General features: G+C 43.3%; 59 protein-coding genes and 7 tRNA genes (2 of these 66 running past the window's edge). 54 read left to right on the top strand and 12 right to left on the bottom strand.

The genetic code is table 11. The features are described 5' to 3' along the window. Together T487_RS0106610 and T487_RS0106605 are read left to right on the top strand one after the other, a co-directional pair. Positions 1-38 carry the 3' portion of a ParB/RepB/Spo0J family partition protein gene (locus T487_RS0106610; RefSeq protein ID WP_031575565.1) on the top strand. It extends 799 nt beyond the left edge of the window, so 38 of the gene's 837 nt are visible here — the last part of the coding sequence; the start codon falls outside the window, past its left edge; its stop codon occupies positions 36-38. A gap of 8 nt (positions 39-46) precedes the next feature. Beyond that, positions 47-559 carry a DUF4446 family protein gene (locus T487_RS0106605; protein WP_031575561.1) on the top strand — a complete coding sequence of 171 codons (513 nt, stop codon included), beginning with the start codon at positions 47-49 and terminating at the stop codon, positions 557-559. A gap of 36 nt (positions 560-595) precedes the next feature. On the opposite strand, the gene ytvI is transcribed toward T487_RS0106605, so the two are convergent. Further along, positions 596-1,744, bottom strand: a complete 1,149-nt coding sequence (gene ytvI, locus T487_RS0106600) for a sporulation integral membrane protein YtvI (RefSeq protein WP_031575558.1) — start codon at positions 1,742-1,744, stop codon at positions 596-598. Then, complete coding sequence (locus T487_RS0106595) at positions 1,734-2,894, bottom strand: aminotransferase class V-fold PLP-dependent enzyme (protein WP_031575556.1); 1,161 nt, start codon at positions 2,892-2,894, stop codon at positions 1,734-1,736. Before T487_RS0106595 ends, ytvI begins: the two co-directional genes overlap by 11 nt. 172 nt (positions 2,895-3,066) lie before the next feature. On the opposite strand from T487_RS0106595, the gene T487_RS0106590 reads away from it, so the two are divergent. From T487_RS0106590 to T487_RS0106540, 11 genes are all read left to right on the top strand, one after another. Then, the gene (locus T487_RS0106590) at positions 3,067-3,318 is read left to right on the top strand and encodes a putative Se/S carrier protein (protein WP_031575553.1); all 252 of its coding nucleotides are present in this window, start codon (positions 3,067-3,069) and stop codon (positions 3,316-3,318) included. A gap of 1 nt (position 3,319) precedes the next feature. Next, a complete protein-coding gene (locus T487_RS0106585; protein ID WP_031575550.1) occupies positions 3,320-3,508 on the top strand; it encodes a DUF951 domain-containing protein in 189 nt (62 codons plus the stop codon). A gap of 90 nt (positions 3,509-3,598) precedes the next feature. Further along, positions 3,599-3,889 (top strand): 30S ribosomal protein S6, encoded by a 291-nt coding sequence (gene rpsF, locus T487_RS0106580; RefSeq protein WP_242848026.1) that lies wholly within the window; start codon positions 3,599-3,601, stop codon positions 3,887-3,889. A gap of 13 nt (positions 3,890-3,902) precedes the next feature. Beyond that, positions 3,903-4,325: a single-stranded DNA-binding protein gene (locus T487_RS0106575; RefSeq protein WP_031575546.1), complete on the top strand. Its 423-nt coding sequence runs from the start codon at positions 3,903-3,905 to the stop codon at positions 4,323-4,325. Between the two features lie 23 nt (positions 4,326-4,348). Then, positions 4,349-4,612 carry a 30S ribosomal protein S18 gene (rpsR, locus tag T487_RS0106570; protein WP_031575545.1) on the top strand — a complete coding sequence of 88 codons (264 nt, stop codon included), beginning with the start codon at positions 4,349-4,351 and terminating at the stop codon, positions 4,610-4,612. 149 nt (positions 4,613-4,761) lie between these two features. Then, the gene (locus T487_RS0106565; RefSeq protein WP_031575543.1) at positions 4,762-5,760 is read left to right on the top strand and encodes a DUF2232 domain-containing protein; all 999 of its coding nucleotides are present in this window, start codon (positions 4,762-4,764) and stop codon (positions 5,758-5,760) included. A 26-nt stretch (positions 5,761-5,786) separates the two neighbouring features. Further along, the gene (locus T487_RS0106560) at positions 5,787-7,754 is read left to right on the top strand and encodes a DHH family phosphoesterase (RefSeq protein ID WP_031575541.1); all 1,968 of its coding nucleotides are present in this window, start codon (positions 5,787-5,789) and stop codon (positions 7,752-7,754) included. Continuing rightward, positions 7,751-8,194 carry a 50S ribosomal protein L9 gene (rplI, locus tag T487_RS0106555; protein WP_031575540.1) on the top strand — a complete coding sequence of 148 codons (444 nt, stop codon included), beginning with the start codon at positions 7,751-7,753 and terminating at the stop codon, positions 8,192-8,194. The genes T487_RS0106560 and rplI overlap by 4 nt, the downstream gene beginning before the upstream one ends. 12 nt (positions 8,195-8,206) lie before the next feature. After that, positions 8,207-10,087 (top strand): Lon family ATP-dependent protease, encoded by a 1,881-nt coding sequence (lonC, locus tag T487_RS0106550; RefSeq protein ID WP_036909249.1) that lies wholly within the window; start codon positions 8,207-8,209, stop codon positions 10,085-10,087. Between the two features lie 13 nt (positions 10,088-10,100). Further along, positions 10,101-11,432, top strand: coding sequence for a replicative DNA helicase (locus T487_RS0106545; protein ID WP_031575536.1), 1,332 nt, complete (start codon positions 10,101-10,103; stop codon positions 11,430-11,432). 127 nt (positions 11,433-11,559) lie between these two features. Continuing rightward, entirely contained in the window at positions 11,560-11,994 is a 435-nt protein-coding gene (locus T487_RS0106540) for a bis(5'-nucleosyl)-tetraphosphatase (RefSeq protein WP_242848025.1), read from the top strand. 52 nt (positions 11,995-12,046) lie between these two features. Here the strand turns inward: T487_RS0106540 and pgsA are convergent, their stop codons facing one another. Beyond that, positions 12,047-12,601 carry a CDP-diacylglycerol--glycerol-3-phosphate 3-phosphatidyltransferase gene (gene pgsA / locus T487_RS0106535; RefSeq protein WP_031575532.1) on the bottom strand — a complete coding sequence of 185 codons (555 nt, stop codon included), beginning with the start codon at positions 12,599-12,601 and terminating at the stop codon, positions 12,047-12,049. A gap of 2 nt (positions 12,602-12,603) precedes the next feature. On the opposite strand from pgsA, the gene T487_RS16550 reads away from it, so the two are divergent. The 3 genes from T487_RS16550 (at position 12,604) to T487_RS0106520 (ending at position 15,057) form a co-directional block, all read left to right on the top strand. Continuing rightward, entirely contained in the window at positions 12,604-12,765 is a 162-nt protein-coding gene (locus tag T487_RS16550; protein ID WP_162178228.1) for a hypothetical protein, read from the top strand. 124 nt (positions 12,766-12,889) lie between these two features. Next, positions 12,890-14,176 (top strand): adenylosuccinate synthase, encoded by a 1,287-nt coding sequence (locus T487_RS0106525; protein ID WP_031575530.1) that lies wholly within the window; start codon positions 12,890-12,892, stop codon positions 14,174-14,176. A gap of 74 nt (positions 14,177-14,250) precedes the next feature. Next, positions 14,251-15,057, top strand: coding sequence for an alpha/beta hydrolase (locus T487_RS0106520; RefSeq protein WP_051651561.1), 807 nt, complete (start codon positions 14,251-14,253; stop codon positions 15,055-15,057). Positions 15,058-15,112: 55 nt separating this feature from the next. On the opposite strand, the gene T487_RS0106515 is transcribed toward T487_RS0106520, so the two are convergent. Further along, entirely contained in the window at positions 15,113-16,354 is a 1,242-nt protein-coding gene (locus T487_RS0106515) for a BaiN/RdsA family NAD(P)/FAD-dependent oxidoreductase (RefSeq protein ID WP_031575524.1), read from the bottom strand. Between the two features lie 182 nt (positions 16,355-16,536). Between T487_RS0106515 and T487_RS0106510 the strand changes: the two genes are divergently transcribed. The 8 genes from T487_RS0106510 (at position 16,537) to T487_RS0106475 (ending at position 17,634) form a co-directional block, all read left to right on the top strand. After that, positions 16,537-16,914: a CoA-binding protein gene (locus tag T487_RS0106510; RefSeq protein ID WP_031575523.1), complete on the top strand. Its 378-nt coding sequence runs from the start codon at positions 16,537-16,539 to the stop codon at positions 16,912-16,914. Between the two features lie 122 nt (positions 16,915-17,036). Continuing rightward, positions 17,037-17,111, top strand: a tRNA-Glu gene (locus T487_RS0106505). Between the two features lie 15 nt (positions 17,112-17,126). Then, a tRNA-Val gene (locus T487_RS0106500) sits at positions 17,127-17,202 on the top strand. Between the two features lie 10 nt (positions 17,203-17,212). Continuing rightward, positions 17,213-17,289, top strand: a tRNA-Asp gene (locus T487_RS0106495). A gap of 17 nt (positions 17,290-17,306) precedes the next feature. Next, a tRNA-Glu gene (locus T487_RS0106490) sits at positions 17,307-17,381 on the top strand. Between the two features lie 15 nt (positions 17,382-17,396). Beyond that, positions 17,397-17,472: transfer RNA gene (locus T487_RS0106485), tRNA-Val, on the top strand. A 7-nt stretch (positions 17,473-17,479) separates the two neighbouring features. Further along, a tRNA-Asp gene (locus T487_RS0106480) sits at positions 17,480-17,556 on the top strand. A gap of 3 nt (positions 17,557-17,559) precedes the next feature. Further along, a tRNA-Thr gene (locus tag T487_RS0106475) sits at positions 17,560-17,634 on the top strand. Between the two features lie 254 nt (positions 17,635-17,888). Here the strand turns inward: T487_RS0106475 and T487_RS0106470 are convergent. The 3 genes from T487_RS0106470 to T487_RS15850 form a co-directional block, all read right to left on the bottom strand. Continuing rightward, positions 17,889-18,872 carry an ATP-binding protein gene (locus T487_RS0106470; protein WP_031575520.1) on the bottom strand — a complete coding sequence of 328 codons (984 nt, stop codon included), beginning with the start codon at positions 18,870-18,872 and terminating at the stop codon, positions 17,889-17,891. After that, positions 18,869-19,864 carry a DnaD domain protein gene (locus T487_RS0106465; protein ID WP_031575517.1) on the bottom strand — a complete coding sequence of 332 codons (996 nt, stop codon included), beginning with the start codon at positions 19,862-19,864 and terminating at the stop codon, positions 18,869-18,871. Before T487_RS0106465 ends, T487_RS0106470 begins: the two co-directional genes overlap by 4 nt. A gap of 111 nt (positions 19,865-19,975) precedes the next feature. Next, positions 19,976-20,527 carry a hypothetical protein gene (locus T487_RS15850; RefSeq protein ID WP_031575515.1) on the bottom strand — a complete coding sequence of 184 codons (552 nt, stop codon included), beginning with the start codon at positions 20,525-20,527 and terminating at the stop codon, positions 19,976-19,978. Positions 20,528-20,886: 359 nt separating this feature from the next. Between T487_RS15850 and T487_RS0106455 the strand changes: the two genes are divergently transcribed. The 18 genes from T487_RS0106455 (at position 20,887) to T487_RS0106370 (ending at position 38,309) form a co-directional block, all read left to right on the top strand. After that, positions 20,887-22,146 (top strand): UDP-N-acetylglucosamine 1-carboxyvinyltransferase, encoded by a 1,260-nt coding sequence (locus T487_RS0106455; protein ID WP_031575513.1) that lies wholly within the window; start codon positions 20,887-20,889, stop codon positions 22,144-22,146. Between the two features lie 11 nt (positions 22,147-22,157). Next, positions 22,158-22,946, top strand: a complete 789-nt coding sequence (locus tag T487_RS0106450) for an MBL fold metallo-hydrolase (protein WP_031575510.1) — start codon at positions 22,158-22,160, stop codon at positions 22,944-22,946. Positions 22,947-22,948: 2 nt separating this feature from the next. Then, positions 22,949-23,122: a CxxH/CxxC protein gene (locus T487_RS16405; RefSeq protein ID WP_143004606.1), complete on the top strand. Its 174-nt coding sequence runs from the start codon at positions 22,949-22,951 to the stop codon at positions 23,120-23,122. Between the two features lie 50 nt (positions 23,123-23,172). Continuing rightward, entirely contained in the window at positions 23,173-23,670 is a 498-nt protein-coding gene (locus T487_RS0106440; protein WP_031575508.1) for an SEC-C metal-binding domain-containing protein, read from the top strand. A 155-nt stretch (positions 23,671-23,825) separates the two neighbouring features. Continuing rightward, positions 23,826-24,443, top strand: coding sequence for a hypothetical protein (locus tag T487_RS0106435; protein WP_031575504.1), 618 nt, complete (start codon positions 23,826-23,828; stop codon positions 24,441-24,443). Continuing rightward, positions 24,427-24,894 (top strand): 23S rRNA (pseudouridine(1915)-N(3))-methyltransferase RlmH, encoded by a 468-nt coding sequence (locus tag T487_RS0106430; protein WP_031575502.1) that lies wholly within the window; start codon positions 24,427-24,429, stop codon positions 24,892-24,894. The genes T487_RS0106435 and T487_RS0106430 overlap by 17 nt, the downstream gene beginning before the upstream one ends. A gap of 101 nt (positions 24,895-24,995) precedes the next feature. Continuing rightward, positions 24,996-26,942 (top strand): LTA synthase family protein, encoded by a 1,947-nt coding sequence (locus tag T487_RS15390; protein ID WP_162178227.1) that lies wholly within the window; start codon positions 24,996-24,998, stop codon positions 26,940-26,942. 169 nt (positions 26,943-27,111) lie between these two features. Next, positions 27,112-28,068 carry an NAD(P)H-dependent glycerol-3-phosphate dehydrogenase gene (locus T487_RS0106420; protein ID WP_031575497.1) on the top strand — a complete coding sequence of 319 codons (957 nt, stop codon included), beginning with the start codon at positions 27,112-27,114 and terminating at the stop codon, positions 28,066-28,068. Between the two features lie 20 nt (positions 28,069-28,088). After that, complete coding sequence (locus tag T487_RS0106415) at positions 28,089-29,132, top strand: ATP-binding cassette domain-containing protein (RefSeq protein WP_242848024.1); 1,044 nt, start codon at positions 28,089-28,091, stop codon at positions 29,130-29,132. Then, entirely contained in the window at positions 29,125-30,219 is a 1,095-nt protein-coding gene (locus T487_RS0106410) for an ABC transporter permease subunit (RefSeq protein ID WP_031575492.1), read from the top strand. The genes T487_RS0106415 and T487_RS0106410 overlap by 8 nt, the downstream gene beginning before the upstream one ends. Further along, positions 30,219-31,694 carry an ABC transporter permease subunit gene (locus tag T487_RS15845; RefSeq protein ID WP_051651559.1) on the top strand — a complete coding sequence of 492 codons (1,476 nt, stop codon included), beginning with the start codon at positions 30,219-30,221 and terminating at the stop codon, positions 31,692-31,694. Before T487_RS0106410 ends, T487_RS15845 begins: the two co-directional genes overlap by 1 nt. Positions 31,695-31,854: 160 nt before the next feature. Continuing rightward, positions 31,855-32,604 (top strand): hypothetical protein, encoded by a 750-nt coding sequence (locus T487_RS0106400; protein WP_031575487.1) that lies wholly within the window; start codon positions 31,855-31,857, stop codon positions 32,602-32,604. Positions 32,605-32,658: 54 nt separating this feature from the next. After that, positions 32,659-33,342, top strand: a complete 684-nt coding sequence (gene yjjG, locus T487_RS0106395) for a pyrimidine 5'-nucleotidase (RefSeq protein WP_031575485.1) — start codon at positions 32,659-32,661, stop codon at positions 33,340-33,342. 162 nt (positions 33,343-33,504) lie between these two features. Beyond that, positions 33,505-34,341, top strand: a complete 837-nt coding sequence (locus tag T487_RS0106390) for an alpha/beta fold hydrolase (RefSeq protein WP_162178226.1) — start codon at positions 33,505-33,507, stop codon at positions 34,339-34,341. Between the two features lie 82 nt (positions 34,342-34,423). Next, positions 34,424-35,074, top strand: coding sequence for an adenylate kinase (locus T487_RS0106385; RefSeq protein WP_031575479.1), 651 nt, complete (start codon positions 34,424-34,426; stop codon positions 35,072-35,074). Between the two features lie 157 nt (positions 35,075-35,231). After that, positions 35,232-35,447, top strand: a complete 216-nt coding sequence (locus T487_RS0106380) for a CsbD family protein (protein WP_207638298.1) — start codon at positions 35,232-35,234, stop codon at positions 35,445-35,447. A gap of 133 nt (positions 35,448-35,580) precedes the next feature. After that, entirely contained in the window at positions 35,581-36,957 is a 1,377-nt protein-coding gene (locus T487_RS0106375; RefSeq protein ID WP_031575472.1) for an aminopeptidase, read from the top strand. A 119-nt stretch (positions 36,958-37,076) separates the two neighbouring features. Next, the gene (locus T487_RS0106370; RefSeq protein ID WP_031575471.1) at positions 37,077-38,309 is read left to right on the top strand and encodes a DUF4317 domain-containing protein; all 1,233 of its coding nucleotides are present in this window, start codon (positions 37,077-37,079) and stop codon (positions 38,307-38,309) included. A gap of 313 nt (positions 38,310-38,622) precedes the next feature. Here T487_RS0106370 and T487_RS0106360 read toward each other — a convergent pair whose 3' ends face one another. After that, a complete protein-coding gene (locus T487_RS0106360) occupies positions 38,623-39,942 on the bottom strand; it encodes a radical SAM/SPASM domain-containing protein (RefSeq protein WP_031575469.1) in 1,320 nt (439 codons plus the stop codon). Between the two features lie 298 nt (positions 39,943-40,240). On the opposite strand from T487_RS0106360, the gene T487_RS0106355 reads away from it, so the two are divergent. The 3 genes from T487_RS0106355 (at position 40,241) to ccsB (ending at position 43,589) form a co-directional block, all read left to right on the top strand. Beyond that, positions 40,241-41,422, top strand: a complete 1,182-nt coding sequence (locus T487_RS0106355) for an ammonia-forming cytochrome c nitrite reductase subunit c552 (protein WP_031575466.1) — start codon at positions 40,241-40,243, stop codon at positions 41,420-41,422. A gap of 66 nt (positions 41,423-41,488) precedes the next feature. Then, positions 41,489-42,787 carry a cytochrome c biogenesis ResB family protein gene (locus T487_RS0106350; RefSeq protein WP_162178225.1) on the top strand — a complete coding sequence of 433 codons (1,299 nt, stop codon included), beginning with the start codon at positions 41,489-41,491 and terminating at the stop codon, positions 42,785-42,787. Then, a complete protein-coding gene (gene ccsB, locus T487_RS0106345) occupies positions 42,774-43,589 on the top strand; it encodes a c-type cytochrome biogenesis protein CcsB (RefSeq protein WP_031575460.1) in 816 nt (271 codons plus the stop codon). Before T487_RS0106350 ends, ccsB begins: the two co-directional genes overlap by 14 nt. Before the next feature lie 67 nt (positions 43,590-43,656). On the opposite strand, the gene T487_RS15840 is transcribed toward ccsB, so the two are convergent. Together T487_RS15840 and T487_RS15835 are read right to left on the bottom strand one after the other, a co-directional pair. Beyond that, on the bottom strand, positions 43,657-44,676 hold the full coding sequence (locus T487_RS15840) for a hypothetical protein (RefSeq protein ID WP_031575457.1): 1,020 nt from the start codon (positions 44,674-44,676) through the stop codon (positions 43,657-43,659). A 10-nt stretch (positions 44,677-44,686) separates the two neighbouring features. Further along, positions 44,687-45,514: a GNAT family N-acetyltransferase gene (locus tag T487_RS15835; protein WP_162178224.1), complete on the bottom strand. Its 828-nt coding sequence runs from the start codon at positions 45,512-45,514 to the stop codon at positions 44,687-44,689. A 305-nt stretch (positions 45,515-45,819) separates the two neighbouring features. Between T487_RS15835 and T487_RS0106330 the strand changes: the two genes are divergently transcribed. The 3 genes from T487_RS0106330 (at position 45,820) to T487_RS0106320 (ending at position 49,060) form a co-directional block, all read left to right on the top strand. Then, on the top strand, positions 45,820-46,404 hold the full coding sequence (locus T487_RS0106330; RefSeq protein WP_031575452.1) for an RNA polymerase sigma factor: 585 nt from the start codon (positions 45,820-45,822) through the stop codon (positions 46,402-46,404). After that, positions 46,401-47,522: a PepSY domain-containing protein gene (locus T487_RS0106325; RefSeq protein ID WP_031575450.1), complete on the top strand. Its 1,122-nt coding sequence runs from the start codon at positions 46,401-46,403 to the stop codon at positions 47,520-47,522. Before T487_RS0106330 ends, T487_RS0106325 begins: the two co-directional genes overlap by 4 nt. Before the next feature lie 74 nt (positions 47,523-47,596). After that, a complete protein-coding gene (locus T487_RS0106320; RefSeq protein ID WP_031575447.1) occupies positions 47,597-49,060 on the top strand; it encodes a PepSY domain-containing protein in 1,464 nt (487 codons plus the stop codon). A gap of 64 nt (positions 49,061-49,124) precedes the next feature. Here T487_RS0106320 and T487_RS16205 read toward each other — a convergent pair whose 3' ends face one another. Beyond that, positions 49,125-50,306, bottom strand: coding sequence for a GNAT family N-acetyltransferase (locus T487_RS16205; RefSeq protein WP_081827566.1), 1,182 nt, complete (start codon positions 50,304-50,306; stop codon positions 49,125-49,127). Between the two features lie 94 nt (positions 50,307-50,400). Next, positions 50,401-51,408 carry a carboxylate--amine ligase gene (locus tag T487_RS0106305; RefSeq protein ID WP_155953250.1) on the bottom strand — a complete coding sequence of 336 codons (1,008 nt, stop codon included), beginning with the start codon at positions 51,406-51,408 and terminating at the stop codon, positions 50,401-50,403. Positions 51,409-51,862: 454 nt separating this feature from the next. On the opposite strand from T487_RS0106305, the gene T487_RS15830 reads away from it, so the two are divergent. The 6 genes from T487_RS15830 to T487_RS0106275 form a co-directional block, all read left to right on the top strand. After that, positions 51,863-53,314, top strand: coding sequence for a MerR family transcriptional regulator (locus T487_RS15830; RefSeq protein ID WP_051651557.1), 1,452 nt, complete (start codon positions 51,863-51,865; stop codon positions 53,312-53,314). A 54-nt stretch (positions 53,315-53,368) separates the two neighbouring features. Continuing rightward, a complete protein-coding gene (locus T487_RS15825) occupies positions 53,369-54,811 on the top strand; it encodes a MerR family transcriptional regulator (protein WP_051651556.1) in 1,443 nt (480 codons plus the stop codon). 78 nt (positions 54,812-54,889) lie between these two features. Beyond that, complete coding sequence (locus tag T487_RS0106290) at positions 54,890-55,375, top strand: cupin domain-containing protein (protein ID WP_031575435.1); 486 nt, start codon at positions 54,890-54,892, stop codon at positions 55,373-55,375. A gap of 22 nt (positions 55,376-55,397) precedes the next feature. Continuing rightward, complete coding sequence (locus T487_RS0106285; RefSeq protein WP_031575433.1) at positions 55,398-55,766, top strand: iron chaperone; 369 nt, start codon at positions 55,398-55,400, stop codon at positions 55,764-55,766. Between the two features lie 136 nt (positions 55,767-55,902). Beyond that, positions 55,903-56,208 (top strand): PadR family transcriptional regulator, encoded by a 306-nt coding sequence (locus T487_RS0106280; protein WP_031575429.1) that lies wholly within the window; start codon positions 55,903-55,905, stop codon positions 56,206-56,208. Next, positions 56,205-57,091 carry the 5' portion of a DUF2812 domain-containing protein gene (locus tag T487_RS0106275; RefSeq protein WP_031575426.1) on the top strand. The gene runs 304 nt beyond the window's last position, so only the first 887 of its 1,191 coding nucleotides appear in the window; its start codon is at positions 56,205-56,207; its stop codon lies beyond the right edge, outside the window. The genes T487_RS0106280 and T487_RS0106275 overlap by 4 nt, the downstream gene beginning before the upstream one ends.

Here is a 57,091-nt window from a genome sequence, read left to right as displayed (position 1 = left end):
TCAATCGGTTGCTTGAGTATCTGAAGCTGGAAGAGTAGGAGTTAGCATGGATTTTACGATCATTAGTACATTTATCAACAGTAATTTGGAAATAGTATTGTTGGCTATAGCAGCATCTATTATTATCATGGTTGTGCTTTTTATCCTCATGTTTGTATCAAACAGGAAACTGAAGAAGAGATACAATCTTCTGATGAAGGATGCCGACAAAGGTAGTCTTGAGGATATGATAAAGGGATATCAGAGAAAAATTGACGAAACCTATGTGGATGCGAAAGTAGCATTGGAAGATTTAAAACTCCTGAGCAATCAGGTTAATCATTGCATTCAGAAGGTTGGAGTTGTAAGATTCAAGGCTTTTGAGGATATTGGGAGTGATCTCAGCTATAGTGTCGCACTTTTAGACAATAAAAATGATGGGGTTGTTATTACAAGCATTTTTGGAAGAAATATCAGCACATCATATGCAAAGCCCATTTCTAAGGGTACATCAAAATATGCATTGTCTGATGAAGAAATTTACGCGATGAATAAGGCTCTAGGGTTAGAGAAGAAATAATAAGAGTGCAGCAAAAGCTGCACTCTTATTTTCTTCTTATTTCTTTGCTTTTCTGTCAGGGACCTTCTTTTTCTTTACTTCACTTGGTTGGAATGTATCAAGCACACCAACAGTTTGGAGCACTTTAAAGCCCACAGCCATAAAGATCAGGAAAAACATTCCTAAGACTCCAGCCATTTTAAGTCCGATGAAGATGGCACCAATGGTGATCACAGGATTTATGTCCAGGCTGCTGGATAGTATTTTAGGTTCCCAAATATTTCTGCCAACAGCAACAATGATCCAAAGAATACCTAGTCCTATAGGCACGGTATAATTACCTTGGAAGAAGTAATAAATCGCAAGAGGAACATATGCCGCAGAAACACCCAGGACAGGCAGTAGATCAAGAAATGCTGTAATAAGTCCTAAGACCAGCGGATAAGGAACTCCAAGAATGAGGTAACCTACTACAGAAATGACACCCGTTATTAGGATAATCAACATATAGGAGACACCATACCGGACAACCATATTTTTTCCTTGGGTAATGATATTTTTTACTTTGTTCTCCTCACGATCGGATGTGGGGAGATAAGCATAAATAAATTCTGGATTATTCAGCAGCTTCTTTGTGAAGAAGAAGGAGCAGACGATGGTAAAGATGATAATCAGCATCAGATTTGGAAGGCCTGCCACAATATTCAATGCAAAACCACCAATCGCTTTACCCAAAGTGATTACAATTTCCTGCAAAGAAGCCAATGCACTGGTAAGCATCTCGCTGCCTGTTTCAATAATGCTAGGATCCAGTTCCTGGATATTTGATGCGATCCACTCATATTGAGCCTGAATCCATGATGCGATACTGTCATAATTATCATTGAGATAGGTAATGGAGTTCGTGACAAGCAAAATACTCTGATTTACAAGACGAATGATCAGGGAAACAATCAGAGTGCCAAGAAGACCATAAAAACTGAGCAAAGTGAACAGTATTAGAAGATTCTCGTTGACTTTCTCACGAGTCCAAAGGATAAGCTTTTTTACGATTGGGCTGACAATGGCGGCTATAGCGAAGGCAAGTACAAAGGGTATGGTATAGGGAAGTGTCTTTACAAAAAGAAAAAACACTATGGTGTATATAGTAATGTAAATTAGGATTTTGTCATATTTCTTAATGTATGAAGTTCTGTTAGTCTCCATTTTTCACCTCATCTAAATATTTCAGTGCCACAATAAGCTCCTCTACTTCATCCATTGTAGTGAAATGACCAAAACTGATTCGAAGAGCGCCTGTTTTCTCTGTTCCCAATGCTTTATGAGCTAATGGTGCGCAGTGGTAACCTGTTCTTGTAATAACGCTAAATTGGTTTTCCAAAACAAAACCTGCTTCAGAGGGAGTGTAATAATCAAACGAAAGACAAAAATTAGGTAATCTGTTCTGTGTACCAGGTAAACCAATCAGATGAATTGATGTCATGTCAGATAGTGCTGACAGTAGTAATTCTGATATGTTTATAATATATTTTGATATCATATCAGGTTGTCTTTCCAGGATAAAACGGACACCTGCTCCTAACCCTGCGATTCCTGGCAAATTGTGAGTACCTGCTTCAAACTTATCAGGAAGATACAGAGGCTGTACTAAGCTAAGAGAGTCGGACCCAGTACCCCCTGTGAAAATTGGATTTAACACCTCATTAATCCGATCGTTTAGCACAAAGCCACCGGTTCCCTGAGGCCCAAGAAGACCTTTATGTCCAGTGAAGGCAATGACGTCAACATCCATCTCATATAGCCTGACGGGTATATACCCAGCTGACTGCGCAGCGTCAAGGATGATAAAAATACCTTTGTTCCTCAGCTTGGAACGGACTTCTCCAATAGGCTGTATAGTGCCTGTAAGGTTGGATGCATGAGACAGAATAACGGCTTTGGTATTCTCCTTTTCTAAATCTCTGATTCTGCTTATATCGATAGAGCCATCGTGACTGCATGGAAGAAGGTCATAAGTGATCACTCCATCTAATCGAAGCTTCTCTAGAGGTCTTAGAACAGAGTTGTGCTCCATCACCGAAGAAATCACATGATCCCCTGGTTTCAGCAGACTGAGGAGTACTGTGTTTATAGATTCAGTCACAGAGGATTTCAGGATCACATGTTCAGGCTGGTTTACACCAAATAAATCAGCCAGTGATTTCCGAGTAGAGTATATTATTTTGGCGGCTTCCATGGAAACCCGATTGGCTCCTCTTCCAGGATTTCCCGCTCCACCGCGGAGCGTTCTATCAACTGCTTCATAAACCCCTTGAGGCTTAAGGAAAGACGTGGATGCATTATCTAAATAAATCATATTCTTATCTCCCAATTCTTCTTATCAATAATTATAGAACATTAACGAATAATTGGTATGAAAAAGAGAAAAATTTACATCAAATTCAGATAAATATGTATTGATGAAATGAGGTAAAAATAAGAGATTCGTGTATAATAATCTAAAAGAAAGTGTGTACTGGAGGATTTTCATGGATTTTTACTTATTGGTTTTTAAAAATACAACAGATGCGTTAGTGGGAGAAGAAGATCTCAAGAAACATGAGATTCCTCATACAGTATATCCCCCCCCGCCACAGATCATCGGAAGCTGCGGAATCAGCATGCGGTTTACAGAACAGGAGCTTCCAAATGTGGAAGCGCGCCTTGAAGAGGGTCTGATGTATAAAGCGCTCTATAAACTCTCAAAAATCAGCATCATGAAGATTAAGGAGAAGGAGTAAGTTGATTAAAGAATATGAGCTTGGGACCATTGTTCAGATGAAAAAGCAGCATCCATGTGGCAGCTACTTATGGGAAGTGACCCGCTTAGGTGCTGACATCAAAATCAAATGCAAAGGATGCGACAGAATTGTCATGCTTCCACGAAATAAATTTGAAAAAGATGCAAAAAAAGTGATTACCGAAAAATAATATTTGCATAATAACGTCATAAGTGCTAAAATTTAATGATGTAATCCCCGCCGCGAAAATCGTGGCCTTAGTCCGGGGGGAGGAGGTGACATGATGAGAAACTATGAAACTATTTTCATACTACATCCATCATTTGACGAGGAGGCAGTAACTGCTGCTGTTGAGAAGTTTAAGGGTGTAATTGAAACAGAAGGTGGTATCATTGATAACGTTGATCTATGGGGTAAGAGAAGACTTGCTTACGAAATAGACAAAGTTAACGAAGGTGTTTATGTTCTGGTGAATTTCCAGGCAGAAGCTGAATTACCTAAAGAGTTAGACAGAATATTCAGAATTACTGATGGCATACTGAGACATATTATTGTTAAATTAGACAAGTAAGGATGGTGCAGCAATGAATAAAGTGGTTTTAATTGGTAGACTAACAAAAGATCCCGAGCTAAAGTACACGCCAGGATCCGGAACTGCGGTTACTACGATCACATTAGCTGTTGACAGACGTTTTTCCAAGGACAACCAAAGGGAAGCTGATTTTATTCCAGTAGTAATCTGGGGAAAGTCTGCTGAATCCACTGCTCAGTACATGGGCAAAGGAAAACTTATGGGTGTTTCCGGAAGAATTCAGACCAGATCTTATGAGGCTAAAGATGGCGGAAGAAGATATGTCACTGAGGTAGTTGCTGAGGAGATCAAATTCCTGGAGTGGGGCAATAAGAACCAATCCGGAGAAGGTGGATACTCAGACAACTCAAGCCAGGAGTATGGATCATCCTATGAGGATATGACCCCCATAGATGATGGAGATATTCCATTCTAAACGATAGGTAAGGAGGAAAAAAAATGAGCAGAGAAAACTCATCCAGGGATTTCAAGAGAAATAACCCTAGAGGAAGAAGAGCGAAGAGAAAAGTTTGTTCTTTCTGTGTTGATAAGGTTGATCATATAGATTATAAAGATGTTTCCAAGCTTAGAAAGTACATTACTGAAAGAGGAAAGATTCTTCCAAGAAGAATTTCCGGAACATGTGCTAAGCATCAGAGAACATTGACCGATGCAATCAAGAGATCCAGAAATATCGCATTACTTCCATTCACACAAGATTAATTGATAAAACCGTGATCCCTTGGGTCACGGTTTTTTGCTATCCAAGTATCGGTATGTGCGTAGAACAATGAATATTAAGTGAAAAGCACATTCATTCTTCTGGGCATATATGCTAAAATTCAAGATAATAAAGTAAAATGGAGCTAAATATGAATACAATGATGAAAACAAATAAACTCGTTACAACGTCTATGCTGGTAGCGCTTCTCACCGTGTTCTCGCTGCTGGGGACTTTGCCGTTTTTCAATACAATTTCATTGGTGATTGCGCCGATCATCGTTGCGTTGATCTACCATAGGGGTGGAAGAAATAATACCATCTTATCCTTTGTGGCCACAATGATACTGGTGACCATCCTTATGGATCCGATTTATGGAATCACTATGACCATCCTGAACTACAGCATGGGCCTCGGTCTGGTATATATGATTTCGAAGAAAAAAGGACCATTGGCTAATTTTGTGGTTCTAGCTCTCGCCATTGCAGTCGGAATCACAGCAATGTTCCTCATAGAAATCAGATTCCTTACAGATTATACTCTGATGGAATATATTGAAGTTTTTGTGATGGATATCAAAAATGCCTTACCCTCTATACTGGAACAGGTGGAGAGCCTGGGTGGGAATGTGGAGGATAATGCAGCACTGATCTTTTTCAACAATCTTACCGTAAAAGGCCTTATAATGCTTCTACCCAGCGTGCTTCTTATGTACGCTATGATTTCTGCAGCCTTTGTTTACAAAGTTTCTCAAGTGGTCTTCAAAAGACTGGGAATTTATGTGACACCACTGCCAAGGCTCAGTGAGATCAAATCCAATATGTATCTGATCATGGGCAGTCTATTTTTATCCATGATAGGTATCTTACTGGTTTATACAGGATTTGACTACGGCGAAGCCCTGATGTCCTTGGGCAACAATATATTCAGTATCACAGGAATTATAGGAGGGATGTCTTTACTTAGTTATCTGATGGAAGTAAAGTTAAAGTATCCCACAGTCTTTAGAATCGTCATTCTATTCTTTATTTTCGGGTCAAGTCTTGTGAGTATCATAGCCATTGCAGGCATCATCGACAGTGCCTTCGATTTTAGAAAACTGACGGACCATGGTCTGTACTCATTACTGAAAAGCAGGCAGCAGCAGTAACCTTAAAGGATGAACAAGGAGATCGTATGAAAAAATACTACGAGTATCGAAAAAGTGACTATATCTACAACCTGCTGATTATCCTTTCCATTGTTCTTCTGTATTTTGCAGGACAGTGGCTCTTTGCCACGGGATTGCTTCTTGCATTTGCCATCGCTCTCTTTTATTTTAACAGCTTATACACTTATAAGAAAAAGCGGTGGGAGAGATTTGTCGTAAATATTCTTACGAAAATGTCCAATACCGTAACAGCGGCTCTGGAAAAGAGCAGCATTCCCATAGTGCTCGTCAGGGAGAGTGGGGAAATCATCTGGTATAACAAAGAGACACTGGAGCTTTTTAAAGAAAAACACCATAATTTTCGTCTCGAAGAGATCACTCCTGACTATAAAAGCGCAATATTAGGCGTTTCAGAAAGCAATGAGCTGGAAATCAAAGTCCATGAGAAAGATTATCAGGTGCTTGTGATTCCTGTAAAACATCAGGAGAGTGAATTTGAAGAGAACCTAAGAATTGTGGTGTTCCATGATATTTCCATGGTGAAAGAGGCAGAAGCGAAAATCACATCTGTATTGTCTATTGAAGTGGATAATTACAGCGATCTCTTAAATAGCGTGGACTCGGAAAAGAAGCCTTTTCTTCTGGCAGAAATTGAGAATTATATATACTCCTATGGCCATGAGCTGAAAGCCATGGTTCGGAAATATGAAAGCAATAAATTTATGATGGTAGTGCCAGAGTATTACATTCATGAACAGATCCGAAAGAAATTCCCGGTGCTGGATCATATCAAGAGCATTCATCAGGGAAACTCCATTGAACCTACCCTAAGCATAGGCATTGGAAAAGGTGGCAGAAATCCGGAAGAAAATCAGAGTCTTTCCAAAGCGGCGAAAGAACTTGCCCTTGGTAGAGGTGGAGATCAGGTGGTCATTAAGACCCCAACCAATCTGTCGTTCTACGGGGGATCCTCCAAGGAAATCGAGAAAAAGTCCAGAGTCAGATCGAGAGTGGTGGCCCATGCTCTGGAGGAAATAATAAAGGACAGCCATCGGGTGTACATCATGGGACATAGAAACCCAGATATGGACTGTTTCGGTTCTGCAGTGGGGATTAAAGTCATTGCCCGAGGACTAGGGAAAAAAGCTGTCATCATCAATGAAGAACCTTATCTCAATATCCGTCCGATTTATGACAAATTCATTGAACTCAGTGAGTATAAAGAAGATATCATTTCTCTGGAAAGAGCAAAAGCTAAGGTGAAGAGAGAGGATACGCTGATCATCGTGGATGTTCATGCGAGAAATCATGTACTCTCCAATGATATTATCAGTATGTTTGATAAAGTGGTCATCATTGACCATCATAGGCGAACACCGGACCAGATTACTGGGGCAGTTCTGTCATTTATTGAGACCTATGCGTCTTCTACTTCAGAACTTGTGACAGAGCTCATCCAATATATCTTCGATAAACCGGAAATGTCAGTGCTGGAAGCGGAAGCTTTATTTGCGGGCATTCGCGTGGATACCAAGAGCTTTAATTTCAAGACAGGTGTGCGGACATTTGAAGCAGCATCCTTCCTGAAAAGACAAGGAGCCAGAACACAAGAGGTGCGTGAGATGTTTGCCCAGGATCTTGAAAGCTATAATAAAAGAGCAGAGATTATCAGGAATGCGGTGATTATTGACAAGATGGCCATAGCCACCGTGGACGACTCTGAGGATCCTGTGCTTTCAGCACAGGCAGCAGATGAACTGGCTAATTTTAAGGACATTCATGCAGCATTTGTTTTAACTCGTCAGGATAATGATATAATAATCAATGGAAGGTCTCTCAAAGAGCTGAATGTCCAGCTGATCCTTGAAGAACTTGGTGGAGGTGGTCATATGACCATGGCGGGAGCCAAAATCAAGGACAGCACATTGGAAGAGGCATTTGAGATGCTCATGGAGGCCATCACAAAACATAGAAAAGAGGAGAGTAACATATGAAAATTATACTGTTGAAAGATGTTAAAAACATGGGAAAAAAGGGCGATGTTCTTGAGGCATCCGATGGATATGCAAGAAACTACCTGTTCCCAAGAAAGCTTGCTCAGGAAGCGACTCAAGAAAATCTTCATATCGTCAATCTGAAGAAAGAAAATGAGCGGAGAATCAAGCTGGAAGAAACAGAAGCAGCACAAAAGCTTGCAGATCTTCTCAGAAATAAAGACCTCATCATCAAGACCAAAGTCGGAGAAAACGGCAGACTTTTTGGTGCAATTACAAATAAGGATGTTGCCGAACTGATCAATAAAACCTTCAATACTGATTTTGACAAGAAAAAAGTACTGGTGGGCACCATCAAGCTCGTAGGAAGCTACGACGTGGAAGTGAAAATCTATCCTGAGATCAGTACGAAGCTGAAGGTTACTGTGCAAGAAGGCTAAAGGAGCAAAAATTTGAGTAAATCAATCAATAGATCTTTTTACGAGGACAGCGATATTCAAGCAGAAATCAATGTTCAGCTGGATATACTGGAGAATGTTCTCGATAAGGGAGCCATTAAAACTAGAATCAATAAATTCAGACTGAAGAAGCACATGGAAGGAGATACCCTTCAAAAGGCCTATGCGGTCAATATGATTGCATCCGACGGTATGTCCAAGCTTGTGATGCCTGATGAGAACAACCTGACAGACATGGTGGATGACACCAATAAATGGATATCTGAAATCATTGCAAGAAATTACATTCAGAGAAAAGTGGAAGAAGAAGTAGAAAAAGAGCTCATGGACAAACAGGATAAATACATTGATGAAATGAGACTCCATGTGCTTCGAAAGAAAAAAGGTCCAGAGAATGCCAAGACCACAAAGAAGTATGAGGATCTGGTGGCTCTTGATGAGAAGCATCTGGCAAAAAATCTTCAATCCCTTTTAAGACCAGAATCATTTGAGGAGATCGTAGGACAGGAGAGAGCCATTAAGTCTCTTCTTTCGAAAATCTCATCTCCATATCCGCAGCATATCATCCTGTATGGACCTCCTGGGGTAGGAAAGACCACAGCAGCCAGAATTGCCCTCAATGAGGCCAAGAAGCTCAGTTTCACACCTTATGAGGCAGATGCGAAGTTCGTGGAAGTGGATGGCACAACACTGCGCTGGGATCCCCGCGAAATCACAAATCCACTTTTAGGATCCGTTCATGACCCTATATATCAGGGAAGCAAAAGAGATCTGGCAGAAGGTGGCATACCGGAGCCAAAGCTGGGGCTGGTAACAGAAGCCCACGGCGGCGTGCTTTTTATTGATGAAATTGGTGAGCTGGATGAGATTCTTCAGAATAAGCTGTTAAAAGTCCTTGAAGACAAGCGAGTTGAATTCTCCTCCGCGTATTATGACCCGGATGATGAAGGGACTCCACAATATGTCAAATACCTCTTTGACAATGGAGCACCAGCGGATTTTGTACTCATTGGCGCAACCACCAGAGAGCCCCAGGAAATCAATCCTGCACTCAGATCCCGCTGTACCGAAGTCTTTTTTGAGCCGTTGACGTCAAAGAATATCCAGAAAATTGTTCAGGATGCTGCAAATAAACTGCAGATTGATGTTGAAGAGGGTGTTGCGGAGATGATCTCCAACTACACCATCGAGGGCAGAAAGGCGATTAATCTCCTGGCAGACGCCTATGGTGCCATTCTTTATGAGGGAAGAATCGAAGATGGAAAAAGGATTCTTGTCACAGTGAAAGATATTGAAGAAGTGATTCAGATATCTAGAATCACTCCTTATGAAGTGCATAATCTGGAACAGGAAACAGAAGTAGGCCATATTTATGGTCTTGCCGTATCCGGATTTATAGGCTCTACTTTAGAAATTGAAACCATGGTCTATCCAGCGAAAGAAAGAGGCAAGGGCATCGTCAGATTCAATGATACGGCAGGCAGTATGGCAAAAGATTCCGTCTTCAATGCAGCCTCTGTTATCCGAAAAATCACGGGGCTTGATATGAGCGACTATGACATTCATGTCAATGTCATCGGAGGAGCCAAGATTGATGGTCCATCTGCCGGTGCGGCCATCACTGTGTGTATCATTTCTGCCCTTCAGAATAAGCCTGTAAGGCAAGATATGGCAGTTACTGGGGAAATATCCATCCGAGGCAAAATAAAGCCTGTGGGCGGCATATTTGAGAAAGTATATGGAGCAAGAAGAAAAGGAATCAAACATGTGGTGGTGCCTTATGACAACCGTCAGGATATTTCCAGCGCCATGGAAGATATCGTAGTCACACCAGTAAAAGATATTGAAGAACTTCTGAAGTTAATTTTAGTGTAAGGAGAAGATGAGTATGGAAAATAGACCGCTGAGAATCATGCCGAACAACCAGGAAGCAGAACAGTCTGTCATCGGCTCTATGATTCTTGACAAAAATGCCATAGCCACGGTTTTAGAAAAGCTTCAGGCTGATGATTTCCACCGTGACGGGCATAAGATTATTTTTCAAGCCATCTTGGATTTGTTCACCAAGGATACGCCCATTGATTTAGTTACCCTGGCGGATCATCTGAAATCCATAGACAAGCTGGAGTATGTGGGAGGTATTTCCTATCTGACGGAGATTGCCTCTTCCGTTCCCACCACCTTGAATCTGGTGTCTTATATCAATATTGTGTCCGATAAATCTATGCTGAGAAAACTGATCCGTGCTTCCACAGAGATCATGGACGACAGTTACACCAAACAGGATGAAGTGAATGTAGTGGTGGAGGAAGCTGAGAAAAGGATTTTCAATATCGCAGAAAAGAGAAATTCTGGTGGATTTGAAGCCATTAGTACCATACTTGAACGCGGATTTGTGGAAATTGAGAGAGTTTACAACAATAAAGGAACCACCACTGGTGTTTCCACTCCCTTTCCGGAGCTGGACAGAATGACATCAGGTTTCCAAAAAGGAGACATGGTGCTGATTGCTGCAAGACCTTCCATGGGAAAGACCACCTTCGCCTTGAACCTGGCGGAGCATGCCGCTTTAAGGGAAGGAAAGTCCATTGCGATTTTTTCATTGGAAATGGGTATGGACCAGCTGGCGTATAAGTTTCTCTGTTCAGAGGCTAATGTGGAGCTGACAAAGCTCCGTAATGGAGATTTGGATGACAGAGACTGGGAGAACATTGCAAGAGCCTCCGGACCGCTCTCACAGGCTAAAATCTATATTGATGATACAGCAGGTATTTCTGTGACAGAAATGCGTTCTAAGTGCAGAAGGCTGAAACTGGAACATGGCATAGATCTGATTCTCATTGACTACTTGCAGCTGATGAGTGGTAAAGGGGAAAGCAGACAGCAGGAAGTATCAGAAATTTCCCGATCCATCAAAGCGCTGGCAAAGGAAATGCAGTGTCCTGTGATTGCTCTTTCTCAGCTTTCCAGAGCTCCAGAACAAAGAGCGGATCATAGACCCATGCTTTCTGACCTTAGAGAGTCCGGTTCCATCGAGCAGGATGCTGACCTTGTGATGTTTCTATACCGTGATGAGTACTATAACCAGGATACGGAAGATAAGAACATTGCAGAATGTATTATTGCAAAGCAGAGAAACGGCCCTGTAGGAACGGTCAAAATGGCGTGGCTTGGCCAATTCTCCAAGTTCGCACGACTGGATATGGTCCATCAGAATTAATTAGGAAAGAAAGTAAGCAAGGCTTGATGATATCAGGCCTTTTTCTTTTTCTATATTGTATGTATAATGAAAGTAGAGGATGGTGCAGACGTGATGCACCTAAATGAGAATCCAGTGGAGGTTTATTTTGGGCATTCAATTCGGTCAGGAAAGAGAAAAATCCTATGGAGCTGTGATTATTAACGAAAAGAAGGAATTTCTTCTAATCAGACATAAGAACGGTGGTCATTGGGATTTTCCAAAAGGGCACAAAGAAGCGGGAGAATCCAGCAAGGAGACCGCGCTAAGAGAAGTTTTAGAGGAGACAGGCCTTACGGTCCGTCTCATTGAGGGATTCAAGGAGAAGTCCAGGTATTCTCCAAAGCCTGGGGTGGAAAAAACTGTGACATTCTATTTGGGATTTTCCATGGGTGAAGTTCAGATCCAAGAAGAAGAGATTCTGGACTTTGAGTATCTTACTTATGATGAGGCAAAAGCCAGAATTACGTTTAAGGAAAGTAAAAGTATCATTGCATCTGCCAAGCAGTTCATCGATACCTACCTTCAGTCCAATGAGGACTGAGTCTTTTTGAACCCCAAGACAAACGAAAAAGAGCTGCAGTACTGCGGCTCTTTTATAATGCATTATTTTTCTGTTTTTTCTTTTCTAAAGTGGTTCTGATATAGCTGAATCCTGCGATAAATCCAAGTATCGCAGAGATAAAGAGAAAAGCGATTCCGAGGGTTTTCTGGAACAGCAGGGTCAGAATTCCGATATAGAAAGAAAAAGTAACAAATTTACCAAGTTTGTTGGCTGGATTGATGATACCCATCTTATACACAACAATACCTCCAAGAATCATCAGCGTCTCTCGAACACCTACGAGGATCAGTATGGCATAGGGAATCACATCGGTGATGGTATAAGAGACAATCGCTGTCAGAAGCATCAGCTTATCAGCCAATGGGTCCATGACAGTGCCAAAAGGAGTCACCAGGTTGTTCTTTCTTGCCAGATATCCATCCAGGAAATCTGAGATACCTGCCACGAAGAAGATCACAACAGAATAGAGAAGATTTTCTTCTGGGTTTTTGAAATATACATAGATAAATATAGGAATCAACAAAACTCTAAAAGACGTGATGAGATTCGGCAGGTTAAAATTCGATGCAGTCTTTTCTTTTTTCATGAATGATCACACCTTTTCTTTCGCACTATGTCAGAAACATTGCTGGTCTTTGTACTTCCATTATACCGAATCTCAGGGTTTTTGTCCTGATTCTCAAGGAAAAAGTGAAGGTAAGGCGTGGACGGGACAGTTCCTGGCTGGTTCAGCTGTACATTCTCCATTAAAGCGGATGATATTGTTCGTGTCTAAATTATCGTTCCGATATAATCATATGATAAATAAAAAATTGATGTGATTGTCCGTTTCTGTTAAGATAATACTGGCAATTTGATTTGGAGGGAAAAAATCATGTCTACAGTAGTAATCGTTGGTGCTCAATGGGGTGACGAAGGAAAGGGAAAAATCACAGATTATCTGGCAGAAAGTGCAGAGATTGTGGTTCGCTTTCAAGGAGGAAACAATGCTGGACATACAGTGGAAGTTGGGGAAAAGCAGTATAAGCTTCATCTCATTCCTTCCGGTATCATCCACGGAACGAAGAAGAACATCATAGGCAATGGCGTTGCCTTTGATCCTGTGGCATTTTTCAGAGAAGTGGAGTATCTGGAAGGCCTTGGTGTTGAAATCTCACCTGAGACTCTTCAGGTGAGCGACAGAGCCACTGTGATCATGCCATATCACCAGGTATTGGATCAGCTGAAGGAAAAGGCTCGTGGCAAGAACGACATTGGAACCACAGGAAAAGGAATAGGACCAGCCTATACAGACAAGGTGGAGAGATCCGGTATCCGTGTATGCGATTTGCTTCATGAAGATGTGCTCCGGGAAAAGATTCATCTGAATCTTCTTGAGAAAAATCGTTATATTATGGAGATTCTTGGAGGAGAAGGTCTTGATGAGGAGACTGTTTTCCTGCAGTACTTAACTCTGGGAAACAGGCTGCGACCTTTTGTGCGGGACACTTCAGTTGTCCTTTATGACGACATCAGAAAAGGCAGAAAAGTCCTTTTTGAAGGTGCACAGGGTATGCTTCTGGACATTGATTATGGAACTTACCCCTATGTGACATCATCCAATACCACAGCAGGTGGCGTGGCTTCCGGAACAGGCATCGGCCCAAGGTTCATCGAGCGCGCTGTAGGTGTCACCAAGGCTTATACCACGAGGGTAGGAAAGGGTCCATTTCCAACGGAGCTGGAAAATGAGGTTGGAGAATGGATTCGTGAAAAAGGTCATGAATATGGCACCACCACCGGCAGAAGCAGAAGGTGCGGCTGGCTGGATCTTGTCATTGTGAAGACTTCCATCCGTGTCTCTGGACTGACCTCTCTTGTGCTGACGAAGATTGATACTTTGGCAGGCCTTGAGAAGGTGAAGATTTGTGTAGGATATAAGCTGAAAGATCAGGTGATTGATTATTTCCCCGCAAGTCTAAAGGATCTGGCGGAATGCGAGCCAGTATATGAAGAGTTTGATGGATGGGATGACAGCGTGGCAGAGGCGAAAACCTATGAAGAGCTGCCGCTGAATGCAAAGAAATACATTGACAGAATCGAGGAGCTTCTTGAGATTAAGTGCTCTATCATTTCTGTGGGTCCAAGAAGAGATCAGACCTTCCAGAAAGACTCTCTATAGAAATCAGCCTGTGGTGAATGAATTCCACAGGCTTTCCTGTTATGATGGTTAAAAAGAAGTTGAGGTGGATATGGATGAAACGTGAAAATATCTTTGTTGAACTGGTCTCAGGCGAAAAAAGAAGAATACGGCTGCTGCTTCCAGAACATATTAAAGCTGGAGAAAAACTGCCAGTACTATATATGTTTGATGGACAAAATCTTTTTGAAAAGGAAGAATCCTATGGCGGTGTAACCTGGGGTGTCCAGGAAGCTTTGGAGGCTCTTCTGGAGAGAAAGAACGCTGTTCCCATGGCTGTAGTAGGCATTGACAATGCTAAAGGTCAGCGCCTGGATGAATACGGTCCATGGCCTTTCACTGTCGAGAATCATTCATCGGCGGGGGAAGGGGATAGATTTGCGAAGCACTTCATAGAAAAAATCCTTCCGTTTCTGGAAAAAGAATATCCGCTGAAAACAGAACGAGAATACCGTGCATTGGCGGGAAGTTCCATGGGCGGACTGATGACTGCTTATATGGGCGCTAAATATCCTGAAATCTTTGGAACACTTGGAATATTTTCCCTGGCGTCCTGGGTTTCAGAAGAGCCTTTTCTAGAGATGCTGGAGAGAGAGGGAGAGTTTAGGAATGCCCGTATTTTCCTTCAGGTAGGAACGGAAGAGGAAAGAGAAGCTGAAGGAAAAGTGGAGTATGAGCATTCGCAAACTTACATAGACAACAGTATGCGTTTTCTGAAGAAAGCTCTGAAGAAAGGAGCATCTTTGGAGGAGCTGACGATTAAAATCGGAGCTGGAAAAACCCATAATGAAGGAGCTTGGGCCAGTTATATGGAAGAATTCATCCAGTATGTCCAGAAACCTTATCTTCAGAAAGACCGATAGAATGATAGTGAAAATGAAAGAGCAGGAAATCTGATGTGTAGATTTCCTGCTCTTTCTATAGCTGATGGGTCAGTGCTTTCATAACGGTTCCTGCTGTAGACCAGGCCCATTGAAGATTGTATCCTCCGCAGGCGCCAAGAACATCCAGAACCTCACCGGTGAAGTACAGTCCGGGAACGATGGTAGACTCCAGAGTTTCTTTTACCTCTCTGGTATCTACACCTCCATAGGTGCCCTGCGCACTATTGAAGCTCTGGGTGCCCATGATCTGGAATTCCCAGTTCTGCAGGAGCTTGGTAAGGGTCAGGAAGTGCTTTGGATCCACATCTGAGACGAGAGTGGAAGGCCTCTGAATCCCTGACTCTTTAAGGAGTACTGGAATCAGTTTTCCTGGGAGCAGACTTCTTAGTGCATCCTGGCAGGTTCTATGGGAAAGCAGGGCCATCTGGTTGAGGACAAGATCTTTCAGCTCATCTTCTGTCATCTCCGGGAAGAAATTCAGTCGCAGATAAAGGGGTTTTCCCCCAAAGAGATTCGGATGGACAAAACGGGACACCTGGAGAATGGGGGGGCCGGATATGCCATAATCTGTGAAGAGGAGTTCACCCTCTTCCACCCTCAGAATCTCCTGGCCTGTATAGAGTGTCGCTTTACCATCCATCTTTACTCCGCTTAAAGCCCGAAGATAGGGTGCATCCAGGTTAAGTTGAACCAGCGCTGGCATAGGCGTAATAATCGTATGCTTGAATGCTTTCAGAAGTTTAAAAATGGATCCGTCTGAACCTGTGTTAGGCGCAGACATTCCACCGGTGCTGATGACAAGTGTCTTGCACTGATACTCCCTCTCATCGGTCGTCAGGGTGAATATACCGGGATCTTTTCTGATGTTTTTCACCTTCGACTGCAGATGAACAGGAACGCCTTTTTCTTCTAGTGAAAGCCTCAGTGTATCCACTACAGAGGAAGCTTGAAGTGATAGTGGATACATTTTATGATCATCGAGGGTTTTCAGATGAAGTCCCAGACTGCTGAAATAGCCCAAAGTCTCCTCTAGAGGATAGGTATACAGAGGGGAGAAGGTATACCTTTTATTTGAGCATGTATAGCGGTCTTCAATCTCATTCATCACATTCTCATTGGTGATGTTGCATCTTCCATTGCCTGTGGTGAGAAGCTTTTTGAGGATGCGGTCTTTCGCCTCCAGAAGCAAGACGTCTTTGCCGTAGTCCTTTAAAAGCAAGGAGAGATAAACACCTGAAGCTCCTCCGCCTACAATGATAATGTCATGTTTTTCCATAATAATTCCTCTTCTTTCATGTGCTTCATAATCCGTAATCTTATCTTCATTATAAGGGATGTGGTTCCCCTTGTCTTTATGTGAAGTCTGGTCTAAGTTTGCTGAGCTATGGAATTCTAAGAAAACTATGAGTATAATAGGGATATAGAATCAGCTCAATATTCTGAAACAGGAGGGATTTTATGGAAGCAAAAGATTTTTTGAAGTATAAAAACTGGGTAGTTGCCGGGGATGTTCTCAATGAAATGAAATATGCCGGCAGAATCTATCAGAAACTGAACCGGAGAGGATACCATGTTGCAGGACTTCACCCCAAAGAAGAGAATCCATCCGTCTTTAAATCATTCCAGGAGATGGAAGGGGAAGATGAGAAGTATGAAGTGCTGAATCTGGTCATCAATCCGACCAGAGGACTGGAAATTGTCAAGGAAGCGGAAGCCTATGGAATCAAAATGGTTCTTGCCCAGCCTGGAGCAAGAAGCTATGAGATTCAGGACTTTTGTGTGAAGCATGGCATGGAATATGTGGAAGGTTGCACCTTAGTGGAGCTCAGCTACTAACAAATTAGAATTTTTTTTCATAAAAAATGTTGACAGTCTGTTAAATGTTAGGTATTATAGTCTTTGTCAGGTTAACGCCTAGGTTAATTCTGATGGAAATAAATACTCATTAATGGCGATATGGCCCCTTGGTCAAGCGGTTAAGACACCACCCTTTCACGGTGGTATCAGGGGTTCGAGTCCCCTAGGGGTCACCATTTTTTATGATGCATGGGAGCATAGCTCAGCTGGGAGAGCATCTGCCTTACAAGCAGAGGGTCACAGGTTCGATCCCTGTTGTTCCCACCATTTTTTTTGTGGCCCAGTGGCTCAGTTGGTTAGAGTGCCGGCCTGTCACGCCGGAGGTCGAGGGTTCGAGTCCCTTCTGGGTCGCCAATTAAATATTTAACTATGGCCCCTTGGTCAAGCGGTTAAGACACCACCCTTTCACGGTGGTATCAGGGGTTCGAGTCCCCTAGGGGTCACCATTTTTTATTGTGTATGGGAGCATAGCTCAGCTGGGAGAGCATCTGCCTTACAAGCAGAGGGTCACAGGTTCGATCCCTGTTGTTCCCACCATATATATGGCCCAGTGGCTCAGTTGGTTAGAGTGCCGGCCTGTCACGCCGGAGGTCGAGGGTTCGAGTCCCTTCTGGGTCGCCACATGCTGGTGTGGCTCAATGGTAGAGCAGCTGATTTGTAATCAGCAGGTTGATGGTTCGATTCCGTTCACCAGCTCCATAAAACTCACTATGTAGATAGTGAGTTTTTTATTTTGCCAAAATATATCATGGTCTAGATTTGTTTATGAAATGTGAGCAATCTGTGGAAAAGTAGGGAGTTATACCTAAGTTATCCACATTCTCTGCGGTTTCAAAGTGTGTTTTTCTATTAAGTTGTGGATAACTTTTAATTTTCAGGAAAAGATTTAGACCAGAAAAAGAGCAGTTCTGATGATCATAAGAAATAAATCGCAATAAAAAAGCTTAGGCATCCTAAGCTTTTTTATTGCGTTCATGACTCTTTTTGATCCGAAGATCATCACCGAGGAATTTGAACAGATTGAAGTCTCCGACGAGTCTGGAGTAGATTCTTTCATCATACTTATCCTTCAGATTTTCAATGGTAAGGTTTGTTGAAATCAGCATTTTTTTCTTTCTGAGGAGCTTGGAGTTTAAAAAGTTGAAGAGCTCCACCTTACTGAATTCTGTTGTCAGCTCTGTACCCAGATCGTCAATGATGAGCAGGTCACAGCCCAGAAGCAGTTCTAGGAGTTCCTCGTTTTCATTGAATTTCACGTCCTTGAGATTCTGTATGAGACCGTCCGCAGTGCGGTAGACCACAAGATATCCAGCAGTAAGAAGTTCTTTCGCGATGCAGCTGGAGAGGAAGGTTTTACCTGTTCCTGGGCTGCCATAAAAGAGAAGATTCACTGAGGAGTCTTTGAAGTTCCTGATATAATCCATGGAAGCTTCCAGAATATTTGCCATGTTCTCTTTTGGAGACAGAGGATAGGGACCTTCTTCGTCATCATAGAGGTCAAGCCTGAATTTATCAAAGGTGAACTCCTTGATGAGGGCATTGAAATCTGAGGTTCTGTGATAGGCTTCAATGAGATGCTTTTTGTAGCAGGTGCATTTTTCCTGCCTGATGTAGCCTGTGTCCTGACATTTGCTGCATGCATACTGATGGTCCAGATAGTTTAAGGGATATCCAAGACTTGTGAGAATCTCCAGCCTCTTTCCTCTAAGATCCAAAATTTCATTTTTCAGTTTGGAAAACTCTTCCTGATGGTTTACGTTCTTTTTGAAGTTCAGGACCGCAAGGGTCATACTGAGTTTCGCGATTTTTTTCTCTATATCCATGAGCTCAGGAGCCTTGGCTTCTACTTCCATCTTTCTTTTTAACAGGGAGGAGCGTTCTTCCTCCCGCAGCTCTTCGTATCGTTTCATGATGATTCCATGGTATCCCTTGATCATTTATCCCACCCCAATAGTTTTCGTTCTAGCTCGTCATAGTCATATTCCCGTTCGGTGAAATCTTTTTTTACAGTTTTCTTCTGTGCAGTTTTTCTAGGTTTCCGCTCATTTTTCTCAAGATCTTCCAATGTCTTGATCTCATCTTTCAGCCACGCTCTAAGAATACCGTTGATATAGCCCATTTCCACTTTACCAAGGGTATTGAAACTGATGTCGCAGGCCTTCAGAATCATTTCAGTAGTGAAGCCATAGGTATAGAACCACTTCTCCAGAAGATCCTCCTGAGGCTTTGGAATGTCTTTTTCGCTGATACCCAGATAAGTGAGCACCTTCCGGTAGTTTGTCCACTTGTCTTCATGTTTTCTGATGTTCTGCTGGGCGAGCTCCTGGGTTTTGATTCCTTGGCTGTCCCAGCTGATGGCCACTGTTTCAATATAGCGCATACTGGTTTTACCTTTGGAGACGCAGTGCTGTACGAGAAGGATAATCACTTCTTCTGGGAAATGATACTTCTCCTTGAAATAGAGAAATTTCTCCGCATCAGAGGAAGAGAGCGGTCTGCCCATGAGCATGGATATTTCATGCAGCAGCGGACTTCTGTCTTCAACAGGACTGGATGCAGGTTTAGGCTCTGAGGAGGCCTCACTGGCAGAAACCATCTCTGTTTTCTTCTTTGGGAGCTCAGGACTCACCAGGGCTTGGCACTCTTTGATCTCAATGGATACATTTCCATAAGCATCGATGGTCTTCATGGAAAGAAGTCCCACCTCATCCCAATAAGCTAGGGCCTTCAATACATCTGTCTCCAGAAGCCCTAGAATTTCAGCAAGAAATGCTGTTGTTACACCGTCTTCTCCCATTTGCGTATAACGCAGAAGCGTGATGTACACTTTCACATACTCACCTCGGGCTTTAGGCAGATAGTAGTCCACAAAGCTTGCGGAAAGGGTTACTGTATTTGTTTTATAGGGACGTAGCATAATTGTGCTCATTGTTATCTCTCCATTTGATTACTAAGAAAATTATAGCAGAAACAGGGAATCTTATTCAGCAGCCTATTTCTGCATTATTTGCAAAAGAAGGGACCTTAAGAAGGTCCCGTGCTATAAAGAAATGATATTGGGATCCTTTAGTGGGATGGTAGCCACCACAGAATCTTTCTTGAAATTGAAGTTTTTCCATAATTCAAACCGGTCCACCCGATATCGGATACCGGCATTCTTTCGTAGTACATTCTGGTGCTGGTTGAGATCCTTTGTGATGCCTCCGTTGTACAGTACAAGCTGAACGGACTCTTTTTCTTCCACTTCACTTTCTTCCCGGACTTTAAAACCGTGAAGAGACAGCATAGTATTGAAATTTCTGGAGAGGCTTTTCACATATCCGAAGTTCATGACCTCAAGACCGATGGTCTTCAGTTTCTCATCATAGCTGAGCTGGCCCTGAACATCAATCTTGAACAGACGGATGGGTTTGGCCATATCTTTGATGATTTCTTCCAGCTTGAAAAGATCCGGATCTTCTATGGTCTCAAGAACGATGCCATAAAAAGCAGTTTTCTTTTTAGGTTTTATTTTCTTAATGAGATGTCTTGTGGAATTTTCTATGGCTTTTCCAGATTCTTTGTCTAGAAGTGCTACAAGATAGTATTTCATCAGCTGCTGCCTCCGCGAATGTTTTATTCTATTATACCATATATGCAGGTTCTCATAGGGACTACCTGTCTACGTTTCGATGTGCCTCTCTGGTCTATTTTTCAAAGGGCTGGTGTCCTTGGAACCTAATGTTCATGAAGAACCTTGATACATCTAGATTATAGCGATTTATTCATTTCCCGTAAAGTTCATAATTAGTAAAGATAAAGGGTGCAGATTTGTGATATAATGTATTGTGTTATTTTATCATGGGATGATTGTAATGTGGCTTGAATGCCATTTGATTTGAGATGCGACAAAAGAGAGTGCCCATGCTCTGAAGTGTTCAAAATAAGTGATGAATATTAAAGGTGGACTATATGGAAAAATTAATTATCAATGGTGGAGCAAAGCTTCATGGCGAAGTGGAAATCAGTGGAGCGAAAAATGCTGCAGTCGCCATCCTTCCCGCTGCAATTATGGTGGGAGAAGGAACCAGTATCATAGAGAATATTCCTGATATTGACGATGTGCATTGTTTAGAGAGAATTATTGAAGCCATCGGTGGAAAGATCGAGAAGAATGGAACTACCTATTCTGTGGACTGTACCGCTGAGCTCAAAGTCATTGCAGATACAGAGGATGTCAGAAAAATGAGAGCGTCCTATTATTTGGTAGGCGCTTTATTAGGCAGATACAAGAGTGCCAAGGTGGAGCTTCCTGGAGGCTGCGCCATCGGTGTCCGTCCAATGGACCAGCACATCAAAGGATTTGAAGCTTTGGGTGCCAAGGTCACCATGGACCATGGGTCCATTTCGGTAAAAGCAGAGAAACTCATTGGTGCGAATATATTTTTTGACGTGGTATCTGTTGGTGCCACCATCAATGTGATGCTGGCAGCCACTCTTGCAGAAGGTCAGACTGTACTTGAAAATGTAGCCAGGGAACCTCATGTGGTGGATGTGGCGAACTTCTTGAACACCATGGGTGCGGACATCAAGGGAGCTGGTACGGATGTCATCAGAATCAATGGTGTGGAGAAGCTTCATGGATGCACCTACAGCGTGATTCCTGACCAGATTGAAGCAGGAACCTATATGATTGCCACCGCAGCCTGCGGAGGCCGTGTGACCATAAAGAACATCATTCCGAAGCATATGGAATCCATTTCTGCAAAGCTTGAAGAGATGGGGGTTCTTGTGGAAGAGCTTGATGACAGCCTGATCATCACATCAGATCCAGAAAAGCTCATTGCATGCAACATCAAGACTTCTCCATATCCAGGATTTCCCACAGATGTGCAGCAGCCCATGAGTGTTCTGATGAGCATAGCAAAGGGAAGAAGCATCATCAATGAAAGTATCTGGGAATCCAGATTCAAGCATATGGATGAGCTGAAGAAAATGGGAGCCAGTGTCCTTGTGGAAGGCAGAACTGCCATTATAGAAGGCGTATCAAAGCTTTCAGGCGCCAATGTCCGTGCAACGGATCTTCGTGCTGGAGCAGCTATGGTCATTGCAGGACTCATTGCAGACGGCAAGACTGAGATCAGTGATATCGAGCATATTTATAGAGGCTATCCTGATATTGAAAAGAAATTTAAGGCTCTTGGAGCAGACATTCACGTGGAAAACAACTAGGAAGTGGAAAAATGATTTTTTGTTCATTGTACAGCGGCTCCAGCGGCAACAGCATATTTGTCGCTTCTGAGAAAACAAGGCTGCTGGTGGATGCTGGTCTCACTGGAAAAAGCATCATCAGCGCTTTGGAGAACATTGGAGAAGAGCCAGGAGAACTGGATGGAATCCTTGTGACCCACGAACACATTGACCATGTGAAGGGGGTTGGCATTTTATCCAGAAAATTTGACATCCCCGTGTATGCGGACGAAAAAACCTGGGTCGCCATGGAGCGCTGCCTGGGAAAAATCAAAGAGCACAACATCAAGGTCATTGATGGAGATTTTGAAATCAAGGACCTGGATATCTCCAGTTTCCGTGTGCCCCATGATGCGGTCTCTTGCCATGGATACACCATAGCTCATGGAGAAAAGCGGGTCAGTGTGGCTACAGATATTGGCGTTTTTACCGAGGAAATCCGCAGAGCGATTCTTCATTCCGATCTGGTTCTTCTGGAAAGCAACCATGATGTGGAGATGGTGAAATTCGGTCCCTATCCATACGAACTGAAACGCCGCGTACTCAGTGAGCTGGGGCATCTTTCCAATATGGATGCAGGGCATGCAGCTTTGGAAATTCTGAAGGAAGGTCCGAAGAAGATTGTACTAGGCCATCTATCAGGCACAAACAACATTCCGGAACTTGCCTACAAAACAGTAGAAAACATACTGCTGGAAGAAAAACTGCGCATGGGTCCAGGTATGGATGTTGAACTGTCTCTTGCGAGCAGAATCCGTCCTTCCAGTTATACGGAGGTATAAGAATGGAATACACATACAGCTGTCTTGAAGACTATGATATGGCCATAGATGATTTTATTTTAGAACACGAAACATTCCCCATCATAGAAAAGGATGAGGAGCATCTTTGCGCCTACTGTTCTTCTACATCAGCTTACAGGCTGAGTTTAGTGAAACCGGTGGAAAAAGATCAGTAAGGCATGATATAATGACGAAGCATATTTTATAGAGTAGAGGAGATTTATCAATGAATTTATACAAGCGTTGGAACGATATGGTAGTGGATTATGTGAAGACCAAGGGTGAAAAAGCATTCTGGGATGAGTATTCACAAGTGGAAGGCACCATCTATGCAAGAATTCTTGAAAAGCATGAAGAGAAGTTCACCTATAAAATCGGAGAACTGGCGAAGGAAATCGGCACAACTCCTGAGTTTGTCATGGGGTTCACAGATGGAATCAATGATTCACTGAATACTACCCTGGACCTGGAGACCATCGGGGAAGAAGATGAGATCACCCTGGATATTGATATTGAAAAACTTTATTACAATATGCTGGATGCGAAAGCAGAGTATCTATACAACATTCCAGCTTGGGATCATATTCTCACAGAAGAAAAACGGGAAGAGCTTGCAAAACAGCTGAAGGATTCCAGAACAGTCCGTAATGAGAACAAGGTTGGCAGAAATGATCCATGTCCTTGTGGAAGCGGAAAGAAATACAAAAAGTGCCATGGAAAATAATCAGAAGGCATAGAGACACATACTGCAGATCCATGACAAACAGTCAGGGTCTGCTTTTTATTTTACGAGCACTTCTTCTTTTTTTTGAAACCCTTTTGTTTGTAGGACAAGGTACCATAGAGGAAAACAAATAACAGGAAGAAAATGGTGAGTATATGAAAAAGAAAGTAAGCATAGGTATGTGTTTGGTTCTATCCCTAGGTTTAATCTATGGATGCTCCAGTCTGGATCAGATAAAAGAAGGGATGAGCCCTGGCACCTCAGTGTCTATGGAAGAACCGGAAAAGTTTCAGGTGTATCCGCTGGGAAATGGGATGCACAGAATCCTTATTACAAACCGTTTTGAAGAAAAGAACATAGAATCCCCGGATGCGCTTTATTTTTATAATGAGCAGTATGAAAGTCATTTTCTCATCAAAGAGGAGAAAAAGTCTGAAGCATGGGGCAGCCTTTCATTGGAAGAGTATCTGAGTCTTTCAAAAGAGAGCGTATCTTCCAGATTGGAACAGGTGGAAGAATCCTGGGAAGAGGCTTTATCTTCAAAGCCCAATCAGAAAGAATACTATATCAGAGGATCTCTGGAAGGCAAATCTATTACCTATGCAGTGGAAGTGATTGAAACAGAGGAAGAATACGTGGAAATGATCCTCTGGAGCTTCACTGAAAATATAGAAGAGAACAAGGAATATTATGAGGATCTTTTGAGGTCTTTCGAGAAAGTGAATGTGGCTTCAGAGAATTCAAAAGGAGAAATGGATGAACCAGAACTTTGAAGTGCGTCTCATCGCCGTAGGCAAGCTGAAGGAAAGTTATTTGCGGGAAGCAGAGGATAAACTCAGCACAGTCTTAAGAAAGAAAGTGAGACTGACCCTTTGGGAAGTTCCGGATGAAAAAACAAAAGAAGGCGCCAGTGAGAAGGAAATCGAAAAGGTAAAAACACTAGAAGGTAAAAAAATGTTAAAACATTTTCTGCCTTCAGGGAAGATTGTTGCTATGGATTTAAGAGGAAAAAAGCTGAAGTCTGGGGAGTTTCAACGGATGATACAAAAGTTTTCAGAAGAGGAAACTGCGGTGCAGTTTGTCATTGGTGGAAGCCTTGGCATATCCGAAGAAATTCTTTCCATGGCACACCAGAAAATTTCATTTGGAGAGATGACCTATCCTCATCAGCTGTTCCGAATCATGCTGCTGGAAGAACTTGGTAAAATAGAAGACAGAGTTTAAAGGAGAAAGCGATGCAAGAAAGGCAAATAAACAGAAGGACATCTAGAAGGAAGACACACCACTTTGAAGGAATCCAGGTTCTAATCTATTTATGGGTCTCGGTGATTATTTTTGAACTGTTCTTAAGAACCCAGACAGAATCCGGGTTTTTTAATGAAGGTATTTTTTATTCGCTTCTTTTATCCAGTGCACTGGTGTTTCTTTTTTATCTTCTCAGCACATTTCTGCCGAAGAAAGCAAAGAAAGTGTTCTTAGGGTTTTTCCTGGGATTCATGACACTGCTTTTTGCTTCTCAGCTTATTTACTATAAGATTTTCAAGACATTCTATACGGTTTTTTCCGCGAAGAACGGAGGACAGGTGCTGGAATTCATCAATGACATTCTTTTTGCCATGGGTAAAAATGCATTGGGCTTACTGCTTCTTTTTGTTCCGCTCCTCGGGTATATTCTTCTCAGTGTAAAAGGCAAGAATCTAAAAACAAGATATCAGCATACCTGGTTCGAAAGAGGGTTCATAGGCGTTCTGATGATTCTCTTTTTCGGTTCTGCCCTCCTTGGCATCAATTTAGGAAATCAGGATGTGAACTCTGCCTATGACCTTTATTATAGAAACAATTATCCTGTAGCCAGTGTCAATAAGCTGGGACTTCTGACCAGCATGAGACTGGATCTTCAAAGAACTATTTTTGGATTTGAGCAGGTGCTGGCACCACCGCCACCAAAAGTGGAGATTCCGGATGTGGCGGAAGAGCCTGAGAGTCCTGTTCAGGAAGGCACGGAGGAAGAGCCTGCTCCAGTGTATGAAGAACAAGTGGCAGATATTGATTTTGAAAAGCTCATCGTAGAAGAAGCCAATGAGAATCTCAAGAATATGCATATATACTTCAGTGAGAGAACTCCGACGAAAGAAAATGAGTATACCGGTATGTTTGAAGGGTACAATCTCATTCTGATTACGGCAGAAGCCTATTCTCATTATTCTATAGACAAAGAACTGACCCCTACACTGTATAAGCTTGCCAATGAAGGATTCCGGTTCACGAACTTCTATAATCCCATTTGGGGCGTCAGTACCTCGGATGGCGAGTATGTGGCCACCACAGGGCTGATTCCAAAATCCGGTGTGTGGAGCATGTTTAAGTCTGGGTCCATTTCCATGCCATATGCCATGGGAAATCAGCTGAAACCCTTGGGTTATAAAACCATGGCCTACCACAACCATACCTTCGACTATTATGAAAGAGACATCTCCCATCCAAACCTGGGATATGAGTATAAGGGCCTGGGCAATGGCCTTAATGTGAGAAAGACATGGCCGGAGTCAGATCTTGAGATGATGGAGCTGACCACGGATGAGTATATGAAGGATGAGCCGTTCCATGCGTACTACATGACTGTCTCCGGACATATGCGCTATGATTTCAATGGAAACTACATTGCGTTCAAAAATAGAGACCTGGTATCCCAACTTCCTTATGGGGTAGGGGGAAAGGCCTATATGGCTACACAGATAGAGCTGGATAAAGCTCTGGAACATCTTCTTGCGAAACTGGAAGAGTATGGGGTGGCAGATAAGACTCTTATCGCCATGAGCGCAGACCATTATCCTTATGGTCTTGAGAAAGCGGATATCGATGAACTGGCAGGTCATACGGTAGAAGAGAACTTTGAGCTTTATAAATCGAGCTTTATTCTGTATGCAAAGGGAATGGAGCCTGTGACCATTGATAGACCAGTTTCCAGTCTTGATATCATTCCGACCATTTCCAATCTTATGAACACAGATTTTGACTCAAGGCTTCTTATGGGGGTGGATATGCTTTCGGATGCCCCTCCAAAGGTCATCTTCAACGACAGAAGCTTTATCACAGATGTGGGCAGATACAATGCAACCAAAGGTGTGTTCACTGTGAATCCAGGGGTCACCATGACGGAGGATGAAAAAGAAACATATAGGAAAGCGGTTTCTTCTGAGATTGAAAGACAGTTTTACTACTCAGCTATGATCCTCGATACGGATTATTATGGAAAAGTTTTAGGCAAATAGAAGATAGAATACCTGTAGCATCTGAAGGCGCTGCAGGTATTTTTGTCTTAAGAATCCTTGAAGAATTTCAATTTTCTTTGTAGATTCAGGAGAGCCTTTCTATAATATAGGAGATGGACAACTGTTTGTTCACCTAAAATAGATTCATTGAAGAGATTGGAGAGAAACGATGAAGATAACAGTTTTAGGGTGTGGCAGATGGGGTTCTTTTATTGCGTGGTATTTGGACCGTAAAGGGCATGAAGTGTCCCTTTATGGAAGAGAGAGCTCCAGAAATATGGCTAGATTTCTGGAAACCCGTGAGAATGGACTTCTGACGCTGCCCGAATCAATGACACTGACAACAGATTTAAGTAAAACAAGAGAAGCGGAGGTCGTGATCATTTCTGTGAATGCCCAGGGACTGAGGAACCTTATGGAAGAGCTTTCAGCCTATGAGCTGAAGAATAAGACCTATGTGCTGTGTATGAAGGGGATGGAAATTTCCACCGGAAAAAGACTGACAGAAGTGATGGAAGAGTTTACGGATGACGGATCCCGGACGGCGGTATGGCTGGGGCCAGGTCATGTACAGGAGTTTTATCGAGGAATTCCAAACTGCATGGTCATTGACGCCAAGGAAGAAGAGACAAAAGATCTGCTGATCCAAGCCTTCTCCTCAGACCTGATCCGGTTCTACTACGGAAATGATCTCATCGGCAATGAGATCGGAGGCGCAACGAAGAATATCATTGGTATTGCAGCTGGCATGCTGGACGGACTTGGATTGTCCTCGTTAAAAGGGGCACTGATGTCCAGAGGAACCAGAGAAATTTCAAGACTCATGGAAGCCATGGGCGGAAATGCCATCTCTGCTTATGGACTCTGTCATCTTGGAGATTATGAGGCTACAGTGTTTTCGAAATACAGCCATAATAGAATGTTCGGTGAGCTCTTTGTAAAGAAAGAGAACTATGAATCTCTTGCAGAAGGATACTACACGGTGAAGGCTATTATGAAGCTTTCAAAGACATACCATGTGGATCTGCCCATCTGCAGTGCGGTTTATGATGTTCTCTTTGAAGGAAAAGATCCGAAAAAAAGTCTCAACAGATTGTTTGTGAGAAGCCTAAAAGAAGAATTTTAGCCCTTTGAAAGAGTACTGTGGTGAAGCCTGAATTGGTTTCACCACAGTTTTTTTTGCCTGTCATGAAACTCATCGCCAGCAAGGGCATTGCTATTATTTTTATCACCCATAGACTGGATGAAGTCATGGCCGTGGCAGACAGCCTGACGGTGCTTAGAGATGGCGAATTTGTTGCAAGAAGAGAAGTGAAGGACTCCAATGTAGTGGAGATTGCGGAGCTTATGATTGGCCGTAAAGTGGTAAAACTCGTGGATAGCCTTGAGGATGAAAAGAGAGAAGTGAATTCCAAGAACATCGCTCTGTCTTTAAAAGACTTTCATGTGATTATGCCAGGAGAGATGGTAAGAGGGATTGACCTTGATGTCATAGAAGGCGAGATTTTTGGCATAGGAGGCCTGGCTGGCCAGGGGAAAATCGGTATTCCCAACGGTATCATGGGGCTATATGAGACCGAAGGCGCTGTGACCTTTTTTGGAGAGGCACTGGAGCTGGATAAGCTTGGCAATGCCCTTGAACATGGGATTGCCTGTGTTTCTGAAGACCGCAGGGGAGTGGGTCTTTTACTGGAAGAGTCCATTGAGGAAAACATCGCATTCTCTGCCATGCAGGTAAAAGAGAATTTCCTGATGAAGATCGGACCACTGAAACTTTTTGATCAGAAAAAAGCAAGAGAACATGCCAAGGATATGATCAAGCTTCTCGACATCCGTTGTACTGGACCCAAGCAGCCTGTGGGGGCGCTATCTGGTGGAAACCAGCAGAAAGTTTGTCTAGCCAGAGCGCTGACCATGTCACCAAAGCTTCTCATTGTATCTGAACCCACAAGAGGTATTGATATTGGGGCAAAAAAACTGGTGCTGGAGTATCTTATGAGGCTCAATCGTGAAAAGGGCATCACCATCATGATGGTCAGTTCTGAACTTGTGGAGCTCAGGTCTTTATGTGACCGTATCGCCATTGTTTCAGACGGTAAAATCGTGACCATTCTGAAGCCCGATGACAAAGATGCGGAGTTTGGTCTTGCCATGGCAGGATCCAGGAAAGAAGGTGCGAAACATGCGTGAAAAACTGCATAAGATCTACGACAACATCGGTCTTCCAAGAATCATCATCATCAGTTTCTTTCTTTTTATGCTGATCATTGCCCTGCCACTGGGGCTTAATGTGCAGAGCCTTCTGGGCGACGCCATAAGGCGTTGGGCCATGTATGGCATTCTGGTCCTTGCCATGGTGCCTGCGGTTCAGTCTGGGATTGGACTGAATTTTGGTATTTCTCTAGGTATTGTGGCCGGACTCATTGGTGCCACCTTTACCATTGAAATTGGTGTCGGTAATCCGTTTCTTAGTATATTCCTGGCACTGTCCATCGCCATAGCTCTTGGCAGCCTCTTTGGCATTGGTTACGGACTTCTTCTCAACCGTGTGAAGGGCTCTGAAATGACTGTATCCACCTATGTGGGATTCTCTGTCATTGCCTTTATGAATATGGTATGGCTTTCTCTTCCCTATAAAAATGGAGATCTGATCTGGCCTCTGGGTGGACAAGGCATGAGAAACACCATCAGTCTTTCCAGCAGCTTTGGTCACGTGTTCAATAACATTCTGGATTTCAGCCTTGGCATCAAAGACGGCGCGTTCTACGTGACGCCTGGAGACGACAAGTTCGGCCTTTATATTCCAACAGGACTGATTCTTTTCTTCCTGTTCTCGTGCTTCCTGGTATGGCTGTTTATGCGAAGTAAAGCAGGTATGGCCATGAGCGCTGCTGGTGCCAATGAGCAGTTTACAAAAGCATCTGGCATCAACGTGAACAAGATGAGGATTCTTGGAACCGCAATATCTACAGCACTGGCAGCGGTGGGGATCATCATTTATGCTCAAAGCTATGGGTTTCTGCAGCTTTACAATGCACCTCTAATGATGGGATTCCATTCCGTTGCAGCGGTGCTTATCGGGGGAGCCAGCATCAAGAGAGCAAAAATCTCTCATGTGCTCATCGGAGCATTCCTTTTTCAGGGAATTCTTGCAGTAGCACTTCCTGTGGCCAATAAGATTCTTCCAGAAGGAAATCTGTCGGATGTCATCCGAATCATCATTTCCAATGGAATCATTCTCTATGCACTGTCGAAGACCAAGGGAGGTGCCAAATAATGACCATGAAGAATAAAGTGATGCACTTTCTCAATGAAAACAAGGTAGTTCTCCTCTTTGTACTTTTATGTATCGGTGCCATCATCGCCTCAAAGAATCCATTGACCTTCGTTGCGGGGGAGCTGTTCACAAGAATCGGCCGTAATGGATTTATGGTACTGGCGCTTCTCATTCCTGTCCTGGCGGGTATGGGTCTGAACTTTGGTATCACCATTGGTGCCATTGCAGCGCAGATTGCTGTATTCTGGGTGGTGTACTGGGGCTTCAAAGGGATTGAAGGCTTTATCATCAGTCTTCTTATGGCAACACCTGTGGCCATACTCTTTGGTTATCTGGTAGGTAAACTTTTCAACAAGATGAAGGGTGCCGAAATGATTGCAGGTATGGTTCTGGGCTTTTTTGCCGATGGTCTCTATCAGCTCTTTTTCCTTTATGTCATTGGTGGGATCATTCCGGTGGATAATCCGAGCCTCATTATTTCAGGTGGAATCGGTGTAAAAAATACCATTGACCTCACAGGGAACCTTAAGTATTCCCTGGATACAGTATCCATGCTGAAGCTTATCGAAATTCTGTTTTTTGTCTCTGTGGCGCTGCTTCTCATCAAGATGATATTCAATAAAGTGAAGAAGACAGGTGCACCGTTACTGAAAGACATCCTGACCCTGGCTGCAGTTCTTGGGATCTACGGACTGACCTTTGTGCCATCTGTGGAAAAATTCCTCTCTACGGACAGGCTCCTGCTTCTGGATGGCATCACCATAGGGGTGATTGCCTTAGCCATCTTGCAGCTCTACAAGATGGTAGACGCAAAGTTCATTTCAAAGAAAGAAAGTTTTAACTTCAAGGAGCCTGTGGCGATGCTGATTGTTTTAGGCATCACCTATGCACTGACTTATGTGAAACCCATTGAGAAAATACTCCTTTATGTCCAGATTCCTGTGACCACCTATTTTGCCATTGTGCTTCTATGTATTTTCAACAATATGCTGCTGAGGACTAGACTTGGACAGAATATGAGAACCGTAGGGCAGAGCAGAGTGGTGGCCAATGCTGCTGGTATCAATGTGGACAGAACGAGAATCATCGCCATGGTGATCTCGACGGTTCTTGCCTGTTGGGGACAGCTCATCTATCTTCAGAACATCGGTACCTTCTCCACTTATGGAGCCCATACTCAGGTAGGACAGTTTGCCATTGCCGCTCTTCTTGTGGGCGGTGCCTCTGTACAGAAGGCGACGAACAAACAGGCCATCTTGGGTGTGATTCTGTTCCACACACTGTTTATTGTGGCACCCCAGGCGGGAAAAGAACTCTTCAACAATGCTCAGCTGGGTGAATACTTCCGTGTGTTTGTGGCCTACGGCGTAATCGCTGTATCTTTGGCCATGCATGCCTGGAAGGGGAAGGTCAAACCAAAGATCGAAGCGCCCCCCACACCACCAGCTTCAGATCCTGCACTTGAAAAAGCATAGAATAAGCGAAAGAGTCTGCATGCAGGCTCTTTTTTTCAAGCATAATTAAGTGAGGATACGAAGTTGTGTTCTTTTCTCTTTAAAAACTTAAGATATTATTTAGAAAAGTGCTCGAAAGGCTGTGCTACACTGAAGAAAAGAACTGGAGAGGTGAGCTTTTGTGGGGAAAAAAATCATCATAGGCCTTCTAAGCCTCATACTGGTTGCAGTCACAGCTTTGACAATATTATTTTATACAGATCACAGATACAGTTATGCCATCAGGACCTATCGCGCTCTTTCAGAGGTTCAGTCCATGGAGATTGCTTATAAGAGCAGAATGGGACTGGGAGAGAACCATTTAGGCATCCATGGCACTGCTGCCATGACCTTTGCGCCGAAAGCGGCCTATATTGAAGTGTATACTGAACTTCCCTTTCTGGGGTCTAAAAAGATTATGGATATTTATACCGAAGAGAAAGAGATTTATCATAAATTCAATCTGGCATTTCTGCCTTGGCAAAAGGGCATTCCAATGCTTTCAGAGGATGCGTTCAATCCCTCTAATCTCACAGAACTTTCGCCAAAAGCGGAGATTCTTCCCATACTTCGGTTTCTCTCCTCACTAAAGGAGGAAGAGGATCAGGAAAAACTCACCTACTATACCACGGACTTTTTTTCACCAGAAGAGTTTAAAAAGATTCTATCAGAAACATTGAAGCTGGATGGTGTGAACACAGAAGACTGGAACATCGAGTCTTACAGGATCTCGGCAGTTTTTGACAAGGAAGAAAAACTGCTGAAGGAGGTCCGAGTGGAGTTTACGAATCTGGTGCGTGATCTGTCTGTAGAGAATGAGTTTTCTTTGGAAATTCTTTCTGTGAACTCTCTGGAGACCATTGAAAAACCCCAGGGCCTTCCGGAGAAATAGAGTAAAATGGTATATAATAGAAAAAGACTATTAGAAAAGTGAGGAATTGAAATTTTGAAATACGACATTCTTTTATTTGACGCAGATGATACGCTTTTTGATTTTAAAAAGTCTGAGAAGGAAGCTTTTCTCAGCACACTGAAGGACTATGGTCTGGAAGAGCATACATCAGTTTATTTTGACACTTATCATGAGATCAACACAAAAATATGGAAAGAATTTGAGGAAGGAAAAATCACCCAAAGCGTCCTCAAAATCGAGAGATTTCAGAGACTGAAAGAGGCGCTTCGTGGAGAGTTTCAGGCAGCGGATTTTGCGGAGCGCTACACGGATCATCTTGCAGAGGCTTCTTTCCCCTATGATGAATCCCATGAGCTTCTTCAAAAACTTTCCGGCAAAGTCAAAATGGGCATCATCACCAATGGACTGAAAAAAGTCCAGAGAAAGAGGATCAGTCAATCGGTTCTCAGCCATTATTTTGAAGCCATCGTCATTTCTGAAGAGGTTCAGGTCTCTAAGCCTGATGAGAGAATTTTTGAACTGACCATGGATCTTCTTGGTGATGCACCAAAGGAAAGAGTACTTATGGTGGGAGACAGTTTAGGATCGGATATTCTGGGTGGCATACGATTTGGCATTGACACCTGCTGGTTCAATCCTTCAGGAAAAGACAACAAAGGAGAGATTGTGCCCACCTATGAGATTTCTCATCTTCATGAGATCCTGAATCTTTTGTAGGAGGAGAGCCTGCTTTATAATGGTGTTTTTTTAATCGCGTTCTGACTTCGTTGTTTTATTGTCCATCTGCCTTGGGCGTTCCTTTGATTTATAGAAAGGATGAGGAGTATGGAAGGCATTCGGTCATTATTGATCAGTGATTTCACAAAAAAATCTCGGAGAATGGAATTTCTCGTGCACTATGACAAAGCCATGAGGTTCCTGCCAAGAGCCCGGACCATTTATGATGTGGAAACCACCTTTGGGATGGTGCGGGTATATTATTATGCCAGTAAGGGGAGCGAGGGGAAGGTGCCCCTTATTCTTCTCCATGGGCATTATGCATCCACCATTATGTGGCAGCCGAATCTTCTTCCCTTGTCTGAGAGGGCCCCAGTATATTCACTAGACCTTTTGGGTGAACCGGGAAGAAGCAGACTGAAGAAACCACTCTGGAAAGACAAAGATCATGCTGCTTGGCTGAAAGAAGTTTTGGTGAAGCTTGAAATTTCTTCCGCCATCCTCATGGGCTCTTCCATGGGGGGATATTATGCAGTGAATTTTGCCAGGTATTACCCGGAAATGACGGAAGGCCTCATCCTTCTGGATCCTGTATTTGTTTTTTCCGGAGTCTCCACCCATACAGTGAAGGAATTTGTGAGAATGGGCTTCAGTAAAGACAAAATGATCCCCTTTCTTCTGAACCGGAAAGACTTTCCGTTCAAAGACACAGTAGGAAGATCCATCACCTTGGGACTTAAGTATTTCCGGTTCAGGTCCCCAGTGCCAAGAAGAATACCGGAGAAACACCTCAGAAAGCTGAAGGTTCCGGTCCTGGCACTGATGGCTGGGAACAGTCTTCTTCATGATGCGGAAAAAGCCTTCCAATATGGAAGAAGAGTCGTACCGTCCATTGAAATAGAGTACTGGAAAAATGCCAGTCATGCGTTGAGTTTTACAGAAAGTGATGAAGTCAATGAAAGGATTTTGTCCTTTCTATTGGCGCACTTTGAACGATAAAGATATCCTTTTTTCTCACTGTTGTCTGTGGTATGCTTAAGTTAAAGATTCAGAATAGTTCGTGAATAGATGGAGGTGCTGTATGCGTATTGTTCTTTTGGGTCCCCCTGGTGCGGGAAAAGGCACACAGGCAAAAATCATTTCTAAAGTTCTTTCTGTACCACATATCTCCACTGGAGATATTTTCATGAAGAATATCCGTGAAGAAACAGAACTTGGCATTAAAGCAAAGGAATACATACATAAAGGTCTTCTGGTGCCAGACGAGGTGACCATCGGTCTTGTGGAGAGGAGACTGGAGGAAAAGGATGCTGGGGAAGGATATCTTCTGGATGGATTTCCAAGAACTCTTCATCAGGGAGAAGCACTTTTAAGCCATCTGGAGACTTCTCATAAGATGCTGGATGCAGTTGTGTTTTTCGATGTCCCCCATGAGGAGCTTCTGCTGCGTATGGAAGGTAGAAGAGTCTGCAGCAGTTGCGGTGCAAGTTACCATCTGACGTTCAATCCACCGAAGAAGAAGGAAGTCTGTGATCTTTGCAGTGGACCTCTCATCGTCAGAAAAGACGATACCAAAGAATCCGTGGAGGAGAGGCTTCGGGTGTATGAGTCGGAGACAAAACTTCTCGTTCATTTTTTTGAACTGAAAGGATTGCTGAGAAAAGTCGATGGGACCAAAGAGATTGATGAAGTCACAAAGGATGTTCTGGAAGCGCTTCAGATCAAAGTATGAGGAAAACATGACTTCAGTGAATGAAACGGAAAGACTTTGTTAATATCTGATGATATCGTGGAATCCAGCTGCTTTTTTATGTTACCATGGGGTTACAGTACTACTTCATCCGGAAGAAGTTTCAATGATAGCATAAAAGAACATAGGAGGTTATGTTATGCCAGATATGAAAGATAAATTTGATATCGAAAAGGACAGACTGAAAGGTAAGTACAACGAAGCTGTTGGAGAAGCTACCGATGATGATACACAGGAACTGAAAGGAAAGCTTCAGCAGAAGAAGGCGGACCTCAAGGAAGATTTCGAGGAAGCCAAAGATAAGGTTTCAGATAAGATCAATGATATCCTGGACCGCGATGACAAGAACAGATAGTGAGAATGTGGAAAAGCTCTTCGGAGCTTTTCTTTTTTGTGCTGATTTATAAATAAAGTGTATTTCTTTATCGCTTATGCGAAAATCCCCCATGATATAATGAGAACTGAATGAAAAATCAGGGGGAATTGATATGGAACGTAAAAATATCTGGCTGAAGTATGATAGGAAAGAGGAAGAAGCTCTGGAGAATCTCTCCAAAGAGTATATGAGCTATCTGGATCGGGGTAAGACAGAAAGAGAAGTGGTTAAGGTTTCAGAGGAGATGGCGAGAGAGAAGGGCTATATGTCCCTTTCCGAAGTCCTTGCAGAAGGAAGAACTCTACAAGCAGGCGATAAAGTCTATGCTACCTTGATGAAGAAAGCCATTGCTCTTTTCCATATTGGAACACAGCCTATGGAAAAAGGGATGAATATTCTAGGAGCTCATGTGGATTCACCAAGACTGGACGTAAAACAGAATCCGCTTTACGAGGACTCAGACTTTGCGTATCTGGACACTCATTACTATGGCGGTATCAAGAAATACCAGTGGGTAACCATTCCTCTGGCCATCCATGGTGTGGTGGTGAAGAAGGACGGGAGCATTATGGATGTGGTCGTTGGAGAAGAGGAAGAGGATCCAGTGGTGTTTATATCTGATCTTCTCATCCATCTTTCCAGAGAACAGCTGGAAAAGAAGGCAGCAAAAGTAATTGAAGGAGATGATCTTAATATCATCATCGGCAATAAACCGCTGAAGGGTGAAGAAAAGGATTCTGTAAAGAAAGCAGTTCTGAAACTTCTTTCTGACAAGTATGGAATGATAGAAGAGGATTTCCTGTCTGCGGAGCTGGAAGTGGTTCCTGCAGGAAAAGCAAGAGAAGCAGGACTGGACCGAAGCATGATCATGGCTTATGGTCATGATGACAGAGTCTGTGCGTTCACTTCACTGGCTGCCATGTTGGAGATGGAATCTGTTGAAAGAACCGCCTGCACCCTGCTGGTGGATAAAGAAGAAATCGGCAGTGTAGGCGCTACAGGTATGCAGTCCAGATTCTTTGAAAATACTGTGGCGGAGCTTCTGGAAGCCATGGGAGAGTTTAAGGATCTGACACTAAGAAGAACTCTGGCAAATTCCAGAATGCTTTCTTCTGATGTCAGCGCAGCCTATGATCCAACCTATCCTCAGGCTTTTGAAAAGAAGAATTCCGCATTCCTTTCCAAGGGAATGGTCTTCAACAAGTTTACAGGATCAGGTGGAAAAGGCGGATCCAATGATGCCAATCCAGAGTATATGGCGGATCTGAGAAGAATCCTTGAGGACAATAGCGTATCGTTCCAGACTGCAGAGCTTGGAAAAGTGGATGTAGGCGGCGGTGGCACCATTGCCTATATCCTGGCTCATTATGGCATGGAAGTCATAGACTGCGGCGTAGCAGTGCTCAATATGCATGCACCATGGGAAGTGGTCAGTAAGGCAGATGTCTATGAGACCAAGAAAGGTTATGTCGCGTTCCTGCAAAACTAGCAATCGGATGAAAGAAGCCCAAGTGAAAAGGGCTTCTTTTTCACTTGGATATCTTCCTCTAGATGTGTTAAATTAGGGAAGGAAGAAATGAGTTTTTAGTGAAAGAAATGGAGAATAAAATGCAGAAAAAAGACATACTGGAAATCAAGAAAAGATATAAAAAAGAACAGGCGACCTTCACCAAAATGGCAGGATGTTATGTTAATGGAGAGAAAGCCATTGTCACCAAGTTCCGGGAGACCTTCCTGAATCTTGAGGATGATGAATTTCATAAGTATCTGGAGATTGCGAAAAAGGTCTTGAGTGGCAGCATCGGCAACAATATTCTTGATCTCAGTTTTGATTCGGAAAAGAAAGAAGAAGGACATCAGGAGTTCTACATGAATCTCAAAAAGAGCAGACTTCTGAAGGATGATGTACTGGATGAGCTCTATCAGAGAATCATTGACACCTATGAGTATGTTGGAAACTTTATCATACTTCTTTTCCATGACGTTTATGATGTCATCACCAAGACAGAAGACAATCTCAAGGTGGATGAGTCGGAAGAAGTCTATGAATATGTCCTCTGTGCCGTGTGTCCTGTTTCATTATCTGATGCAGGCCTAAGCTATATGGAGGATGAGAATAAGATCAAAGCACGTCATCGGGACTGGGTGGTGGAGATGCCAAAACATGGATTTGTCTATCCAGCCTTCATTGACCGCAGCCAGGACATTGACCGGGTGATGTACTATACGAAGAATCCGAAGGATCCCCATAGTGAGTTCATGGAAGAGATCCTGGGCTGCAAGATGAAAGAAACAGCAACACTTCAGAAAGAGTCCTTCCAGGCCATGGTGAAAGGTACCCTGGAGGACGGAAAAGAGGATGCGGAAACCCTGTTCATGGAGATTCAGGATCAGCTTCATGGGAGGCTTCTGGAGTTTAAGGACACCTACAGTGATGCTGATGTGGAGCCTATGATACTCCGCCAGGATGAGGTGGAGGATCTACTTCGTGACAGTGGAGTTCCTGATAAGTTCACCGAGGAGATTGCCAAATCCTATGAGAGTTATTATGGGGTGGACCTGCCGCTTGCGGAAAGCCTATTGGATGCCAAGGTGCTCAAAGAGAAGGAACAGAGAAGAAAAGAAGAGCATCTGCGAAAAGAAGTCACCATTCTAAAAGAGGAACTGGAAAAAGCCAAGGTGGAAGCACCGGAAGAGGAGTTCCCTGTGGTGATGAAAGTGAAGGAAGAGAAAATTTCTTCCATCCGAAAAGAGATCATTGACGGGAAAAAGTGCCTGGTGATTCCTCTGGAGGATCATGAAGGGGCCATGATCAATGGAGAGAAAGAGCGTTTCCTGTAAGAGGCAATAGTAGAAAAGAACAAGAAAAAGAGAGATCAGAAAGGTTTTGGCCTTTGCAGGATCTCTCTTTTTGTTATACACAGGACCTCAGTCCAGTCTGTGGAATCATACAAAAACCATGTGGATAAAGATTTTATTTACATGAAACAAAAAAAAGAAGCATTCCCAGAGGAATACTTCTTATGAGGATGGATCCTTATTTCAGGTTTCCAGGAGCAGCCTTCAGGATTCTTCCGGAATTCACCTTGTTTGGGGATACCGCAGGTCTTACAATGCGCATGGGTGTTCACCTCCTTTCAAATGAGTGTTTGTATTATAATAGACTGTTCTTCCAAACGAGCTTCAGTACCTTCTTGATGTTGTTCTTCTCCGATGGACATGGTCTGTCGCCGGTGAGGGCTCTGTACCAAGGACAGTGGTTTCCTTGACAAGCAGGTCTGTAGAAACAGTTCTGGCAGGCAGCATCTGTTTCTTCCCCTGAGGTGACCCAGGAAATGAGCTTGTCGTAATCAAGATCCATGGTGCCGTCCGCGTTTAGTGTCCCCACATGATTGACATCAGCATCCAGCGCTGTGGTGCATTTGTAGAGCTGTCCGTTGGCTCCGATGACAAAGGCATTGGGTTTTGCCGCATAGCAGACTGAGCCCGCAGGGTTCATGATACCGCCAATCATACTGCTCATATGGAGCTTCTCATCAATGGCATTCTCAGTGAACTGCCACATTTTTTCATTGGCTGTGATATGGGAACAGATGGGAATATCCTCATCATGTTCTCCGCCCCATCTGCCCACTGGACGGAAGAGAATACCAAAACGTGGATCTCCTGCGAACTGCTCCTTCAGGTACTGGGTGAGTTCTTCTGTCTCCTTCAGGTTGTCTTCATCGAAGTTCACACGAATGGAAAGATCAAAGTTTTCAGTGCTTTCTTTGGCAGCCTTCAGGTTCTCCATGATTTCACTGAAGGTTTTTCCACCACCAATGAGGAACCGCCTCTTGTCATGGACAGCTTCCACACCATCTATGGTGATCATGAACTGCCGAACGTCCATGGACAGCAGTTTATGGAATACTTCCGTTGTCAGGAAGTAGCCGTTGGTGGAAATGTCTGCAGAATAAGATACGCTATGATCTCTTGCTTCTTCCTGGAATACAGAAGTCAGCTCCTCCATGAGATCAAGCTCCATGAGAGGTTCTCCGCCAAACCAGCTGATATGGAGTGTGTTCAGTGTCGTTATTCTCTCTCTGACCAGAGCCTTTACACCAGATACGGTATTCTCATCCATCTTGCCTCGGACAAAGGATTCGTAGCAGTAGGTGCATCTGAAGTTGCAGGCCTCTGTGGGCATAAGAATGAGATGCAGCATATCGGTGCGATGCAGGGACTGATGAAGAAACTCTGCTCTCTTTTTCTCATCAGCACTTTCCTTCACAAGAAAGCCATGGTCAATGAGGGCTTCTTTCACTGGGGAGCTTTCTAAGCCAGGCTGATTTTTCAGATAGCCCATGACTTCCTCTTTCTCTTCCTTTGTGAAGTCTGCCAAGGCGCCTGTATAACTGTTGAAAAGGATGAGACCATCCTCTTCTGTATTTGTGAGCGCATTAAATCTTGATGCTTTGTAGTTTTTTTTCATAGTATCCTCCTGATTTGTGGGCGAAGGGTCTTTTGTTCTGACGATGGTCCAATCATATATTGTCAAGTTTTAACATACTTTTAGTGCAAAATCTATTTTATCACAGATTTCAGAGAAGACAAGAATAAGGTTAATAACCCTCAAAGACAAAGATGGTTCCATCACAAGGGAGTTATGAATTTTTTGAGTCATCGTGGGCTATATGGCTGGAAATCTGTAAATACAGGGATGAATATGTTAGAATTATATCGTAGACTGAATATTTTGATACTTATTAAACGAAAGGAGGGTTGATAATATGAAAAAACTGCTGTTACTCGGTATGACCATTGGCACATTGATGATTTTCTCCGCCTGCTCCGGTGAGAGCGGCATGGGGAAGATTACTTCAGCTAAGGAATGGCAAAGCAAGCATCCGGATGTGTACGCCAGCTATTTGGAAAACAGTGAGATGCTGGAAACTACCTATGGGGGATCTGTTCCCATTGACTATCTTGAAAAGTACCCTTACCTGAAGACCCTTTATGAAGGAAACAGCTTCAGCGTCGAATATTTAAGAGCAAGAGGACATGTATACGCTCTGGAGGATGTCATTCACACAGACAGAACAAAACCTGCAGCCAGCTGCCTCTCGTGCAAGACCAGCGGTTTCCTTGCACTCTTAGATGAACAGGGCGTCGAAGCCAATAAGCTGAATTTTGATGAAGTGGACAAAAGCGGCATGGAAACCATCAGCTGTTATGACTGTCACCGCAACGAACCTGGTGTCATCAATATTACGAGAGAACATTTGAATGTGGCTCTGGAAGGCATTGAAGGGGAGTTCAAGAACCAGGATCTGGTCTGCGCTCAGTGTCATGTGGAGTACTATCTGGATCCGGAAACCAAAGAAGTCATCATGCCTTCTGTCAACGGCCTGGACCCTACGAGTATGATGGAGTACTATGATGAACTTGGTTATTCCGACTGGGTTCATCCCAGTGCAGGGACTGAGCTTCTTAAAGTGCAGCATCCGGAATGGGAAACCTATCAGGGAAGTGTCCACAACAGCATGGGCATCTCCTGCATCACCTGCCATATGCCAGAGGTGGAAGGAGAAAGCGGAGATAAAATCAAATCCCACAAATGGACCAGTCCGCTGAAACACATAGAAGCATCGTGTCTCAGCTGTCACAGTGGGGATACAAAGGAGAGCCTGACAGAAAGGGTGGAAGGGCTTCAGGCATCTGTGGAAGATCAGATGAATGAGGCGGCACTTTCCCTTGTGAGCCTCATTGAAGCTCTGAAAAATGCAGAGGCGGAAGGCATTTCTGAGGAGAACATTGTGGAAGCCAGAAAGCTGCACCGCGCTGCCCAGTGGTATTGGGACTTTGTTTTTGTGGAGAACAGCGAAGGATTCCATAATAACGCCAAGTCTGTTGAACTTCTCAACATGTCCATGGACCTGACCATGCAGGCCATGGAAAAACTCAATGAATAGCAGAATGAGGATAAGGAGGCTCCGCTTCTGCGGAGCCTTTTTATCAGTACAGGAGAGTATATGGGTATGAAAAAGAAAACATCATCGGCACTGCGGTTTTTAGCCTCTATGAAGTTTGGAATGCTGCTGCTCGGGCTTCTTGCGCTCTACGCCACAGCAGGCACCCTGATACCACAGGGGCAGACGCTGTCATATTATAGGGAAAATTATGATTCTACGGTATTTTTCATCATTGAAAAACTGAAGTTATATAAAGTGTATGAGTCCATTTACTTTATTTCACTGACAGCCCTGCTCACGTTGAATCTGCTGTTCTGCACCTTAAGGCGGATTCCCTCTGCCAGAGCCCAGTACCAGAAGGAGGGAGATGCCTCACTGCATCTGAAGAAGAACCATCAGATTATTAAGGAACTGAATGAAGGGACGCATCCGAAGGAGCTTCTGAAAAGCCTAGGCTTTGGAAAAATCAAAGAACTGGAGGAACAGGGGCAGAAAATCTATTTCTCCTCCCGAAGACGAGCAGGTTATTTTGGCTCCACATTAGTTCATCTTGGACTTCTTTTTGTCATTGTGGCCTTTGCCCTTGGAAAAATCATGGGCTATGAATCTTTTGTGCGGGGGATTCCTGGGGACCTGCTGACGGTGGAGAACACTTCGTATACCTTATCTCTTCAAGACTTTGATATCTTTTACCGGGAGGATTACAGCATCCAGCAGTATCTGTCCAGTGTTGAAGTATTGGATGAGGGAGAGACGGTAAAGAAGCGGGGAGATACCTCGGTGAATCACCCCCTCTCTTTTGAAGGATATCGGGTGTACCAGTATGGCACCGGATGGATGATGGATCTCATCATCAGAAAACAGGGGGAGGAGATCCTGCGGGACCGTTTTTATCAGGGCGATTTCAGAACCTTTGGAGAAAACCTGGTGCTCGAGTTTCGAAGCTTCTATCCGGACCTTGTGGTATCAGAGGGCATGCCCTATACAAAAACACCTTTCCTGAACCGGCCAAGAGCACTCTATGTGCTCTATGAGGACGGTCTTTCTGTGGACATGAACGTGGCTGGACCAGGACAGACCATTTCTTATGGGGACTATACCATGGAGCTCTATGAGCCCAGGCTTTATACCGTTCTTCAGGTGGTGAAGGATCCAGGTGCTGTTTATGCGGGCCTTGGTGGATTCCTTATGCTTGCTGGACTTTTTCTCACCTTTTACTACGTGCCTCAATATCTGCTTTTGATAGAGAAAGAGGGAAGAGTGACACTCTATGGAGGTGCTGTGAAAAATCAGGAAACCTTCTCCATGTACATCCATGAAAAACTATCGGTAGAAAGTGCAGGTGATTTGGATGAATCAGATTGAAAATACATTGTTCTATATTGCCTTAGGAGTCTATGCTGGGGCTATGATTCTTTATCTGTTTTTTTTCCTGGGCAGAAAAGAGAAGTTCGGCCGAAGAGGAACACTTCTTCTTTATGCAGGTTTTTTGTCCCATACTGCAGCACTGATGGTCCGGGGGATTGGTGCTGGACGAGTTCCTCTGACCAATCAGTATGAGTTTGCCACCAGTTTTGCCTGGGGCATTGTGCTTTTATTTCTGATTTTTGAAAGGAAGTATAAATTTCAGGCCATGGGGGCCTTCGTGATGCCTGTGGTGCTACTTGTCATAGGCTATGCAGCCATGCAGAATAAGGATGTGAGACCGCTGATGCCTGCCCTTCAGAGCAACTGGCTGGTATTTCATGTGGCGACGGCGGTGATCAGTTACGGCGCTTTTGGGGTGGCCTTTGGGGTCTCTTTACTTTATCTCATACGGGATCGGATGAAAGAGGACTCCTTTATCAAAAAGCATGTGCCTGATCTGAAGCAGCTGGATTATATCAGCTACCGGGCAGTGGCGGCGGGATACTTTTTCCTGACTCTTGTGATGATCACAGGGGCCATCTGGGCTCAGCAGGCCTGGTCCAGATACTGGGCCTGGGATCCTAAGGAGACCTGGTCCTTCATCACTTGGATCATCTATTCCATTTATCTTCATCTTCGCATTGCCAGAGGCTGGCGGGGTAAGAAAGCGGCTGTGTTTGCCGTGGTGGGGTTCATTGCAGTACTTTTTACCTACATTGGAGTCAACACCCTTTTGCCCAGTGTCCACAGTTACGCATAATTTATTAAGAAGAAACCCCCTGGCAGCTTCCTGAAGCTCCAGGGGGTTATGTATTATAGGGACATAGTTAGATGGATAGAATACTTCTCAGAACATTTCTGCTGTGAATGAGGCTAAGAAGCTCCTCTGGTGAACCGATGGTCATCTCCAGCTGCTGGAAGAAGAAATGGATTTTTCTGGCATATTTCGCCAGAGAGAAGTCCTGCTGAAACATAAAGTCACTGGCAGATTTTCCTTCATACACATGCTTCAGATAGAGGAACGTGAGGTACTTCACATCCATGAGAATGGACTCTTCGATCCAGAAATCCACATGGGGAAGGTCCACGCCGGTCTCCATGAGCTTTGTGTAGTAGGGGAGGCCATCTTCGGTGGATTCCCAGAAGTCCACATACACATAATCAAACTGTTGTAGAAAATCCTCCTTATAATAATCAAAGGCATCTCCATGGATGATGTTTACGGATTTTCCTTCTGGAAACTGTGGCAGAATATGCTTTTGAAAGAGCTGTATCACATCCTCATTGAATTCTACAATGGTCACATCGGTAACCTCTTCTTTTCTCAGCCACATGTAGACGATGAGCCCGATGCCAAGGCCAAAGGTAAGGCATTTGCCGTGCCCTTTCCGGATCCCTTCTTCCATGCTGGAAAACTCACTGACAGCTGGAGCCATCCATACAGTCTCCTTTTCGTGAAGGGCTGGCATGAGGATGTCTTCTTCAAAATACCCAAGGGGATGATAGTGGAAAAGGTGTTTGCCCAGGGGTTTCATGAAGTCTGTATTCATGAGCCTTCTTTTGGGGATGACGGTTTCTTTATAGGAAACTGTTTTGGTTTGTATCTCTTTGAGCTGGATATTTCTAAAATAGGGATGATTCTTAAGAAGTTTTGGAGAGATCTTCAGGGAATGCTGAGGGACTCCATACTGGGAAAATAGAAGGAGCACGTCTTTCTCCTCTTTTTCTGTCAAAGGCTTTTCCATATAGGGCAACAGCTTTCTAAGGAAATCCTGCATGCTGACCATGGAGAGGGACAGGTCGTGAAAGCATTGGGTAAGAGCAGGGGTTTTATCAAAAGTAATCATAAGTTCTCCTTTAGGACAATATCTTTTTATGGAAGCAGTGAAGTCTTCTTTTCTGGAATCCAAAGCTTGTGTAGAGCTTTTCCGCAGGGTTTCCCTGGACCACCCACAAGGTGGCTTCCTTATGATGGATTCGTATATTTTTTACACCCGCCGCGAGGAGGGCTCTACCATATCCCTTTCCTTCTTCTTCAGGTGCTACTGCCAGTTTGTCAATCTCATGGCCGTCCAGGAAGATGCAGCCTTTTATGATGGTCTCATCTTCCAGAATAAGGATAGAGGTTCTATTTTCCAGATACTTTGCTGCTTCCTCCATACTTCTTGGAGAGTCTAGTAGAGGAAGACCCACCTGTTTCCGCATTTTTTGAAATGCACGGTGAAGGAGGTCATGAACAGCCTCATAGTCTTGATCTTCATAGAGACGGATCCTGTGATCAGGTAAGGCAGTCTCAGTACCTTGGAAGGTCATGAGACTGGATCGGAACTGGAGAGGATAACCGTTTTTCTCTACAAAAGATGAATGGTCCGGATTTTCCTGAAAGTCACAATAGACTTCCTTCACAGCACTGGAGCGCATGTTTTTTTCCAGCTCATGAAGAAGCTTTGTACCGATGCCTCGTTTTCTATAGGAAGTTCCCACGTAAAGGGTGAAGCTAGTGATCGCATTTTTGCCAGTGAAGACCGCTACGCCTACGATGACACCTTTTTCCATGGCAACCAGGCCGTAATCTGGGAAATCCTCCAGGCACCCTAGGAGATCCTCTCTGACAAAGGGATCTTCTATAAGAGTTCTCACATCATTCATCTTATCAGGTGTGTAGGGGATGATTGTGCACATCATGTCTCCTCCTCCAGTGGGTGTTTTCTTTATTCTACCACGTTTTGAGAGGCTCATCGGCGCCAAATAATTTGCTTCTGGAAGAAAAGGTACAACCCCTACCATACAAAAGGTAGAGAGTTCTGCTTTCACGTGTCAGGAAACTGATTTCATGCAATTGATTCTATGGTATACTACAAAGAAGAGAAAATCAGCCAGGGGAAAGACAGCATCTTTTTCCTGGCTCTATTTATGAACAAAATATTAATTTGAGCATGGAGTGCAATAAAAGTCCATGCAGCGCAGTTAATGGTATAGGAGGAGTCGAGATGATACTTTTTACTTTTGTGCTACAAGAGAATATCCCGAAAGAAGAAGGGGACTCCCTGGCAGTGGATGAAAGCCTGTTTCAAAGGATCGGTACCGGTGACACTGCGGCTCTGGATGATCTCTATCATCTCACAGAAAGAGCACTTTATGCGTTTTGTGTCTCCCTCACCAGGGACCATGAGCTGTCAAAAGAGATCATGCAGGAAACCTATCTGAAGATTCTTTCTGCCGCCCATCTTTATAAGCCCATGGGGAAGCCCTTGGCGTGGATGTTCACCATTGCGAAAAACATTTACTACACAGAGTATAAAAAAAGAAGTCGGGTCCAGCTGGAGGATACTTCTCTTCTTGGAAATGACAAGAGATTTTCCTATGTGACGGATCTGGAGGACCGGATGGTGCTGGAACAAGTGCTGGCGCATCTCACAGAAGAGGAGCGGGAGATCATTCTTTTATATGCAGTATCTGGGATGAAACATAAGGAGATATCTGAAAGTCTTGGGATGAAGCTTTCCACGGTGCTTTCCAAGTATCACCGGGGGCTGAAAAAGCTGAGAACTTATTTGGAGGAGGGAAGATCATGAAGGATCGTCAGATTGAGAAGCGACTGAAAAATATTATAGAGACGGCACCTCTTGATCTTCTGGAGGAGATCAAAGAAAAACCTGTGGTTAAAATGCTCCGGCATGATGAGATCACCCGTCAGGAGACAAAAAGGCCATTTTTAAAATCCATGATTCCACTAGCGGCTGCAGCAATGCTGCTTCTTTTGTTCGGAAGCTGGTATCGCACCTACCAGGTGGTGGACAGTGAAATCTATCTGGATGTGAATCCAAGTATAGAACTGAAAACAAACAAGAAGAATGAAGTGATAGGGCTTCAAGGTTTTAATGAGGAGGGAGAGGTTCTTCTACAGGAGATAGACTACAGTGGGAAATCCTATGAAGAAGTCACGGAGATGATCTTGGAGGAACTCATTCTGGAAGGGTATCTGAGTGATAAAGAAGAGGTTGTGCTTCTTTCAGTGTTCAGCAGGAATGAGATGAAGGAAGAGGAGAAGCTTACCAGACTGGATGATCTCATTCATGAGTATCTGAAAAACAGGGAAATCGTTCCGATTCTTCTCAATCAGCGTTTGGAGAAGACCAGCGCCATGGAGAATTATGCGAAAGAGTATGGCATATCCATCAGTAAAATGACATTCATCAGAAACCTTATGATTCTACGGGAGGGCCTTAAAGTGGAGGATCTGGTGAAGTTGTCACTGGAAGAGCTGGTGCTTCTCTCGGAAAATCTGGATCTGGATCTGGGAAGAATCATTGAAAGTGAGGATCTCTCTGAAGTGGACAAGCTGGACCCAGAGGAAATCGAAAAACCCGATGATCAGCCATCAGGCGAAGAAGGCAGAACCAGAATTACGATACAGGAAGCCAGAAAAATTGTTCTGGGAAGAACAGGCGGTAAAATTGTGGAAGAAGATCTGGATGAGGACAGCTATGAGTTTGAAATCCATACAGATACTGATAAGCATGAGCTGGAAATTGATGCTTTCACGGGACGGATTCTGGACCATGACCGTGAGGCTTTGGATGATGACAATAATGACGATGATGATGACGACGATACAGATGATGAAGAGAATGACGATACAGATGATGAAGAGAATGACGATACAGAGTATGAAGAGGATGATGACGATTAATTTTTAATTGACGCAATAAAACGAGAAGGTCCTCTGTTATATAGATATAAGATAAAAAACAGGAGGTTTTACCCATGATGAAATCACGAAAAATGATACTGATGCTTCCACTGCTTACGATAGGACTGGTGGCTGGACTCTTTTACTATCTTACGGTACCTTCTTTCCGCATGACCATGGATGTGAACCCAAGCATTGAAGTGGTGACCAACAGGCTGGAACAAGTGGTCGAAGTGAGAGCGCTTAATGAAGATGCGGAAAAACTTCTGACAGGATTCACAAATGACACAAGGTCACTGGAAGCTACTGTAAGTGAGCTGGTGGATCTTATGATCCTTGGAGGGTTTATCCATGGCGGTACAGATAATGTGGTGATGATTAGTGTGAGAGATCTTGCGGCCAATGAGGAGAAGGTATTAAAAGTCAATGAGATGATCCGAGCTTACCTGGAAAACAAGCAGATTGAAGCCACAGTTTTAGCTGGAAACTTCAAAGATTCAGCAGAACAGAACCTCACTGGCAGAGAAGCTGCCGTTGGAAGACTGAATGAGCTTGGTGTTTCTCTAGGCGTGACTGAACTGGAGAATATGACATTGAAAGAACTTCTGGAATATTACAGAGCTCAGGATTTTGATCAGGAGAAGATTTTCCAGGTTCTTTCCTCGTATACTTACAACAGTGACCAGCCAAAGGAAGGCATGATCTCCTTTGAAGAAGCAAAAAGCATCGCACTGGGAAAGTATCCAGGAGAGCTTCTGAAGATGGAGCTGGATGATGAGGAGTATGAGGTGAAAGTTCTCTATAATGGTGTGAAGCATGAGATTGAGATTCATGCTTACAGCGGAGAGGTCATAGATGTTGAATTGGATGACAACGATGACGAGGATGATAGAGGAACAAGCACACCTCAGAAATCAAGGATTACTCTGGAAGAAGCAAGACGAATCGCTTTGGGCAGAATCAATGGAACCATCGTAGAAGAAGAAAGAGATGATGACAGTTATGATTTTGACATCCGCTATGATGGAAGAAAATATGAAGTTGAGGTCCATGCTTTCACTGGAGCAGTGAAAGAGATTGAAGTGGATGACGATGATGACGATGATGATAGAGGGGCAAGCACACCTCAGAAATCAAGGATTACTTTGGAAGAAGCAAGACGGATCGCTTTAGGTAGAATCAATGGAACCATTGTGGAAGAAGAAAGAGACGACGACAGTTATGACTTTGACATCCGCTATGATGGGAAGAAATATGAGATTGAAGTCCATGCCTTAACCGGAGCGGTAAAAGAAGTTGAAGTGGATGACGACGATGACGATGATGACAGAGGGGAAAGCACACCTCAGAAATCAAAAATCACCTTGGATGAGGCAAGACAAATTGCACTAGGCAGAGTGAACGGAACCATTTCAGACGAGGATTCAGATGATGACAGCTATGATTTTGAAGTTCATCATCAGGGGAAAGAATATGAGATTGAAATCAATGCCTATACTGGAATCATCACAGAGTTTGAAGTGGATGATGAAGACTGATTTAGAAGAGAAGAAAGAAGAGCTGCAGCGCTTATTTGCTGCAGCTCTTCTCTTTATGAGGAAATCAGTCCCACTGGTCCGGAAAGAGAATTTTCTGAAGCTCAGGAAAGAGTGTATTATATTCTTCCACCTTTTCCATAGGTAAGTCTTCAAATACAGGCGATTCATGAAATTTACCGGATATATCTTTCAGAGTGTCTTTTGCAAGCTCCAGTGCCATGAAGGCATCAAAGTTTTTCCCGTCTTTTGTGGTGATGCCATAATGGTTGCAGGTTCTAAAGCCAAAACGCGGATAATAATCAGACTCTCCGAAAATGATGATTCCCGGATACCCCTTATTCTTGGCAAGCGCTGCAGTTTCTGTAAGAAGTGCTTCTCCGATGCCCATTCCTTGCCAAATAGGATCTACACATAGTGGCCCGAAGGTAAGCACTTCATGTTCTTTATTTGTATCCTTTACAAATGATTTGGTATAAAAGATGGCGCCAACAATTTTTCCGTCCACCAGTGCAATTCTTGAAAGTTCAGGGATATAGTCTTGATGCTGACGAATTTTATGGACAAGGTAGTGTTCATCGCATCCCAGGTGGTGTTTATTCCAGAAAGCTCTTTGGGTCATGGCTTCCACCAAGTGATGATCTTCCAGCTTCTCTTCTCTGATCAGAATATCTTCCTTGTTCAGCTTTTTTCTTTTTTCAGGGAACCAGCCAAGTTCGAGCCTCACTTCTTTTCTTTGAAGGTCCTCATTGCTGTAGGCGCAGGAGTCAAACCCAATGAGGGTAAATCCTTCCTTGAGGTAAAAGGTGATGGCAGGGACGTTGGAAGATTGGGTCTCTAGGATCAGTGCTCTTCTTTTCTCTCTTCTTGTCTGTTCTTTTGCAATGGCCATGAGGTGGTGTCCCAGTCCTTTTCTGCGATAGGACTTTTCCACAAAAAGCTCAGAAATACGCAGTCTGTTGGACCAGTTCTCTGAGGTGGTTTCTAGAGCTGCCACCAGTCTGTCTCCGTCCAGGTATCCCCATGCATAAGGATTTTCACGATAGTCTTCATAGAGCTTATCTGGATATCCTTTTTCCTTTGAGGAGAAGGTGTAGAGGACATCGAAGGGTTTTTTGGAGACATCCAGACGAAACCCTTCCGGGTGAGTGGTTAATGAAACATCATAATACGCCTCACTGGTATAATCCATGACAAGATTTTTCCCTTTCCACTTTTCCTCTTTCAGATGCGTTAAAGTCAAATTCATAAATCTCCCCCCTGCATGATCTCTAGTAAAGAAGAGGAAACAGTTCGTCTTCTAACAACCTGCTTCCTCTTTGAATGAAAATACCTATGCTGTTTTAGCCCAGATGTTTTTTGTATTTCTTGTACTGATTAAAATCTCTAAGTTTCAGATACGCCCATCTCTTTATGTTCATATCCTTAGGGTAGTAAAGGGAGTGACAAACCTTTCCTTCTTTTACAAGCCGTTTGATCTTCTTGACCTTTTCTTCATCATTGATGTATTTGTACACAATACCGAGTGGAACCACATGCCAAAAATATTCATCTTTCACAAATTTTAGCGGAAGCTCTTTATGAAGCACATAGTCCTCTACAATATATTTCGCTAGATTGTCTCCCCCACCGGTGACCCGGTAGTGGCTTCGCCCCTGACGGATATTGATTTCAAACATCTTATAGGTGCCATCACGATGATCATATTTGAGGTCACAGTCTGCAAGACCCTCATAACCGATGTCTTCTAGAAAAACTTGGATTTTTTTCATCAGCTCCTCATTGTAATCCACTAACGTTGCTGCATTGCTGCCGATCCCTTTCGGTGTATGCTCTTCCAGAAGAACATTTCCGAAGTTCATAAGCTTCACTTTATGGTCACTGCCTACATAGACCTGAAGATCATACATAGCGGAGTCATCACCGGGGATTCTTTCCTGTATGATCATGTTGTCTTCATATCCATGACCATAGATTGTTTTCAGGGTATCTTTCAAGTCTTGCATATTGTCAATGAAATACACCTTATGCTGACCTTGGAAAGAGTTTTTATTATAGCTTACAGAATCAGAAGGTTTTAGCACCACCGGGAAGTCAAAATCCAGTGTGAAATCCAGATTCATTTCTTTCTTGTACACAAGAGTTTTCGCATAATCTAGATTGTATTTACTGCAAAGACTGTAGAAGGTTTCCTTCAGGACGATATTATCGAGTACTTCTTTATCGGAGTAAGGGACAACATACATGTCTTTCAGTGCTTCTTTATTTTCAACGACCAATCTGACATAATGGTCTGCACATCCGATGACAATAAGCGTTTTATCTTTATTTTCCTCGTAGATTTTTTTCATAGTTTCCAAAAATACTTTGGAATCATCTAATTCTTTCTCTTCCCAGTACCTTAGAATTTTAGAATTCATGACAGGACCAGAAAGGTCTCTAGCCACCATGAGAGATTGAACATTGTATTCTTCATGAAAAGCCCTTGCCATGCTATATACATTAATATCACTTGCTAAAAGTACAGGGAGTAGATTTAAGTTTTCCATTCTTCTAATAACCTCGTATTCTTTGTATTCTCAATATAATTGAGCATACCATTTTATCTCCCCTTATTCAATGTTTTAAAGGGGAGTGCTGATATGTAGGGGGATGGCATGCCATGGATGAAAAATGTATCTTATATAGCCCATAGAATTCATATAGGGTTCTAATGAAAGAAAAATATGAAGTAAGCGCCGATAGTTCTTGACTGTAATCTTTGATTATAGTTTAGAATAGAAGTAACACAAGGGGGGAGAGCTTATGCAAATTAAGGAAGTGGAAGAAAAAACAGGTCTAGAGAGATCCAGTATCCGTTTTTATGAGAAAGAAGGTCTGATTCATCCAAGGAGACTGGAAAACGGATACCGGGAGTATGGAGAAGAAAATCTGGAAGCACTCTATAAAATTAAGCTGCTTCGTAGCCTTGGTGCAACAGTGGAAGAAGTGAAGGAGGTCTTTTCGGGTGGAACTGCTTTGGGCTCATTCCTGACAAATCGGGGTTCTGAACTTCAGAAAGCAATAGATGCTACATCCTTTGCAGAAGAACTGTGTCAAGAGATCATTCAAGAAGACGTAAGCCTTGAGGATTTGGATGGAGAGAAGTATCTCAATCGTCTAAATGACAAAGAGAAGAGCACAGGCAGGAAATACTATGAAAAAATAAAGCTTCCTGCCATGGACCGAAAAGAGTGCGTCAGAAGGTTTACAGCAAGAATGTTGGACCTCTACGTCTACAAGCTTATGGTCATGACGATACGCACACTGATCTTTGGACAGATCCTGAGAAATGACACGATACTGAACCATACGGCAGATGTTGTGATTGCTTTGATTCTGATGTTTTTTCTTGAACCAGTACTGCTTTCAAGATTTGGCACAACGCTGGGGAAATATGTCATGGGTATCGAGCTTCGAGATGAATCAGGAGAATATATGTCTTATCCAGTGCTGAAATTTAGAACCAAAGGGATCATGGTCAAAGGGATGGCATTTTTCATTCCGGTACTGTCCTGGTATTTCATGTACAGAAGTTATCAGTTGGTGATGCAAGGAGAGAGTCTCCCTTGGGAAGATCACAGTGAAGTATACAGTTTCCGGAAGCTTCGCAATCTGGAACTGAACCTTTTTATAGGAGTCATCCTTTTCTATAGTGTCATGTCTGTTTTCATACAAAGGGTCCAGACCCTACCCCCAAACAGAGGAGATCTCACGCTGGCTGAATATGTGGAAAATTACAGGTATTATGCGAAGTATCTGAATGTATCCTATGAAGACTACGATTTTGACGACTATGGCCAATGGGTTCGGAACAAGGAGAGAGATCCATTCCATCTTGATCTCATCTATCGGGAGATCCCTATGTTTAAGTATTATGTGAGGGACAATCGTTTAGAAGAGGTTTCTTTTGAAATCCATGTGAAAAACAAGAAGCTTCCCATAGCCACATATGAGATAGAAATGACACTTGCCTATCTTGCGATGGTCGGAGCACAGAAGGATGTGGGAATACTGGATTTGAATCCCAGTTCAGAAATCTTTGGTATGGGGCCTTTGGCACAAACCTCCGGGGAGATTCAAAGAGACGGCGTAAAAGTATCTTCAGAGATCTCTTATGAAGGGTATGAAAATAGAGTAGGTTTGAGACCTCTCCTGCCCATAGATGATTCGGACATCCATGAGTTTTCACTCAGGTATCGCATGATTGTTCCTTGAAGATTTTGGGTCAGGTGAGAAGAGCAAGATACAGAAGTATAGAGGAGGAAGCTTATGCAAATTAAGGAAGTGGAAGAAAAAACAGGTCTAGAGAGATCTAGTATCCGGTTTTATGAGAGTGAAGGACTGATTCATCCAAAGAGACTGGAGAATGGATACCGGGAGTATGGAGAAGAAGATCTGGAAGCGCTCTATAAGATTAAACTTTTCCGAAGTCTTCATATGACGGTGGAAGAAATCAAAAGAATATTCTCTGGAGCGTCTTCAATCAGAGAAACCTTGGAAGAGCGGATCAGTACACTTGAAAATGAAGAGGGGCAGATTCACTACGCCAAAGAAGTATGTGTGGTTATGAAAAATGAAGTGGACAGCCTGGAGAACCTTGACGGACTAAAGTATCTTCATCTCCTGGAGGAGAAGGAAAAAGAAACGGGACGTCCCTATTATCCAGAAAAGGAAGACAGGACTCCTCAGATTTATGCACCATGGCGAAGATTCTTTGCAAGAGTCCTGGATCTTGCTTTTTATACACTACTCATCACCATTGTAAGAGTTTTTGTATTTCATGATTTTCTTAGAAATCACAATAGGTTTGATAATATCGTGGATACGATTCTTGGAACGATTCTCATGCTCCTGGTGGAGCCACTGCTTCTTTCTAAGCTTGGGACAACACCAGGAAAAGCCATATGGGGTCTGGTGGTCCGACGAGAGGATGGAGAGTTTCCAAGTTACCAGGAAGCCTTTACAAGAACTTTAGGGGTGCTTTATTATGGGCTGGCATTTAATATTACGTTTTTGGAGCTGTACACACTCTACAAATCTTATAAACGGGCAGATGAGAAAGAGCAGCAGCCGTGGGAGCTTGGATTTTCCTATAGACTGAAGGATGAAAGGAATTTCAGGCCAGTACTTTTTGTGGCTGCTTATGGTTTTTACCTTCTGAGTATCTTCTTTTTCATGGGATATCAGACACTGCCACCCCATCGGGGACAACTTACTCTAACAGAGTTTTCCGAGAACTACCGCTACTATGAAGCGTACTTTGATATGGAACCTCTAGAACAGCTCAATGAGCATGGAGACTGGGTGGAGGTGGAGCAGGATGGTTATGTTATTGAGGTGCTGAATTACTCCATTAGGCCAGACTTTCAGTTTGAAGTGGACGGAGCGTATTTGAGTACGCTTTACTTTGAGACCAGTATTGGAGATGTGGATGAGTTCATTGCAACCAATGGAGACTATATGGGCCTTGCCTATCTTTCCGCAGCAGGAGCAGAGGAAAAAGGAAGATTTTTCTCTTCTTTGAAACCTGAAGATATAATGAAGGAGATTTATGAAAAGACCATGGAGGATTTTACCATGAAACATAAAGGCGTGGTAGCAGACTCTACGGTGGACTACAGAGGATATACAGGTGGGGGAGGCTTCATCATCCCCCAGGAAACCTCCACGGATCGTTATTTTAAACATTCCTATAAGATCACACTGCCATAGACTATGCAGAAAAACTCTAGAGGTTCACAAAATCTGTAGAGTTTTTTGTTATACTGAAAGAAAAACGCGAGGTGCATCATGAGAACTGCAGAAGAATGGATCAAAGAACTGAATTTACAGCCCCATCCAGAAGGTGGATTTTTCAGACAGACAGACAGATCAGAAGAAAGATACGGTAAAGAAGAAGCGAATCTGCCCCTGTATACCAATATCTATTTTCTTCTCACAAAGGAGAGCCCATCCCATTTTCATCAGCTGGTGTCGGATGAGCTCTGGTTTTACCATGGAGGAAATCCATTGACGGTACATTCCATTCTAAGAGATGGCACCTATGAGAAAACAGTATTGGGGCTGGAAGCTGGGATGGTGCCGCACCATACGGTGAAAGCAGGTGAGATCTTCGGTTCATCTGTAGAAGAAGGGTATGCCTTAGTCAGCTGCACCGTGGTGCCTGGCTTTGATTTTAAAGACTTTAAGCTGTTCACGAAGAAGGAACTTGCTTCAGAATTTCCTCAGCATCAGGAAATCATTGATAAACTTGCCTATGAAGTACTGCCGGAGTAAATAGTCAAGGAGGTGAGGAAGGATGAATACTTTTCAAGAGTTTCTGGAAACAGTAGAAGAAAGTGAGAAAAGGGAACGGCTGGTTTCGATTTTTTCTTACATTCGGAAGGAGTTTCCAGAGCTTCAGGAAAAAGTGAAGTGGAAACAGCCTATGTTTACAGATCATGGCACCTTTATCATCGGCTTCAGTGTGTCCAAGGGACACATTTCAGTGGGACCGGAAAGAGCCTGCCTTCAGAAGTTTCAGGACGATATTAAAAAGGCGAAGTATCCACTTTTGAAAGAGCTTTTTCAGATTCCGTGGAAAGAACCTGTGGATTTTGAGCTTCTTCATAAGATGATTGCATATAATATCGAAGACAAGAAAGAACATCCAGGGTTCTGGAGATAGGGCATAGTAAAGAAGGGTTTCTCATAGGGTGAGAGGCTCTTTTTTTGTTGGAACTCTTGACATTCAGGTGTATTCTCCGCTACTATTATGTTACACGATATATCGCGTAGCATAATAGTAGGAGTTGAGACGGGAAATGAGCAGCACACCCATGACTGAAGCCACATTCTATATCCTTTTATCCCTCATTCATCCCAGCCATGGCTATGGCATGATGCAAAGCATCAAAGAGCTTTCCAAGGGAAGGCTTCTCATGGGGCCAGGAACCCTCTATGGCGTGCTCACCCGGATGAATAAAGAAGGTCTCATCGGACTTGTGGAAGAAGAAGGACGAAAAAAAACCTACCATATCACAGCCCTAGGCATAGAAGCCCTGAAAGAAGAATATCAGCGCCTGAAAAATCAGGTGGATGATGGAAAAATACTGGAGGATCTCACATGAAGAAAAAGTACTGTTTTCATCCAAGTTCCTATTCTTTATCTGAAATTGAAGAGTTCTATGAGAAAAAGGCAGAGAACGGTCTGCTTGTTGAGAAAAGAGGAAACTATTTAAGCAGATTCAGAAAGGAAGAGCCAAACAATCTCAGCTACCGGGTGGAAGTCATCGACTATGATAAATTGGAAGAACACAAGATACCGGAAGAGCAGGTCGCCATCTACGAAGAATGCGGCTGGACCCATGTATGTGGGCACCGCCATATTCAGATTTTTTCAGCAGACAAGAGTACAGATCCTCCAGAACTTTACTACCAGCCGGAAGATCAGATCGAATCCATTAAGATACTAAGGAAAACTGATCTTATCGCATTTATCAGTTTGTTGGCCTCATGGTCACTTATGTTCCTAGCAAATCTTCGAGCATTTGGTGGAAGTAATTTTGGGGATTTTATGAAGAATATGGGTTCCTCATATTTCGAACTTCTCATAATTCAGCCCCCTCTTGCGATACTCTTCATACTGATTCTTTTCAATGGAATTGGAAATTACATCTTTGGTATTGCCAGCAGTCAGTACTATATTTCCAGGCTGAAGAAGGGAATACCCCTTCGAAAAATCAAGCCATTAGCAAAGAAAGTGAAGCCTTTGAAAAAAGGAGCAATCATTGTAGTTTTGGTCGGACTGCTTCTAATGAGTGCTCCTGAGATCCTCACATATGAGAAGCGGGAAGATCCCAGTGAAGCAGCAGGACCTTATGTAACACTTTCAGACTTTGATATCAAAAAAGCACCTCCGGGTGATTACTCCATACTGGGAGAGGACTACTATAGAAAGAAAAATACCATCTGGGGAGAAATCATTAAGATCCAGGAAAGCAGCAATCAATT

This window comes from Proteiniclasticum ruminis DSM 24773 (genome assembly GCF_000701905.1).
In the GTDB taxonomy this organism is placed as follows: Bacteria; Bacillota; Clostridia; order Clostridiales; family Clostridiaceae; genus Proteiniclasticum; species Proteiniclasticum ruminis.
This window is presented reverse-complemented; position numbering and strand designations above follow the sequence as displayed.

Coding starts and splice junctions, on each gene's coding strand:
- T487_RS0106450 (WP_031575510.1), top strand. CDS start 22,158: ATGATTTTTTGTTCATTGTACAGCGGCTCCAGCGGCAACAGCATATTT.
- T487_RS15830 (WP_051651557.1), top strand. CDS start 51,863: ATGCAAATTAAGGAAGTGGAAGAAAAAACAGGTCTAGAGAGATCCAGT.
- T487_RS0106290 (WP_031575435.1), top strand. CDS start 54,890: ATGAGAACTGCAGAAGAATGGATCAAAGAACTGAATTTACAGCCCCAT.
- T487_RS0106320 (WP_031575447.1), top strand. CDS start 47,597: ATGATGAAATCACGAAAAATGATACTGATGCTTCCACTGCTTACGATA.
- rplI (WP_031575540.1), top strand. CDS start 7,751: ATGAAAATTATACTGTTGAAAGATGTTAAAAACATGGGAAAAAAGGGC.
- T487_RS0106470 (WP_031575520.1), bottom strand. CDS start 18,872: ATGATCAAGGGATACCATGGAATCATCATGAAACGATACGAAGAGCTG.
- T487_RS15825 (WP_051651556.1), top strand. CDS start 53,369: ATGCAAATTAAGGAAGTGGAAGAAAAAACAGGTCTAGAGAGATCTAGT.
- T487_RS0106325 (WP_031575450.1), top strand. CDS start 46,401: ATGAAGGATCGTCAGATTGAGAAGCGACTGAAAAATATTATAGAGACG.
- T487_RS0106545 (WP_031575536.1), top strand. CDS start 10,101: ATGGAAAATAGACCGCTGAGAATCATGCCGAACAACCAGGAAGCAGAA.
- T487_RS0106455 (WP_031575513.1), top strand. CDS start 20,887: ATGGAAAAATTAATTATCAATGGTGGAGCAAAGCTTCATGGCGAAGTG.
- T487_RS0106380 (WP_207638298.1), top strand. CDS start 35,232: ATGCCAGATATGAAAGATAAATTTGATATCGAAAAGGACAGACTGAAA.
- T487_RS0106350 (WP_162178225.1), top strand. CDS start 41,489: ATGAAAAAGAAAACATCATCGGCACTGCGGTTTTTAGCCTCTATGAAG.
- T487_RS0106280 (WP_031575429.1), top strand. CDS start 55,903: ATGAGCAGCACACCCATGACTGAAGCCACATTCTATATCCTTTTATCC.
- T487_RS0106305 (WP_155953250.1), bottom strand. CDS start 51,408: ATGAAAAAAATCTACGAGGAAAATAAAGATAAAACGCTTATTGTCATC.
- ccsB (WP_031575460.1), top strand. CDS start 42,774: ATGAATCAGATTGAAAATACATTGTTCTATATTGCCTTAGGAGTCTAT.
- T487_RS15845 (WP_051651559.1), top strand. CDS start 30,219: ATGACCATGAAGAATAAAGTGATGCACTTTCTCAATGAAAACAAGGTA.
- T487_RS15840 (WP_031575457.1), bottom strand. CDS start 44,676: ATGATTACTTTTGATAAAACCCCTGCTCTTACCCAATGCTTTCACGAC.
- T487_RS16205 (WP_081827566.1), bottom strand. CDS start 50,306: ATGAATTTGACTTTAACGCATCTGAAAGAGGAAAAGTGGAAAGGGAAA.
- T487_RS0106390 (WP_162178226.1), top strand. CDS start 33,505: ATGGAATTTCTCGTGCACTATGACAAAGCCATGAGGTTCCTGCCAAGA.
- T487_RS0106285 (WP_031575433.1), top strand. CDS start 55,398: ATGAATACTTTTCAAGAGTTTCTGGAAACAGTAGAAGAAAGTGAGAAA.
- ytvI (WP_031575558.1), bottom strand. CDS start 1,744: ATGGAGACTAACAGAACTTCATACATTAAGAAATATGACAAAATCCTA.
- T487_RS0106565 (WP_031575543.1), top strand. CDS start 4,762: ATGAATACAATGATGAAAACAAATAAACTCGTTACAACGTCTATGCTG.
- rpsF (WP_242848026.1), top strand. CDS start 3,599: ATGATGAGAAACTATGAAACTATTTTCATACTACATCCATCATTTGAC.
- T487_RS0106515 (WP_031575524.1), bottom strand. CDS start 16,354: ATGGAAAAACATGACATTATCATTGTAGGCGGAGGAGCTTCAGGTGTT.
- T487_RS0106440 (WP_031575508.1), top strand. CDS start 23,173: ATGAATTTATACAAGCGTTGGAACGATATGGTAGTGGATTATGTGAAG.
- T487_RS0106590 (WP_031575553.1), top strand. CDS start 3,067: ATGGATTTTTACTTATTGGTTTTTAAAAATACAACAGATGCGTTAGTG.
- T487_RS0106525 (WP_031575530.1), top strand. CDS start 12,890: ATGTCTACAGTAGTAATCGTTGGTGCTCAATGGGGTGACGAAGGAAAG.
- T487_RS0106355 (WP_031575466.1), top strand. CDS start 40,241: ATGAAAAAACTGCTGTTACTCGGTATGACCATTGGCACATTGATGATT.
- T487_RS0106520 (WP_051651561.1), top strand. CDS start 14,251: ATGAAACGTGAAAATATCTTTGTTGAACTGGTCTCAGGCGAAAAAAGA.
- T487_RS16405 (WP_143004606.1), top strand. CDS start 22,949: ATGGAATACACATACAGCTGTCTTGAAGACTATGATATGGCCATAGAT.
- T487_RS0106605 (WP_031575561.1), top strand. CDS start 47: ATGGATTTTACGATCATTAGTACATTTATCAACAGTAATTTGGAAATA.
- T487_RS0106575 (WP_031575546.1), top strand. CDS start 3,903: ATGAATAAAGTGGTTTTAATTGGTAGACTAACAAAAGATCCCGAGCTA.
- pgsA (WP_031575532.1), bottom strand. CDS start 12,601: ATGAAAAAAGAAAAGACTGCATCGAATTTTAACCTGCCGAATCTCATC.
- T487_RS0106410 (WP_031575492.1), top strand. CDS start 29,125: ATGCGTGAAAAACTGCATAAGATCTACGACAACATCGGTCTTCCAAGA.
- T487_RS0106465 (WP_031575517.1), bottom strand. CDS start 19,864: ATGAGCACAATTATGCTACGTCCCTATAAAACAAATACAGTAACCCTT.
- T487_RS15835 (WP_162178224.1), bottom strand. CDS start 45,514: ATGATGTGCACAATCATCCCCTACACACCTGATAAGATGAATGATGTG.
- T487_RS0106510 (WP_031575523.1), top strand. CDS start 16,537: ATGGAAGCAAAAGATTTTTTGAAGTATAAAAACTGGGTAGTTGCCGGG.
- T487_RS0106375 (WP_031575472.1), top strand. CDS start 35,581: ATGGAACGTAAAAATATCTGGCTGAAGTATGATAGGAAAGAGGAAGAA.
- T487_RS16550 (WP_162178228.1), top strand. CDS start 12,604: ATGATCACACCTTTTCTTTCGCACTATGTCAGAAACATTGCTGGTCTT.
- T487_RS0106435 (WP_031575504.1), top strand. CDS start 23,826: ATGAAAAAGAAAGTAAGCATAGGTATGTGTTTGGTTCTATCCCTAGGT.
- T487_RS0106370 (WP_031575471.1), top strand. CDS start 37,077: ATGCAGAAAAAAGACATACTGGAAATCAAGAAAAGATATAAAAAAGAA.
- T487_RS0106430 (WP_031575502.1), top strand. CDS start 24,427: ATGAACCAGAACTTTGAAGTGCGTCTCATCGCCGTAGGCAAGCTGAAG.
- T487_RS15850 (WP_031575515.1), bottom strand. CDS start 20,527: ATGAAATACTATCTTGTAGCACTTCTAGACAAAGAATCTGGAAAAGCC.
- T487_RS0106330 (WP_031575452.1), top strand. CDS start 45,820: ATGATACTTTTTACTTTTGTGCTACAAGAGAATATCCCGAAAGAAGAA.
- T487_RS0106560 (WP_031575541.1), top strand. CDS start 5,787: ATGAAAAAATACTACGAGTATCGAAAAAGTGACTATATCTACAACCTG.
- T487_RS0106385 (WP_031575479.1), top strand. CDS start 34,424: ATGCGTATTGTTCTTTTGGGTCCCCCTGGTGCGGGAAAAGGCACACAG.
- T487_RS0106420 (WP_031575497.1), top strand. CDS start 27,112: ATGAAGATAACAGTTTTAGGGTGTGGCAGATGGGGTTCTTTTATTGCG.
- T487_RS0106360 (WP_031575469.1), bottom strand. CDS start 39,942: ATGAAAAAAAACTACAAAGCATCAAGATTTAATGCGCTCACAAATACA.
- T487_RS0106595 (WP_031575556.1), bottom strand. CDS start 2,894: ATGATTTATTTAGATAATGCATCCACGTCTTTCCTTAAGCCTCAAGGG.
- rpsR (WP_031575545.1), top strand. CDS start 4,349: ATGAGCAGAGAAAACTCATCCAGGGATTTCAAGAGAAATAACCCTAGA.